The sequence below is a fragment of the Xanthomonas sp. LF06-19 genome (genome assembly GCF_034105425.1).
GTDB classification, from domain to species: domain Bacteria; phylum Pseudomonadota; class Gammaproteobacteria; order Xanthomonadales; family Xanthomonadaceae; genus Xanthomonas_A; species Xanthomonas_A sontii.
The window spans coordinates 56152-113822 of sequence record NZ_JAXGGH010000004.1; the positions used below are offsets into that span (position 1 = coordinate 56152).

The following is a 57671-nucleotide window of genomic DNA, read 5'->3' on the forward strand; positions in this document are numbered from 1 at the left end:
AGTGCGCCGGCCGCGGCCAGATCGTGCAGAACCCGTGCGGCGTGTGCCATGGCGCCGGGCGCGTGGAAGAGACCAAGGTGCTGTCGGTGAAGATTCCCGCCGGCGTCGACAACGGCGACCGCATCCGCCTGTCGGGCGAGGGCGAGGCCGGTCCGGCCGGCACTCCGCCGGGCGATCTGTACGTGGAAGTGCGCGTGCGCGAGCACCCGATCTTCCAGCGCGACGGCGACGACCTGCACTGCGAGGTGCCGATCCGCATCTCGCAGGCGGCGCTGGGCGACACCGTGCGCGTGGCGACCCTGGGCGGCGAGGCGGAGATCCGCATTCCGGCCGAGACCCAGACCGGCAAGCTGTTCCGCCTGCGCGGCAAGGGCGTGCGCTCGGTGCGCAGCCGCAGCGAAGGCGACCTGTACTGCCGCGTGGTGGTGGAGACGCCGATCAATCTCACTGCCGATCAGCGCAAGCTGCTGGAACAGTTCGAATCCACCTTCACCGGCGAGGATGCGCGCAAGCATTCGCCGAAGTCGGCGACCTTCATCGACGGGGTGAAGGGGTTCTGGGACCGGATGACGTCGTGAGGCCGGGATGATCAGCCATTCGGCTGCTGAAAAGCCGGGGAGTCGGGATTCGGGATGACAGCCTGCGGCTGTTGAAAAGCCGGGATTTGGGATTCGGGATTTCCCGAGCGTGTCTGGCTACCGCAATGCTGTTTGTGGGAGGGGCTTTAGCCCCGACGCTTTACCGCCAACGCGTCGGGGCTGAAGCCCCTCCCACATTGGAATGTTTCGCGCGCTGAGCGCAGCGGAGAACTGGGAGTTTCGATGCTGGCTGTGCGTGGGCGTCTCCCCGCACCATGCCCCCGTTGCAGGAGCGGCTTCAGCCGCGACGCTTTCTCGTCGGAGCGTAGCAGCTGAGGCCGTTGTTGCTTAAAACCATGTAACACGCCTGTGCGCGCGAATCCCGAGCGCACTGGCGCCGGCGCTACACTACGGCGATGAACGCTTCCGCCGACAGCTCCGCTGCAAGTCATCTCATCCATGGCCGCCGCCAGCGCCCCGACGGGCCGGTGCCGGTCGACGTCATTTCCGTGCAGTCGCAACTGGTCTACGGCCACGCCGGCAATAGCGCGGCGGTGCCGCCGTTGCGTGCGCTGGGTCTGCGTGTGGCCGAGATCCCGACCACGCTGCTGAGCAATGCGCCGTTCTACGCGACCTTGCGCGGCAAGGTGCTGCCGTCGGACTGGTTCGCCGACCTGTTGCTCGGCGCCAGCGAACGCGGCCTGCCGCAACGCGCGCGCATGCTGGTGTCCGGCTACTTCGGCAGCGTCGGCAATGGCGCCGCCTTCGCCGACTGGCTCGACGCCACCCTGCCGCAGTGCCCGACGCTGCGCTACTGCCTGGACCCGGTGATCGGCGATACGCATACCGGCCCCTACGTGGAACCGGGCCTGGAAGCGATCTTCGCCGAACGCCTGCTGCCGCACGCGTGGCTGGTGACGCCGAATGCGTTCGAGCTCTGCCGGCTGACCGGCATGCCGGCACTGGCGCAGGACGAGGCGATCGCCGCGGCGCGTGTGTTGCTGGCGCGCGGTCCGCAGTGGGTGCTCGCACACAGCGTCGGCGGCGATGCCGGGCAATTGGTGACGCTGGCGGTGAGCCGCGAGGCGGTCTACCGCTGGTGCTCGCCATTGCTGCCGGTGGATGTCGCCGGCACCGGCGATGTGTTGATGGCGCTGCTGGTGGCCTTCCTGTTGCGCGGCGACAGCTTCGAGGCGGCGATCGGCCGCGCCATTGCCGGCGTGCATGCGGCGCTGGAGGCGACCCTGGCCGCGGACGTGGAAGAGCTGGACGTGCTGGCGGCGGCGCCGGCTGCGCTGGCCACGCCGCTGCGCTTCGTCGCCGAGCGCCTGGCGTGAGCCTGCACCCGGTCGTCGGCATCGTCGGCAGTGCCGGCGCCTATGGCCGCTGGCTGAGCCGCTTCTTCCGCGAGCGCATGCAGTTGCAGGTGATCGGCCACGATCCGGCCGACCCGCAGTCGCTGGCGCCGGAGGCGCTGCTGCAACAGGCGCAGGTGCTGATCTTCTCCGCGCCGATCCGGCACACGCCGGCGTTGATCGGCGAGTACGTGCAGCGCGCCGGCGGCCGCGAGCGCGACCAGCTCTGGCTGGACGTCACCTCGGTCAAGGCCGCGCCGGTGGCGGCGATGCTGGCCTCGCAGGCGGAAGTGGCCGGCCTGCATCCGATGACCGCGCCGCCGAAGTCGCCCACGCTCAAGGGCCGCGTGCTGGTGGTCTGCGAGGCGCGGGTGGCGCAGTGGCAGGCCTGGCTGCAGCAGCTGTACGCGGCGCTGGAAGGCGAGTGCGTGCGCACCACGCCCGAACACCACGACCGGGTGATGGCGCTGGTGCAGGCGATGGTCCACGCCACGCATCTGGCCCAGGCCGGCGTGCTGCGCGAGCATGCGCCGGCGCTGGGGCCGTTGCAGGCGCTGCTGCCGTACCGCTCGGCCTCGTTCGAACTGGATACCGCGATCATCGCGCGCATCCTGGCCCTGAATCCGGCCATCTACGAAGACATCCAGTTCGGCAATCCGCATGTCGGCGATGTGCTGGACGGGCTGATCGCGCAGCTGTCGCGGCTGCGCGACCAGGTCGGCCGCGGCGATGATGCGGCGCGCGCGCAGTTTCGTGCCGAGTTTCTCGACGCCAACCGGCAGGCGCTGGGCGAGGCGGCGATCGCGCAGGGCAACTACAGCTACGAACGGGTGGGGTACTTGCTCGCCGATCTGACCGAGCAGGCCACGCTCAGCGTGTACTTGCCAGAAGACCGCGCCGGCTCGCTGCGCGCGCTGTTGCACGTGTTCGAGCGCCATGGGGTGAATCTCGCTTCGATCCATTCCTCGCGCACGCAGGCGGGCGAATTGCATTTCCGGCTCGGCTTCGATCCGGCCAGCGATGCGGGGGCGGTGCGTGGCGCGGCGGCGGAGATCGATGCCAGTGGGATCGGGCGGGTGCTGGCGGGGTGAATTGCATCGAACGCCGTCGCGGCTGAAGCCGCTCCTGCAGGAACTTGCGGCGAGTGGGCTGGGGCATTGTGGGAGGGACTTCAGTCCCGAAGCGGTGCGCCATCGGAACGCGCACCGCTTCGCTCCTCGCGGCTTCAGCTGCGCTCCAGAACACATGGACGCACGACGCCCACCTCCAGATTCATCCACAGCGCATGTGGATGGCCACTGCGCAAACATGTGGATAACCCGCGGCGCGCCTTGCGGGGCAAGCCTGTCAAGCCGTGTGGCGAAAAATTCACCAGCTTGCCGCCAGCACCCCGAACGCCAGTGGCGACGACGGGGCATGGCGGCACAGCGTGGTGACGACGCTAGACCGCGGTCAGGGTCAACTCGCCGCCGGTGGTGACGAACTGCTGGCCGCGGCGGATCAGCTTACGGCCGTCGGCCAGTTCGTAGCGCAGTCCGCTGTCGGCGTGCGGGTCGTGCTGCGCCTGCTGCTGGCGCGGCGCATCGTCCTGGAACTCGGTGATCAGATAGGCCTCGCCGTCGGGACCGAGGGCGGGCAATTGGCGAAAGGACATCGGAAGCCTCCTGTCGAACGCTGCATCGAATGCGGGACGCCGGAGCGGCGGCCGCGGGCGCGCGGCCGCAGTGCAGACGCGGTCCGACCGTAGTCCCGCCGTCGTTAGCGCGGCGTGCTCAGTCGATGAACTGCAGGCGAGCGAGTTCGGCGTACAGCCCGTCCTGCGCCAGCAGCTCGGCATGGGTGCCCTGGGCGACGATGCGGCCATGGTCCATCACCACGATGCGGTCGGCCTTCAGCACGGTGGCCAGGCGGTGCGCGATCACCAGGGTGGTGCGTCCGGCCATCAGCCGCTCCAGCGCTTGCTGCACGGCGTGTTCGCTCTGCGCGTCCAGGGCGCTGGTGGCCTCGTCCAGCAACAGGATCGGCGCGTCCTTGAGCAGGGCGCGGGCGATGGCGATGCGCTGCTGCTGGCCGCCGGACAGGCGCGCGCCACGTTCGCCCAGTTCGCTGGCATAGCCCTCCGGCAGTTGCCGCAGGAACGCGTCGGCTTCGGCCGCGCGCGCGGCGGCCTCGACCTCCGCCTCGCTGGCCTCGAGCCGGCCGTAGCGGATGTTGTCGGCGGCGCTGGCGGCGAACAGGGTCGGGTGCTGCGGCACCAGTCCGATCGCCGCGCGCAGTTGCGACGGGTCCAGCGTGCGCAGATCCAGGCCGTCCACCTGCACGCTGCCCGATTGCGGATCGTGGAAGCGCATCAGCAGCGCCAGCACCGTGCTCTTGCCGGCGCCGGAGGGGCCGACCAGGGCCACGCTCTCGCCGGGCCGCACGTGCAGATCGAAGCCGTCCAGCGCCGGGTGATCGGGGCGCTGCGGGTAGCGGAAGCTGACGTTGTCGAAGCGCACCTCGCCGCGCAGCGGCTGCGGCAGCGCACGTGGTTGGGTCGGGGCGACGATCTCGGGACGTTCCTGGAACAATTCGGCGATGCGGCCCATGCCGCCGGCCGCGCGCTGCAGGTCGTTCCAGACTTCGGCCAGCGAGGCCACCGAACCGCCGCCGAACATCGCATACAGCAAAAACTGGCCGAGCGCGCCCGCACTGAGTTCGTGGGCGGCGACCTCGTGCGCGCCCAACCACAGCACCAGCACGATGGCGCCGAAGATCAACACGATGGCCGCGGCGGTGATCAGCGCCTGCGCGCGGACCCGGCGCCGCGCCACCGCCACGGTCTGCGCCAGCGCTTCGCCGAAGCGGCCGCGTTCGTAGCCTTCGCGCGCGTAGGCCTGCACCGTGCGCACCGCGCCCAGGGTCTCGGCAGCGAGGGTGTTGGCGTCGGCGACGCGATCCTGGCTGGCGCGCGAGATCTTCTGCAGGCGCCGCGCGCCGAGCACGATCGGCAGCACCGCCAGCGGGATGCCGAGCAGGGTGTAGGCGGCCAGGTGCGGGCTGGTCACGCACAGCATCACCACGCTGCCGACCGCGGTGACCGTGCTGCGCAGCGCCACCGACATGGTGCTGCCGATGACCCCGCGCAGCAGTTCGCTGTCGGCCGACAGGCGCGAGACCAGTTCGCCGCTGCGGTTGCGGTCGTGGAACCCGGCATGCAGGCCGATCAGGTGCGTGTACAGGCGTTCGCGCAGGTCGGCGACCACCTTTTCGCCGAGCAGCGACACGAAGTAGAAGCGCGTGGCGGTGGCCACCGCCAGCACCACCGAGACCGCGAACAACAGGGCGAACGACTGGTTGATGAGGCCGACGTCCTCGAAGCCATGATCGATCATCTGCCGGACCGCGACCGGAAGGCTCAGCGTGGCGCTGGACGAGATCGCCAGCGCCACCAGCCAGGCGATCAGCAGGCCGCGCCGGCGACGCACGAACGGCCACAGGGTGCGCAGGCTGCCGAGTCTGCGCAGCGACTTGGCCTGGTCGGCCGACGGGGTGTTCATGCGGGGGCGGGTTCCGAACAGCGGACCCGATTGCGAGTGGCGTCGCGCAGGCGGGTTTTCAAGGCGTCGACGCGATCGCGGGGCAGGCGCAGGCGCAGTTCGGCGCCGCCGGCGTCGAAGCGTTCATCGAGTTTTTCCGCGGCGCAGGCGCTCAGCGCGGCATGCACCGCGCCCAGGTCGTCGAAGCCGCAGTGCAGGGTGAGCAGGCTCAAGGCCAGCAACGGTTGCCGCGGCGCCAGGCGCAGGCATTCGGCCGCGCTGCCGCCATAGGCGCGGACCAGGCCACCGGCGCCGAGCTTGATGCCGCCGTACCAGCGCGTGACCACCACCACCACGCGGTCGAAGCCCTGGCCGTCGATCGCCGCCAGGATCGGCCGGCCGGCGGTGCCGGCGGGCTCGCCGTCGTCGCTGGAGCGGTACTCGTCGCCATGGCGGTAGGCCCAGCAATTGTGGGTGGCGTCGGCCACCATCACCTGCTGCACGAACGCCAGCGCTGCGCCGGCGTCGGCGATCGGCGCGGCGTGGGCAATGAAGCGGCTGTGCTTGATCTCCACGCTGTGGCTGACGGGGTGCGGGAGCGTATCGGGCATCGGCGGCATTGTAGACGAGGTGCGCTGCCGGCCTGCGGCGCAGGCGCCGGCAGCGCGCGGCTCAGTCCTGCAGCAGCGGGCGCAGGTCTGCAGGCACCGTGCGGTGCGGGTGGGTGCGCTGGAAGCGCAGCAGGCTGGCGCGGGCGACGTCCAGTTCGCCGCCGTCGCGGCGCTCGCGGATCCGTTGCAGCCAGCGCCGCGGGGGCAATTGTGCGTCGGCCTCCACGGCCACTTCCACTTCGGCCGCCAAGACGCCAGCGGAGGACCGTGGCTGCGCCGATGCGGCAGTGGGCGCGGCAGACGACGTCGAAGGTTGCAGCGACAGCGCCTCCGAGGACCCGGTCGCTGCCGCCTGCGCGCGCGCGGCGGCCGCCAGCTTGGCCTGGCGGGCGTCGTCGGTGGGCGCGCTGCGTGCCCAGGTGTCCTGCGTCGTTGCCGCGCGCGCCGGTGCGCGCAAGGCCATGGCGGCGGGGGCGGCTTGCTGTTCGGCGGCCGGTGCGGCAGCCGGCTCGCTGTTATCCGCTGCGATCGCCGGTGGCGGTGGTGCCGGGGCCGGCGGTGCAACTGGCGCCACCATCGCCGGTGACGCGGGAGGGGCCAGGCTCTTCGCGGGCACCGGCTTGCGCGCCTGCGCCTCCGGCAGTGGCGCGGCAGGTGCTTCCGCTTCCCTGCGCGCCGAGGCCACAGGGGCGGGCGCTGTGGCCTTGGGGGCCGCCGGCGCGGTGGCATCCGGCGCCGGTTCCGCGGAGGGCGGTGCCGGCGATGCGGCTGGCGCAGAAGCGGCGTCGGTGGCGGGCGTCGCTGCCGGAGCAGGCGCTGCCGACGGCATCGGCGCCGAGGGCACCGGCGGGCGTGCGCGCCAGGCGATGCCGGCCACCAGCACCAGCGAGGCCGCCAGGCCCAGCCAGGTCGGCCAGCGTGGCCGCGACGCCGGCGGGGCGGCACGCGATGCGGGCGCCGGGCCTGGCCCGGCCGGGTCGGCGGTCGCGATGGAGGCGGGTGCGGACGCTGGCATCGCCGCGGTGGCTTGCGCCCGCGCGCGCTCCGCGGCGCTGCTGGGATACTCCGGGACCTCGGCGGCTCCCGGTGCGACCGCCGCGCGCGCGGCAGCCAGGATCGCCGCATCCAGCGCCGGCGGCGGCAATGCCTGCCGGCCCAGGCGCAGGCGTTCGGCGAGCGCGCGCTCTTCCGGGGTCAGCGGTTCGTCGGCGCTCATCCGCCCAACCTCGCACGCAGTTTGTCCATCGCATAGCGCAGCCGCGACTTGACCGTCTCGCGGCCGACGCCGGTGATCTGCCCGATCTCGTCCAGGCTCAATTCCTGCTCCAGGCGCAGCAGCAGCACGTCGCGTTGCTCCTCGGGAAGCGCATCCAGCGCCAGTTGCAACTGGCGCCGTTGTTCGAAGGCGGACAACTGCCGCTCCGGGGTGTCGGGGTCCTGCACGCGCGCGGTGCGCAGGTCGGCGTCGGCCGGCGCCGGCGGGCGGTGCTTGGCCGCGCGCCAATGGTCGCCAAGCCGATTGTGGGCGATGCGCAGCAGCCAGGTGGTGAACGCGGCCTGCGGCTGCCAGTCCAGGCGTGCGGCGATCACCCGCTGCCACACGTCCTGGAACAGTTCTTCGGCCAGCGCCCGGTCGCGCAGCTGCCGCAGCAGGTATTGGTACAGGCGGCCGCGATGGCGCAGGTACAGAGTCTCGAACGCGCGTGCGTCGCCGGCGGCATAGGCCAGCATCAGGGCTTCGTCGCTCGCGTCGACCGGGGCGTCCACGGCGGCAAGCCTAAGCGTTCGCCGGTCCGCCGCATAGTCGGGAGGCGGGGGCCCGGGAGAGGGCGTCGGTGGCGGACATTCGGACAACATGGGTAGACAAACGCGTATCGCGGCACTTCGGGGTCGATCGGGCGTCGATCGGTGCATGCAACGGGTATGCTGGGGGTGAAAGGGCGAGCGTGGAGCAGTTCCGGGGGCCCTGCAGGAGAATCGTTGTCGATGCTGTTCAATTCGTCCGCCACCGCCCGCGAAGACGCTTCCGGCGGCCATGCGCCCGCCCGCACGGCGCAGGCCTTGTGCGGGCTGCTGCCGCCCGGCAGCGCCGTGGTGGTCGGCTGCGGCGACGGCGTGGTCGGGCGCCTCCACGGCGCCAGCGCGGAGGCGCCGGAGTGGCTGCAGGCGCTGGTCGCGCAGACACTGGCCGCCACCGAGTTGCCACCGTCGACGACACCGACGGTGCTGCACGTGCATCGCACCGCCGAGGGGGCCTGCGTGGTCATCGGTGCGCAGGTGAGACAGCCGCTGGACGAAGCGTACCGCGCCGCCTGGTGCGAGGCCGCGGTCGCCTTCGGCCTCAACCTGCTCGACACCGAGCGCATGCGCGCGCGCATCGAGGGCCTGGAGAAATCCAAGCAGCTGCAGCAGGCGCTGTACGAGATCGCCGATCTGGCCGGCGCCGATCTGGAAATGAGCCAGATGCTGCAGCGCGTGCATGCGGTCCTGGAATCGCTGATGTACGCGGAGAACTGCTACATCGTCGAATACGACGAAGATCAGCAGAGCATGCGCTTTCTGTACTTCTCCGACCGCCACGACGACTTCGTCGCCGATCCGGAGCAGACCTACTTCCTGCGCGACATGCCGCACAGCCTCACTGTGGGACTGCTGCGCCACGGCCGCGCGGTGCGCGGGCCCTCGGAGCAGGTGCGCGAACGCCTGCAGGTGGGCTACAACGCCGAACACGGCCCGGAGAGCCGCGACTGGCTGGGCGTGCCGATGCTGCGCGAGGGCCGGGTGTGCGGCGCGATCGTGGTGCAGAACTACGACTACGCGCTGCGCTACACCGACGCCGACCGCGCGCTGCTGGCCTACGTGGCGCAGCACGTGCAGACCGCGATGGACCGGCGCCATGCGCAGGTGCAACTGGAGCGGCGGGTGCACCTGCGGACCCAGGAACTGCAGCGCGCCAACCGCGATCTGCAGGACGAGATCCAGGAGCGCAAGCGCGCCGAGACGCTGCAACTGGCGCTGTTCCGCATCGCCGAGCTGGCGATCCGTTCGGAGAGCCTGCAGCAGTTCTACACCGAGGTGCACGCCATCGTCGGCGGGCTGATCGACGCGCGCAACCTGTACATCGCGCTGCTGTCCGACGACGACACGATGCTGGAGTTCGTCTACTCGGTGGACGAGTTCACCCCCTACCGGCCGCAACGGCGCCGCGGCCGCGGACTGACCGAGTACGTGATGCGGGTGCGGCGTCCGCAACTGCTCGAACTTCCCGACATCGACGCCTTGCTGGCGCAGGGCGAGGTACAGGAGTACGGCCAGCGCCCCTACAGCTGGCTGGGCGTGCCGCTGTTCGACGAAGGCGAGGTGATCGGCGCGATCGTGGTGCAGAGCTACATCGCCAAGGTGCGGTTCACCGAGCACGACCAGCGCCTGCTGACCTTCGTCGCGCACAACGTCGGCAGCGGCCTGGCGCGGCAACGCGCGCAGGAACGGCTGCGGCTGGCGCACGCGGAGCTGGAGCAGCGCGTGGACGAGCGCACCCGCGAACTGGCCGAGGTCAACGAGCAATTGCTGGCGCAGATCGCCGAACGCTGGCGTGCCGAGCAGCGCCTGACCCACCAGGCGCTGCACGATGCGCTGACCGGATTGCCGAACCGATCGCATCTGCTGGACCGGCTCAGCGAGGCGATCTCCCGTGCCCGCGGCGGCGGCAGGACCTTCGCCGTGCTGTTCCTGGATCTGGACCGGTTCAAGCTGGTCAACGACAGCATCGGCCACGCTGCCGGCGACGAGATGCTGGTGCAGGTGGCCAAGCGCATCGTCTCCACGATCCGCGGCCAGGACGTGGTGGCGCGCCTGGGCGGCGACGAATTCGCGGTGCTGACGCCGTGCGAGCACGGCCTGGACGGCGCGCGCGAGCTGGCGCGGCGCCTGCTGCACGTGCTTGGCCAGCCGATGTGGGTGGCCGGCCGCGAATTGTTCCCGTCCGGCAGCCTGGGCATCGCCGCCTGGCATCCGCGCTACCACAACGGCGAGGAGATGCTGCGCGACGCCGACGCGGCCATGTACCGGGCCAAGGCGCAGACGCAGGACCGCTGCGTGGTGTTCGACGAGGCCATGCGCGAGGCGGCGCTGCGCAGCCTCGATCTGGAGGCGGACCTGCGCCGGGCGATCAACAACCGCGACTTCGAGCCGTTCTACCAGCCGATCGTGCGCCTGCGCGACGGCGAGGTGATCGGCCACGAAGCGCTGCTGCGCTGGCGCCACGAAAGCCGCGGGCTGCTGGTGCCGAGCCAGTTCATCGACCTGGGCGAGGAGAGCGGCCTGATCGAGCAGGTGGACTGGCTGCTGTACGCGCAGGTGATCCGGCGCCTGGCGCAGAGCGAGGGCGGCTACGTTTCGGTCAACGTCTCGCCGCGGCATTTCCGCTCGCCGGATTTCACCGAGCGGCTGTTCGGGCTGATCGACACCGCCGGCGCCGATCCGCGTCGCCTGCGCGTGGAGATCACCGAGGTGGCGCTGCTCGACGACGCACCGCGCACCCTGACCATCCTGCAGGCGCTGCGCGAGCGCGGCGTGCTGGCGCAACTGGACGACTTCGGTACCGGCTTCTCGGCGCTTTCCTATCTGCACCGCTTCCCGATCTCGGTGCTGAAGATCGACCAGAGCTTCGTCGCCGGCCTGCAGGACGAGGGCAGCACCGGCAGCCACGCGCTGGTGCGCGGCATTCTCGCCCTGGCCAGCACCCTGGGCATCGAAACGGTGGGCGAAGGCATCGAGACCGAACAGCAACTGGCGACCCTGCGCGAACTGGGTTGCGACTACGGGCAGGGCTATCTGCTCGGGCGCCCGGCCGCCGCGCCGCAGCTGCTTTGAGGCGATCGAGTGCGGAGCGCGGCGCCATGCGCCCGTTGCTCGCAGCGCGGCGCGTTGCGGCGCGTTTGTTCGATTCGCGCCTCCGATGCTGGAGCGACTGAAGATGCCGCCATGGCAGGTTGCCGCGTAGGAGCGGCTTCAGCCGCAATGGGTTTTATCGAGCACGCCCGTCGCGGCTGAAGCCGCTCCTGCAGGACACGCCGTGTCGGTATGGGCGGTGGCCTAAACATTTCGCCACGCGCCAAGCGCTTGCCGTGGATCGGATGCGCTTGGCGCAACGCGTTGCGTCGCTTTTGTCGATCCACGCTGCAGGAACAATCGGGCGCCGAGATTCATGGCGCGTCGCCACGCGTCATGACGTTGCCGCTTTCGGCGTCTCAGCGCAACGCGTTGCGGCGCTTTTCATCAATCCGCGCCATGCAAGCAGTGATGCGCCGGAATTTGTAACGCGTCGCCACGCGCGAGGCGCTAACCGCCGATCGGATGCTCTCAACGCAGTGCGTTTCGACGCTTCTCGTCGATCCGCGCCGCAGTGGCGGTGAGGCGCCGGAGTCGGTAGCGCGTCGCCACGCGCATTGATCCCGCCGCCCCTCAGACGCTCCTAGCGCAGCGCGTTGCGTCGCTTTTCATCAATCCGCGCCATGGAAGCAGTGAGGCGCCGCAATCTGTAACGCGTCGCCACGCGCCAGATGCTTACCGCCGATCAGAGATGCTCTCAGCGCAGCGCGTTACGGCGCTTCTCGTCAATCCACTTCGACGCCTGCGCCGGCGTGTACCCCCGCATCCAGCCCAGCATCGTGTCGATGTCGCTGCCGTACCACAGGTCGGCGCGCTGGTCCGGGTGCAGGAAGCGCTCCTCGACCATGCGATCGATCATGCCGATCAGCGGCGCGTAGAACCCTTCCACGTCGAGGAAGGCGCAGGGCTTGTTGCCGATGCCGAGCTGGCGCCAGGTCAGCATCTCGAAGATTTCTTCCATGGTGCCGAAGCCGCCGGGCAGGGCGACGAAGGCATCGGACAGGTCGAACATGCGCGACTTGCGCTCGTGCATCGAGCCGACGATTTCCAGCTCGGTGAGGCCGCGGTGCGCCACTTCCCAGTCCGCCAGTTGCTTGGGAATCACGCCGGTGACCTCGCCGCCGGCGGCGAGCACCGCATTGGCCACGGTGCCCATCAGGCCGACATTGCCGCCGCCATAGACCAGGCGCAGTCCCTGTTCGGCGATGCGCGTGCCCAGCGCGGTGGCACGTTCGACATAGGCGGGCTTGTTGCCGGCGTTGGAGCCGCAGTAGACGCAGATGCTTTTCATCGGGAATGGGGAGTCGGGAATGGGGAATAGGGAAAATCAAAAGCCGAAACGCATAACGCCGGACTCGGGCCCGGCGTTATGCAGTGGGAATGCAGTGCCGGGAATGCGCTTGCCATTCCCGATTCTCCATTCCCGTTTCCCGGCTTCAATTGGCCTTATGAATCGCCCGCTTGCTCACCGCCATGGCCGCGTCGTGTATCGCTTCGGACAGGGTGGGGTGGGCGTGGCAGATGCGCGCCAGGTCGTCGGCCGAGCCGTTGAACTCCATGGTCAGCACGCCTTCGTGGACCAGCTCGGAGACGCCGACGCCGACCAGGTGCATGCCCAGGACGCGGTCGGTCTCGGCGTGGGCGATGACCTTGACGAAGCCCGCGGGCTCGCCCATCGCCACCGCACGGCCGATCGCCGCGAACGGGAAGCTGCCGGCCTTGTACGGCACGCCTTCGGCCTTGAGCTGCTGCTCGGTCTTGCCGACCCAGGCGATTTCCGGCTCGGTGTAGATGACCCACGGAATGGTGTCGAAGTTGACGTGGCCGGGCAGGCCGGCGATCAGTTCGGCGACCGCGATGCCTTCCTCGAAACCCTTGTGCGCGAGCATCGGCCCGCGCACGCAGTCGCCGATCGCCCACACGCCGTCCACGCCGGTGTGGCAGTGCGCATCGACCTCGATCTGGCCGCGCTCGTTGACCTTGACGCCGGTACCGTCGGCCAGCAGGCCCTTGGTGGCGGCGCGGCGGCCGACGGCCACCAGCAGCTTGTCCACGTTGAGGGTCTTCTCGCCTTCGCTGTCGCTATAGGTGACGACCACTTCCTGCTTCTTGCCCTTGCCGGTGACTTCGGTCTTGGAGACCTTGGCGCCGAGCTTGATGTCCAGGCCCTGCTTCTTGAATTCCTTCAAGGCGGTCTTGGCCACTTCGGCATCGGCCAGGGCCAGGAAGTCCGGCAGCGCTTCGAGGATGGTGACCTCGGCGCCCAGGCGCTTCCACACGCTGCCCAGTTCCAGTCCGATCACGCCGGCGCCGATCACCGCCAGGCGCTTGGGCACTTCGGTGAAGTCCAGCGCGCCGACGTTGTCGACGATGGTCTCGCCGTCGAACTTGGCGAACGGCAGTTCGATCGAATCCGAGCCGGCGGCCAGGATCACGTTGGTGCCCTTCAGCTCGACTTCGCTGCCGTCGTGCTGCTTGACCTTGACCACGTTGCCCGGCTGCAGTTCGCCGAAGCCGTAGTACGGGGTGATCTTGTTCGCCTTGAACAGCATCGCGATGCCGCCGGTGAACTGCTTGACGATCTTGTCCTTGCGCCCGACCATCGCCGCGACGTCGATCTTGGCATCCTTGAAGCTGATGCCGTGCTCGCCGAACAGGTGGCCCATGTTCCAGAACTGGCGCGAGGAATCCAGCAGCGCCTTGGACGGAATGCAGCCCACGCGCAGGCAGGTGCCGCCGAGCGCCGGCTTGCCGTCCTTGCCCAGCGCCGCGTCGATGCACGCGGTCTTCAGGCCCAACTGGGCGGCACGGATGGCCGCGTGATAGCCGGCGGGACCGGCACCGATGACGACGACGTCGTATTGTTCGCTCATTTCATTCGCTCACACGGGAATGGGGAATAGGGAATGGGGAATCGCAAAAGCGCAGGCGCCTGCCGCCTCCCATCCAGGTCCAGGCGGGAACAGGGCAGGGAAATGGGCGCTTGTCCCATTCCCCACTCTCCATTCCCGATTCCCGGCTCTTACAGACCGAACAGCATCCGGCCCGGGTTTTCCAGTTGGTTCTTGATGTCGACCAGGAACTGCACCGAGTCCTTGCCGTCGATGATGCGGTGGTCGTAGGACAGCGCCAGATACATCATCGGCGCGATCACGACCTGGCCGTTCTCGGCGATCGGACGCTCCTTGATCGCGTGCATGCCCAGGATCGCGCTCTGCGGCGGGTTGATGATCGGGGTCGACAACAGCGAGCCGAAGGTGCCGCCGTTGGTCACGGTGAAGGTGCCGCCCTGAAGTTCTTCCAGGCTCAGCTTGCCGTCGCGCGCCTTCTTGGCGTAGTCGGCGATGCCCTGTTCGATGTCGGCGAAGGACTGCCGCTCGACGTTGCGCAGCACCGGCGTAACCAGGCCCTTGTCGGTGGACACGGCGATGGAGATGTCGCTGTAGCCGTGGTAGATGATGTCGTCGCCGTCGATCGAGGCGTTGACCAGCGGGAAGCGCTGCAGCGCGTTGGCCGCGGCCTTGACGAAGAAGCTCATGAAGCCGAGCTTGATGCCGTGGGCCTTCTGGAACTCGTCCTGCAATTCCTTGCGCGCCGCCGAAACCTTGGCCAGGTTGACCTCGTTGAAGGTGGTCAGCATCGCGGTCGAGTTCTTCGACTGCATCAGGCGCTCGGCGATGCGCTTGCGCACGCGGGTCATCGGCACGCGCTCTTCCGGACGCGCACCGCTGGCCTTGCCGGCGCCGCCGTTCTTGGCGTAGTTGAGGATGTCTTCCTTGGTCACCGCGCCGCGGCGGCCGGTGCCTTCGACCTGCGACGGATCCACGCCTTCGGTGATGGCGCTGAAGCGCGCGCCCGGCGGCAGGCTGGACACATCACCGGCGGCCTTCGGCGCGTCGGCCTTGGCGGCCTTCGGCGCTTCCGCGGCGGCGGCCTTGGGCGCTTCGGCCTTCGGCGCCTCGGCGACCTTGGCCTCGGCCGGCGCCGCAGCGGCGGTCGCGCCTTCCTCGATGATCGCCAGGATCTGCGAGCTGGTCACGGTGGCGCCGGTCTCGAACTTGATCTCCTTCAGCACGCCATCGACGGGCGAGGGCACTTCCAGCACGACCTTGTCGGTCTCCAGGTCCACCAGGTTCTCGTCGCGCTTGACCGCCTCACCGGCCTTCTTGTGCCAGCTGGCGATGGTGGCATCGGATACGGATTCGGGCAGTACCGGAACTTTGACTTCGGTGGCCATTGCAGGGGGCGTCCTAGTGGTGTCTTTTTTGAAATGTGAAAGGGGGTTTATTCAGCGACTTGGTCGTTGAACGGATTCAACAGCGCGTCGGCGACCAGCTTCAGCTGCTCTTCCACGTGCTCGGCGAAGTGGCCGGCGGCGGGAGACGGCGAACGGGCGCGGCCGGCGTAGTGCAGGCTCTGTCCGTCGGCCAGGCAGGCCTGCAGGTGGTGCTTGATCTGGTACCAGGCGCCCTGGTTCTGCGGCTCTTCCTGGCACCAGACCAGGTCGGTGGCATTGCCGTAGCGCTTCAGCTCGGCCGACAGCAGCTCGCGCGGGAACGGATACAGCTGCTCCACGCGCAGGATGGCGACGTCGTCCTGGCCGCGCTTGGTCTGGTCCTCGAGCAGGTCGTAGTAGACCTTGCCGGAGCACGCGACCACGCGCTTGACCTTCTTCGGGTCTGCCTTGGCGTCCGGGATCAGGTGCTGAAACTCGCCGTCGGCCAGTTCCTCCAGCGTCGACACCGCCAGCTTGTGGCGCAGCAGCGACTTGGGCGTCATCACCACCAGCGGCTTGCGCGTGGACATGCGCATCTGCCGGCGGATCATGTGGAAGGCCTGCGCCGGGGTGGTGGGCACGCAGACCAGCATGTTCTCCAGTGCGCACAGCTGGAGGAAGCGCTCCAGGCGTGCGGAGCTGTGCTCCGGGCCCTGGCCTTCGTAGCCGTGCGGCAGGAACAGCGACAGGCCGGAGATGCGACCCCACTTGGCTTCGCCGGCGGCGATGAACTGGTCGATCACCACCTGCGCGCCGTTGGCGAAGTCGCCGAACTGCGCTTCCCAGATGCACAGCGCGTTGGGATCGGTGGTGGAGTAGCCGTACTCGAAGCCCATCACCGCCTCCTCGCTGAGCAGCGAGTCGATCACGGTGGCGTCTTCCGGGTTCTCCACCAGCTGCCGCAGCGGCAGGTAGTAGCTGTCGGTCTTCTGGTCGTGCAGGATCGCGTGGCGGTGGAAGAACGTGCCGCGGCCCGCGTCCTGGCCGACCAGGCGCAGCTTGTGGCCTTCGCCCAGCAGGGTGGCGTAGGCCAGGTTCTCGGCGAAGCCCCAGTCGCCCGGCAGTTCGCCGGCGGCCATCTTCACCCGGTCCTCGTAGATCTTGGCCACGCGCGGGTGCAGCTCGACGCCGCCCGGGATGGTGGTGATGATCTTGGCCAGCTGATCCAGGGTCTTGCGCTTGACCGTGGTGTCGACCTTGTCCGCCAGCTTGCCCGACAGGTACTTGGACCAGTCGATGGCGAATTCGTCGGGCTTGCGGGTCGCCAGCTCGGTGGTGTATTCGCCCGAGTCGAGCTTGTTGCGGTAGCCGTCGACCAGCGCCTGCGCCTCGCCGGCCTGCAGCACGCCTTCGCTTTCCAGCTGGGCGGCGTACAGTTCGCGGGTGGTCTTGTGCTTGCGGATGGTCTGGTACATCACCGGCTGGGTGGCCGCCGGCTCGTCGGCCTCGTTGTGGCCCCAGCGGCGGTAGCAGACCAGGTCGATGACCACGTCCTTGTTGAACTGCTGGCGGAAGTCGTAGGCCAGGTTGGCCACGAACGCCACCGCGTCCGGATCGTCGCCGTTCACATGGAACACCGGCGCGCCGATCATCTTGGCCACGTCGGTGCAGTACAGCGTGGAACGGGCGTCGTCGCGGGCGCTGGTGGTGAAGCCGATCTGGTTGTTGACCACGATGTGCACGGTGCCGCCGACCGCGAAGCCGCGCGCCTGCGACATCTGGAACAGCTCCATGACCACGCCCTGGCCGGCGAACGCGGCGTCGCCGTGGATGATCACCGGCAGCACCGACTTGCGCGCGGCGTCGCCGTAGCGCTCCTGGCGCGACCGCACGCTGCCGACCACCACGGGGTCGACGATTTCCAGATGCGAGGGGTTGAACGCCAGCGCCAGGTGCACCGACTTGCCGTCGGCCACCGCCACGTCGGCGGAGAAGCCCATGTGGTACTTCACGTCGCCGGTGTGGGCGCGGTCGTCGTGGGCGTGCTCGAACTTGCCTTCGAACTCGTCGAACAGCTTGCGCGGGTTCTTGCCCAGGGTGTTGACCAGCACGTTGAGGCGGCCGCGGTGGGCCATGCCGACCACGATGTCCTTGACCGTGTCGCTGCCGGCGCGCTGCACCAGCACGTCCATCATCGGGATCAGCGAGTCGCCGCCTTCCAGCGAGAAGCGCTTCTGGCCGACGTACTTGGTGTGCAGGTAGCGCTCCAGGCCCTCGGCGGCGGTGATCCGCTCCAGGGTGCGGCGGCGGCTGGCGGTGTCGCCGGCGATGTTGCCGCCCGCGTTCTCCAGGCGCTGGTAGATCCACTGGCGCTGTTCGAACTCGGAGATGTGCATGAACTCGCTGCCGATCGACCCGGTGTAGGTCGCCTTCAGCCGCGCCAGCAGGTCGCGCAGTTTCATCCGCGGCTGGCCACCGAGGCCGCCGGTGCTGAACTCGCTGCCCAGATCGCTTTCCGACAGGCTGTGGAACGGCAGGCCCAGGTCCGGCGGGTTCACCGGCGGGGTCAGGCCAAGCGGATCCAGGCGCGCGCCGAGGTGGCCGCGCGAACGGTAGGCGGTGATCAGGCGGCCGACATGGCGCTCGCGCTCGTCGCCGCTCGGGGCGGTGCCGCTGTTGGCGGCCTGGCGCGCGGCGCTGGCGATGTGGGCGATGACCGCCGAGTGGGGGACGTCACCGGCATCGCGGCCCTGGAAGCCGTCGAAGTAGGTTTTCCACTTGGGATCGATGCTGTCGGGAGAGACCAGATACTGTTCGTACAGGTCTTCGATATAGGCGGCATTGCCGCCGGCGAGTTGCGATGACTGCGCAAACTGCTTGAGTAGATTGTCCACGATGGTGGGGTGCGGTCGCTTTGTTTGGGATGGCTTGCGGCAGGAACCGGCGGACGCGAGGGCCGCGCGGGCGTAATCAAGCGCAAAAATTATACCCCCATGAACCAGCCGGGGTGTGCATTCGGCGTGGTCAAGGCCGATCCCGGTTCATCCGTGGCAGTTGCGGCGTGGTCGCGGCCGCCTTACCAGCCCAGGGCGCGCAGTTCGCTGCATGGGCGCGCACGCTCCCAGACCCGGTCGAAGGTGGCGCGCAACTGGCGTGCGCGGCCGCCACCGAGCAGGTCGGTCTCGCCGTCGTAACGGTGACCGAGTCCACGGAAGTAGTAGCCGCCGCCCTCGTTGACCAGGTAGGCGGTGGCGTCGCTGCGGTCCACCGGATCGCTGACTTCGCGGAACTGGAACACGCTGGGCAGGCGCTGTGCCAGCGCCAGCAAGGGGGCGCCGGCTCGCTGCGGCGCGGCCGCGTCGTGCAGCAGCACCCGCACCTGCTTGGCATGCGCGGCGACCGCGAAGCGGCGCAGTTGCTCCACCACGCGGGTATCGTCGAGCAGGCCGGGATCCAGCATGCGGCTGTGGATCAGCACCTGGCGGCGGGCCTGCGCCAGCACCGCGATGCTGGCGGCGATCGCCATCGCCGCGTCCTCCACCGCCACCGCGCCGTCGAAGCGGCGGCGCAGCGGCACGGCCTCCGCGGAGGCGGCCACGCCGCCCGGCGGCGGCAGGAAGCCGTGGCGGGCGCAAAACGCCAGTGCCGCGGCCGGCGCCTGCAGTTCCAACTGCGGCCAGTGCCGGCGCTGCGCTGTCTCGATCAGGCCGCGCAGCAGCGCGCTGCCGACGCCACGTCCCCGCCAGTCCGGCAGCACCGCCAGCGCGGCGATCCGCCGGTCCGCGCCGAGCCGGGCCGCGCCCACTGCCTGGCCGTCGTCGCTGCGCGCGACCAGATGGTCGCCCAGCGCGTCCAGCGCGGCCGCGGCGTCGGCCAGGTCCACGGCGGTGCCGGCCGCGGCGCGCAGCGCGTGCAGTTCGGCGCCGTCGCGGACGGGATCCAGCGCAGCGATGCGGAAACCGGGGCCGGGCATGGTCGGATCAGGCCGCGTCGGCGTCCTCGTCGGTGGCGTCCTCGGCCTCCAGCGGCTGGTAGAAGCCGCCTTCGATCAGCTCCAGCAGGGTCTGCCTGCCGGCTGCCGACAGCGCCGCGTAGTCGGTGCCGTCGATGTGTTCGGCCGCGGCCAGGCGTTTGGCGTCCTTGACCGGCAGCGCGAACTCCTGGCCGCTGCAGAACAGCATGGCGCCGCGGCTGGCACGCCGCCACGCCGGCCGCGCCCAGGGATGCCGCTGCAGAACCAGGCCCTGTTCCAGCGCGGCGGCGATCTCTTCCGCCGGCGGCAGGCCGGCCGGCGGCAGGATCTCGCCGGCGGCACGGTAGGTGGTGATGAAGCGGCCGAACCAGGCGCCCAGCTTGTCCGGGTCGTTCATGCGCAGCGCGTTCAGCGCCTCGACCACGCGGCCCATCGCCGCCGCGTCGATCTCGTACGGATCGGCCGGCGCCTGCAGGTCTTCGTCGTGGTAGCGCAATGCCTCGTCGGCGCCGTCGATCAGGGTGTCCAGGTAATCGGCGATCAGCTCGGCCGAGGACGGTGCGCGCATGCCCACCGAGAAGGTCAGGCAGGCGTCTTCGGCGACGCCGTGGTGCGGCACCAGCGGCGGCAGGTACAGCATGTCGCCCGGCCCCAGCACCCAGTCGTGGGTCGGGTCGAACTGGCGCAGCAGCTTCAGCTCCACGTCGTCGCGGAAGTCGGTCGGCGGCGCCGGGCGGCCCAGCGCGACGCTGGCGTCGATCTGCCAGCGGCGATGGCCGTGGGCCTGCAGCAGGAACACGTCGTAGTGGTCCACGTGCGCGCCGACCGAGCCGCCGCGCGCGGCGAAGCTGACCATCACGTCGTCCACCCGCCAGCGCGGCAGGAAGCGGAACTGCTCGAGCAGGGCGCGGATGTCCGGGTCCCACTTGTCCACGTCCTGCACCAGCAGGGTCCAGTCGTGGTCGGGCATGCCGGGGAACTCGTGCTCCTGGAACGGGCCGCTGCGCACCCGCCAGCGGTCGTTGGCGCGGTCGTGCTCGATCAGCCGCGACAGCGCCGCTTCCTCGCAGGCCAGGCCGGCCAGGTCGCCCGGCTCGATCGGCGAGACGAAGCCGGGGAAGGCGTTGCGGATCAGCAGCGGGCGCTTGTGCCAGTAGTCGCGCAGGAAGGTCGCCGCGGGCATGCCCAGCGGTTGCCCGGGGCGGGCGTGGAGTTCGAAGGCGGGAGCGGCGGTCTTGCGGGCAGCCATGTGCGGTGGGTCCTTGCGACGCGGAAGGTAAAGAGCGGGCGCGCAGCGGCGCCGGCCGACCCCGCCATTGTCCGCCGGTTTGGCGCGTGGGGCCATCGCGCTGGCCTTCGTGTGCGCCGCTGTGCGCGGATGGACGGCCGCGCGGAGGCCCTGGTGGTGTGTCGTGACCGCGCAACGTGGGTGACCCCGTGCGCGCAGGCCATGGGCGGCGCCAGGCGCATCCGGGTTGGGCGATGACGGCGACGCCGCGGGGTAGGTCAGGGCAGTGGGGGCGCAGCGCCGCTCGCGCTATTGGACGAGGATGCGGTTGTCGCGGCCGCCGTCGTCGACCTGGGCGCTGCCGCTGCGCTGGACGATGGCATTGCCGTTGCCCTGCAGGGCGATGGTGTCGATCTCGCTGGCCTGCAACTGGTTCTGGTCGCCGGACACGTCCAGTGTCGCGATGCGCGCCATTTGCAGCCGGCCATGGCGGCCGAACAAGGCGACCTGCCCGGCATCGCCGCGCATCGCGATCTGGGCGTTGTCGCCGAGCACGCGCAGGGTGTCGGCCCGCTCGATCTGCAGGTTGCCGTTGCGGCCGAACAGACTGACGGTGGCGCAGTGCCCGTGCAGCACCAGGGTGGCGTCGCGGCCGACGATGTTCAGATCGCGACCGTCGCAATCGATGTCGCCGCTGGCCGAGGCGGCCATGCGGATCGGCGTCTCGGCGTCGCGCTCGTCGCCATCGGCGATGTCGCCGGCCGACGGCGCTGCCGCGATCGGCGGCGCGGCCTGCATGACCACGGTGCGCGGGGCGGCAGTGTGTGCGCCATCGCCGGCCGGCGGGCGTGGCGCCTGCGCGCAGCCGGCCAGGACCAGCAGCGGCAACACAAACAACGGGGTGGGTCTCATCGCGGGACTCTGCTGTGAGCCACCAGCATGCCCCCGGCCGATTAACCCAGCATGGACGGGACTAGCTCAGATGTTGCGCGCCAGCCGCTCGGCCAGGCCGACATAGCCGCCCGGGGTCAGGTCGCGCAGGCGCTGCTTGGCGTCCTCGGGAAGGTCCAGGGTCTCGACGAAGGCGCGCATCGACTCGGCGGTGATGCCCTGGCCGCGGGTCAGCGCCTTGAGCTGCTCGTAGGGATTGGGCAGGCCGTGGCGGCGCATCACCGTCTGCACGGCTTCGGCCAGCACTTCCCAGGCGGCATCCAGGTCGGCGTCCAGGCGCTCCGGGTTCACGGTCAGCTTGCCCAGGCCCTTGGCCAGCGAGTCCAGCGCCACCTGGGTATGGCCGAAGGCGGTGCCGAGCGCGCGCAGCACGGTGGAGTCGGTGAGGTCGCGCTGCCAGCGGCTGATCGGCAGCTTGGCCGAGAAGTGCTCGAACAGGGCGTTGGCGATGCCGAAGTTGCCTTCGGCGTTCTCGAAGTCGATCGGGTTGACCTTGTGCGGCATGGTCGAGGAGCCGACTTCGCCTTCCTTGAGCTTCTGCTTGAAGTAGCCCAGCGAGATGTAGCCCCAGATGTCGCGCGCCAGGTCGATCAGCACGGTGTTGGCGCGGCGGGTGGCGTCGCCCAATTCGGCGACGTTGTCGTGCGGCTCGATCTGGGTGGTGTAGGGGTTGAACACCAGGCCCAGGCTTTCCACGAAGCGCTGCGCGAAGCCCGGCCAGTCGACGTCCGGGTAGCTGGCGACGTGGGCGTTGTAGTTGCCGACCGCGCCGTTGATCTTGCCGGTCAGCTCGACCGCGGCGATCTGCCGGCGCTGGCGCTTGAGGCGGGCGACCACGTTGGCGATCTCCTTGCCCAGGGTGGTCGGCGAGGCGGTCTGGCCGTGGGTGCGCGACAGCATCGGCTGCGCGGCCTGCGCATGGGCCAGCGCGCGCAGCGTGGCGATCACCGCGTCCAGGGTCGGCAGCAGCACCTCGCGCCGGGCCTGCTCCAGCATCAGCCCGTAGCTGAGGTTGTTGATGTCCTCGCTGGTGCAGGCGAAATGCACGAACTCCAGGGCCGGGCCGAGTTCGGCGTCGTCCTTGAGCTGCTCCTTGATGAAGTACTCCACCGCCTTGACGTCGTGGTTGGTGGTGCGCTCGATCTGCTTGACCCGCGCCGCGTGCTCCACGCCGAAGCCCTCGGCCAGCGCGCGCAGGCGCTGCGCCGCCGCCGGCGAGAACGCGGCCAGTTCGCCGATAGCCGGCTCGGCGCCCAGCGCCAGCAGCCATTCGATCTCCACCTTCACCCGCGCCCTGATCAGGCCGTATTCGGAGAAGATCGGCCGCAGGGCGTCGACCTTGCCGGCATAGCGGCCATCGAGCGGGGACAGGGCGAGCAGGGCGGAATCGGACATGGCGGGGGCGTGGGGTGGTGTCGGCGGGGGCGCCATTCTACGTCGGCGCGGCCTCGGCCGGCGCCAGGCGTACCGTCACCGCCTGGATGCGGTGCCCGGCCATGCGCTTGACCGTGAACAGGTGGCCGTCGATCTCCAACTGCTCGCCTTCCTCGGGCAGGCGCTGCAACTGATGCACGATCAACCCGCCGACCGAGTTGAGGTGCTCCGGCGCGCGCAGGTCATGGCCGAGCAGGCGTTCGAGGCGGAAGATCGAGGTCGAGCCGGCCACCAGCACGCTGCCGTCGGCGCCGCGGGTCGGCGCGTCCTTGACCACGTGCGGGTGCTCGTCCTCGATGTCGCCGACCACCACTTCCAGCAGGTCTTCCAGGGTGAAGTAGCCGAGGATGCGGCCGTGCTCGTCCACGCACAGCGCCATGTGCGTGGTACCGGTGCGGAAGCGCTCCAGCACCAGCGGCACCGGCGTTTCCAGTGCGATCAGGTTCGCCGGGCGCAGCAGCGGACGCAGGTCGTCGCTGCTGCGCCCGCGGGCGATTTCCACCAGCAGGTCCTTCATGTGCAGGATGCCCAGCACCTGCTCGCCGTCGCGGTCGAACCACGGATAGCGGCTGTAGCGGCTGTCGGCGAACTCGGCCATCACCGCGTCCAGCGCCATGCCTTCGCGGAACCCGCGCAGATGGTCGCGCGCGCGCATCAGATCGCCGGCCACCAGTTCCGGCAGCTCCAAGGCATGGCTCATCAGGGTCAGTTCGTGATCCGGCGCGCCGCCGGCGGGTTGCTGGCGGCCGACGATCAGCTTCAGCTCCTCGCGCGAATAGCGGTGCGAGGTGTGCTCCACATCGCCCCAGCCCGCGGCCTTCAGCAGCGCGTTGGCGCTGGTGTTGAGTAGCCAGATCGCCGGATACATCGCCCAGTAGAACAGGTACAGCGGTGCGGCGGTCCACAGCGACATGCGCTCCGGGCGGCGGATCGCCATCGACTTGGGGGCCAGTTCGCCCAGCACGATGTGCAGGAACGAGATGACGCTGAAGGCGATGACGAAGGCGCTCAGGCGCGCCGCCTCTTCGCTCAGCCCCAGCAGGTCGAACAGCGGCTGCAGCAAGTGCGCGAAGGCCGGCTCGCCGACCCAGCCCAGGCCCAGCGAGGACAGGGTGATGCCGAGTTGGCAGGCCGACAGGTAGGCGTCGAGGTGGCCGTGCACGTTGAGCAGCAGGCGGCCGCGCCAGCCGTGGTGCTCGGCCAGGCCCACGGCCTGCGTGTGGCGCAGCTTGACCAGGGCGAACTCGGCGGCGACGAAGAAGCCGTTGAGCAGCACCAGCAGCATCGCCAGCGCCAGCAGCAGGAGGTTGCCGATCATGTGCGTTCCCCGGCGCGCGCCGCTGGCGCGTCATGGCGCCGGGCGGGAAGGGTGGAAACGGCGGGGTGCGTGGTCCGGCGCGGCGTGCGCCGGCATCTACAGTCTGAATCGTCGCCCATGGCGGCGTGAGGGTTCCATCGGTGATACGTCTCCGCAGTCTAGCCGATGCGTTGCGTCGTTGCCGCGTGCACGCGCCGTCCCGCGCATTCGGTCACATGGCACCGCAGCCACATGCACCCATGGATCAGCGCGCAGAACCGCTGTCACGAATCCCCACTCCCCACTCCCCGGCCTTTCAGCAGCCGAATGGCTGATCATCCCCGCACTCAACCATCACGCCGCGACGATCTTTTCGTTTGCTAAACTTTCTGTAACCGTTTTCAATCTCGATATTCCCCATGAAATCTTCCTTGCGTCTGGCGGCGCTGGCTGCCGCTGTGTCCGTTTTTCTCACCGCCTGCGGTGGCAAGCCTGCGGCGACACCGGCCGGTTCCGATGCCAGTGCCGATGCCAACCATGCATCCGCCGATGCCGGCGCCAGCGACGCGGACCAGGCGCTGACCGGCAAGCTCAACGCCTACATCGAATGCTTCAACAAGGTCGATGGGCGCATCCACGAAGGCGCGCAGCAGTACGTACGCTGGATGGCCGATCCCAAGGCCGGCCCCACCGGCAAGGAAACCAGCGTGTACGGGCCCGCCCCGATCGACGAGTACGCGATGAAGCTGTGCGATGCGCCGATGACCCAGGCGATCGCGGCCAAGCCGTCGCTGCCGGCGCTGGATGCCGCGGCGAAGCGCTATCTGGCCGCCTTGAAGACGCTGCAGCCGCTGGCCAACCAGGCGCGCGACTACTACGACCGCGAGGACTACCAGGACGACCAGTTCGCCAAGGGCAAGCAACTGCATGCGCCGCTGATGGCCGCGCTGTCCGAATTCCACGAGGCCAGCGAGGCCTTCAGCCACGAACTGGAGGCGCAGAACGACGCCGCGCAGCGCGAGCAACTGAAGGCGATGGAAAAGGCCGAGGGCCGCACCCGCGATTTCTATCGGCTGTCGATGATGCTCGAGGCCAAGGACATCGTCGGCCTGATGCAGGACGACGACTTCGACACCGCCAAGGCCACGGCATTGGTGGCCGGCTTCAACAGCCTGTCCGACGAGGCGCATGCCAAGGTCTCCAACCAGGAGCCGGGCAAGTCCGACTGGACCGGTTTCGAGACCGCGGCGGAGAACTTCCGCAAGGAATCCAAGGCGCGCATCAAGCGGGTGGCGGAGAAGATTCCGTACAGCGAGTTCGAGCAGCGCTCGATGGACAATCCGATCGTCGCGCCGGAGGGTTCGCCGGCACGCTTGCTCAAGAGCTACAACGACCTGGTGTTCCAGAGCAACCGCCAGCGCTGAGCGTGCGGGCCGGCGGCGCATGCCGCTGGCCCCGTCGTGCCGTCGCGACGGCGGGGCGGCATGCCGTCGTCCCGTCTTTCGCCGACAAACGGGCGCGGTGTGCTCCTTCCGCAGCACGCCGCTGGTGCGCTTGCAGGGCGAGCATCATTCCGCGTACACGTTGCGGGTCTCAGTGGATCGATCCTCGATCATGTACGCCTGCCGACTTCGGCGGTCCGCCGTGCATTCCTCGCCTCCAGACATTCCTAACATCCGCCGGCGCACACTGCTGACGCCGGGCGCTGCGCCACGGATAATGCGCGCGCCAGCCGCAGTCCCGCCAGCCTGCCTCCCCGGACGTCCGACGACGGCGCCGATGGATTCCCTTTTGCAGATGCGGAGATTGTGCGATGAGTGACACATTCAGGGTCGAACACGACAGCATGGGCGAACTGCAGGTGCCTGCAGAGGCCTTGTGGGGAGCGCAGACCCAGCGTGCGGTGCAGAACTTTCCGGTGTCCGGGCAGCCGATGCCACGCGGCTTCATCCGCGCGCTGGGTCTGATCAAGGCCGCCGCGGCCGGGGTCAACGCCGACCTGGACCTGCTGCCGAAGGCGGTCGCGAAGGCGATCCAGGCCGCGGCGCTGGAGGTGGCCGACGGCCGCCACGACGCGCACTTCCCGATCGACATCTACCAGACCGGGTCCGGCACCTCGTCGAACATGAACGCCAACGAGGTCATTGCCACGCTGGCCAACCGCGCCGCCAAGGGCGAGGGCAAGAACGGCAGCAAGACACGGCCGGCGGTGCATCCCAACGACCACGTCAACCTGGGCCAGAGTTCCAACGACGTGGTCCCCACCGCGATCCGCGTCGCTGCGTTGCTCGCGGCGCGCGAGCATCTGCTGCCGTCGCTCAAGCACCTGCGCAAGACGATCGACAAGCGCGCCAAGCAGTTGCAGGGTGTGGTCAAGACCGGGCGCACCCACCTGATGGACGCGATGCCGCTGACCTTCGGTCAGGAGTTCGGTGCCTGGTCGGCGCAGCTGGTGTCGGCGCAGGCGCGCATCGACGACAGCCTCAAGCGCCTGCGCCGGCTGCCGCTGGGCGGCACCGCCATCGGCACCGGCATCAACGCCGATCCGCGCTTTGGCGGCAAGGTCGCCAAGGCGCTGTCGGCGCTGACCGACCATACCTTCGAGAGCGCCGAGAACAAGTTCGAGGGCTTGGCCGCGCAGGACGATGCGGTGGAACTGTCCGGCCAGCTCAACGCGCTGGCGGTGGCGCTGATCAAGATCGCCAACGACCTGCGCTGGATGAACGCCGGGCCGCTGGCCGGCCTCGGCGAGATCGAGTTGCCGGCGCTGCAGCCGGGCAGCTCGATCATGCCGGGCAAGGTCAATCCGGTGATTCCCGAAGCCACGGTGATGGCCTGCGCGCAGGTCATCGGCCACCACACCGCGATCACCGTGGCCGGGCAGACCGGCAACTTCCAGTTGAACGTGACCCTGCCGCTGATCGCGGCGAACCTGCTGGACTCGATCCAGTTGCTGGGCAACGTGTCGTTGCTGCTGGCCGATTCGGCGATCGCCGGCCTCAAGGTGCGCGAGGAGCGGGTACGCGAGGCGCTGGACCGCAATCCGATCCTGGTGACCGCGCTGAATCCGATCATCGGCTACGAGAAGGCCGCGGCGATCGCCAAGCGTGCCTACAAGGAGAACCGGCCGGTGCTGGAGGTGGCCAAGGAGGACAGCGGCCTCGGCGAGGACGAATTGCGCCGGCTGCTGGACCCTGCCGCACTGACCGAGGGCGGCATCCATGCCGGCGCGGGTGGCGGCGGCTGAGTTGCGCCAGCGCTGCACGCAGGCCTGGCACGGCCGTGTGGTCGTGCCAGGCGCAAACAGAAGATCGCACGGTGAAAGCAGTTGGGACTGAAGTCCCTCCCACATTGCGCCCAGACACCTCATCGCAAGCTGGCGTAGGAGCAGCTTCAGCCGCGACGGGCCTTACCGGTAAAGCCCATCGCGGCTGAAGCCGCTCCCAAAGGAAGGGGCCAACTCTTACTGAGGGCTCTCATGCCGGCGCACGCGCGCCGGCACGCCTCAGCGGCGCTCGGCCTGCAGGTTGCCGAAACTGTCGCGGTAGGGCTGCAGCGAGGGAATGTCGCGCAGCACGGCCGCCTGCGCTTCGGTGATCTCCGGGGTCGGCGCGAAGCCCACCGAGCGCATGTTCGGGTCCGGCGCCGCGGTCTCCAGGGTGCGCTGGCGCTGCATCTGCAGGTGCATGAACAACTGCTGCAGTTCGGTGCGCTGCGCGGCGGGCAGCGGCAGTTCGATATCGTCGATGCGCAGGCTGCCGTCGGGCCCAATGGTGGCATTGGCGGCCGGGGCGCGGCGCAGCATCACGTTCATGCTGTCCACCGCCACCCGCGGCTTGCTGCGCTCGGCGCGCGAGGAGGTGGTCTCGCCGCCGCGTCCGCCGCAGGCGGCGAGCAGCAGGCATAACGACAGCAGCGAGAACCAGGCGAACAGCGTCTTCTTCATGGAGGCGATGCAGTGGGGGAGTGCGGGCATTCTAGAACGTGCGGCGGCTGCGGTCGTGGCGAGGCGCGCTGGCCGCGCATCAGCTGCGTGAGGTCGAAGCGGACTGCATGGCGCGCGCGAGCACGCTGAAGATCCGTTCGTCGGTGGATTGCGCGACGTTGAAACGCAGGAAATCGCCTGCGCTCAACGACTGGCTGAAGGCATTGCCCGGCGCCAGCACCACGCCTTCCTGCAGGCAGGCGTGCGCGATCGCTGCGGCCTCCATGCCCGCGGGCAGCCTGCACCAAAGGAACAGGCCGGCCCGTGGAATCAGCCAGGGTCGGACGCCGAGACCCTGGAGCCGCTCTACCGTCCTGGCCATCTGCTCCGCCAGGCGCCGCCGCAAGGTCTCCAGATGCCGGCGGTAGCCGCTGTCGGTCAGGGCGATCCGCACGGCCTCGGCCGCCAGCCGGCCGCCGCCGAAGCTGGTGGCGATCTTCAGGTCGGCGAGGCTTTCGATCCAGTCGCCACGTGCGGCGATGTAGCCGCAACGCAGCGACGCCGACACCGTCTTGGAAAAGCTGCCGATCTGGATGACCCGCGCCAGGCCGTCGAAGGCCGCCAGCCGCGGGGCGGGGCTGGTCTCGAAGTCGGCGAAGATGTCGTCCTCGACGATCACCAGGTCCGAGCCCTCGGCCAGGAGCAGCAGCCGGTGCGCCGTCGCCGCGGACAGGGTCGCGCCGGTGGGGTTGTGGATCCCCGAATTGGTGATGTACAGCCGCGGCGCATGCGCCCGCAGCGCCGCTTCGAAGTGCGCCACGTCCGGTCCGTTCGGCGTATAGGGCACGCCCACGACCTGCACGCGATGCGCCTTGAGCAAGGCATGGAAATTGAAGTAGCACGGGTCGTCGACCAGCACCGTGTCGCCGGGCGAGAGCAGGAAACGGCCGATCAGGTCGATCGCATGCGTGCCCGATTCGGCGAGCAGGATCTGTTCGGGCGGCGCCTGCACGCCATTGCCCGCCAGCCGTCGCGACAGGAACTGGCGCAAGCCGGGGTGGCCCAGGGGCGTGGCGTACTCGGTCAGTTCCTGCGTGTCGGCGCGCGCCAGCGTGCGCAGTGCGCGGCGCATGCCCGCGCCGTACAGCCATTCGGGTGGCAGCCAGCCGCAGCCGGGCTTGAGCACGCGCGCATCCGCTTCCAGCGACTGCCGCGATACCCACAGCGGATCGATCTGCCGGTCGAGCTTCGGGCCGAGTTGCGCCAGCGCCAGTGGGGCCACCGACCCGGCCACATAGAAGCCCGACCCTGGGCGCGCCGCGATCGCGCCCTCGGCCGCCAGCCGCTCGTAGGCTTCCACCACCGTCGACACCGACACCCGCAGCGCGCGCGCCTGCGCGCGCACGGAGGGCAGGCGCGCTCCCGGCAGGCTGGTGCGGTTGGCGATGCGGGCGCGGATGTCGGCCATCACCGCATCGATGCGCGTGCCGGGTGCTACGGGTCTGTCCACTGTCGTCAGCTGTACTGGGTCTTGAGCCATAACAGTACTGCAAAACCGTATTGGATCGTATCTGGCCGGATCGGTCTCACGAGGCGTCTACTGCAACGGCGATGCAGAAGGAGACGCGCATGGAAAAAACCACCGGTGGCTGGATCAATGGATGTATCGGCGTGATGATTTTTGCGGGGTCGTTGCCCGCAACGCGCGTCGCGGTCGCCGATTTCTCCCCCGTGTTCCTGACCTGCGCCCGCGCCAGCATTGCCGCCGCGCTGGGGCTGGCGCTCCTGCTCGGGTTTCGGCAACCGCGTCCGCGCCGCGCCGAGCTCCCTGCCTTGGCGATGACGGCGCTGGGGGTCGTGGCCGGATTTCCCCTGCTGACCGCACTGGCGCTGCAGCACGTCACCTCGGCGCATTCCATCGTGTTCGTGGGCCTGCTGCCGTTGTGCACCGCCGTCTTCGCCGTGTTGCGCGCCGGCGAACGCCCGCGTCCACCGTTCTGGGTGTTCTCGCTGGCCGGTGCCTGCAGCGTGGTCGGCTATGCGGCGATCGGCGGGATCGACGCCTCGTGGCAGGGCGATCTGCTGATGCTGGCCGCGGTGGTGCTGTGTGGGCTGGGCTATGCGGAAGGCGCGCGCCTGTCGCGCACGCTGGGCGGATGGCAGGTCATCTGTTGGGCGCTGGTGCTGTCGCTGCCGCTGATGGTGTCCCTGGCCTTGCTGACGCAGCCTGCGTCGTTCGGCACCGTGCGCATGCCGGCATGGCTTGGCCTGGGCTATGTCTCGCTGTTCAGCATGTTGATCGGCTTCGTGTTCTGGTACCGCGGCCTGGCGCAAGGCGGGATCGCGGCGGTCGGGCAACTGCAGTTGTTCCAGCCCTTCATCGGCTTGGGCCTGGCCGCGCTGCTGCTGCACGAAACCGTGAGCTGGACGATGCTGGCGGTGACCCTGGTCGCGATGGTCTGCGTGGCCGGCGCGAAACACTACGCCCGCTGAGACCGCGACCCGCCCGGCAGGCGTTTGCACGACTGCCGGGTGGGTCGCGGACTCAGCGGGCGCTCGTGGACGATGGTCGCGGCAGCGTGGCTGCCGCCGATTACGCGGCCGAGTGCTTGCAGTCGCTGACGTCGCTGTCGTCGAGGGTGGAGTAGGGACGGAACGCCGGCAGCTTCTGCATCAGCGCATCCTGCGCGGCGCGCAGCGCGGCGACCTGGTCGCAGATCTTCAACGCGGCCTGCTTGATCTTGTCGGCCTGCGCCTCTACCTGCGCGCCGATGTGCTCGGTGTCGCCGCTGAGCACGCCGCTGATCGCATCGCCGGCCGCCTTCACGCCGAGCGCCGCGCCGGCCTTGCCGACTTCCACGCCCTGCTTGCCGACCGCCTCGATCTGGCTGCGGTAGGCCAGCAGCAGGCGCTGCTGCTCGGCGTCCAGCGCGACCGGCTTGCCGTCGATCAGCAGCTTGCCGTCGCGGGTGATGGTGGCCGGCGGCTGGCCATCGGCCTTCAGGGTGAGGTCGCCGTTGAGGAAGGTCAGGCTTTGCGCGCCACCGTGATCGACGACGACGCGGTCGTTCGACGAGGCCGAGCGCTGGCAGGCGCTGAGCGAGAACAGCACGGCCAGGGCGACGCCGGCCAGGGACAGGGAACGGTACTGCATGGGCGCGTCCTCGTGTGGATGTGGAAGGAGATCGGGCGGCAGGATCAGCGCGGCTTGGGCAGGTTGACGCTGCCACGCACGCCGCGGTGGGTGACGTCGCCGCTGCCGACCTTCTGCACGCTCAGGTTGCCGCCGACGGTGCCGACATCCAGGTCGCCGGAGCCCACGGTCTGCACCGCGACATTGCCGGTGACGTCGCGCAGTTGCACGTCGCCGGAGCCGACGCTGTCGACCTGCACGCTGCCACGCACGCCGTGCACGGTCAGGTCGCCGGAGCCGACGGTGCCGACCTTGACGTCGCCGCCGACCTGATCGGCCTTGACGTCGCCCGAGCCCAGCGTCGGCAGGGCCACGCTGCCGACATTGCGCAGTTCGATGTCGCCGGAGCCGACCGTGGCGCTGACCGCGCCGCGAATGTTCTGCGCGTGCAGGTCGCCAGAGCCGACCTTGGCGTCGAGCGAGGCCACGCCGCTGATCTCGGCGTCGCCGGAGCCCAGTTGCAGCTGCACCGGCAGGTTGGCCGGGATGCTGCCAGCCACGTTGAGGTAGGCGTAGCGGTTGCCGACGCTGATGCCGTGGATCTTGCCCTCGTGCTTCAGCGTCACCACCAGGGTGTCGCCGTCGTGGCGCTGGCGCAGGGTCAGCTCCTTGAGCATGTCGGCGTCGGAGGCGCAGGCACGGCCGCGCAGAGTGGAGTCGCCGCTGGCGCCGCTGAGCTTGAGGTCGTTCTGCTGCACGTCCAGCAGCACCGACTTGACCCCGGTCAGATCCAGCTTCAGTTCGCGCGGTTCGGAATACTTGCAGTCGTCGGCCATGGCGACGGCCGGCAGCGACAGCAGGGCACACAGGGCGAGGGTCTTGCGCATCGGAAAACTCCTTGCGGAAAAGGGAAGAGAGACGGAGGTGCGATCAGGCTTCGTCGCGCCAGCGGCGCACGTAGATCGCGGCGACGATGAAGGCCACGCCGACCGCGGCGCCGATCCAGATGTCGGGGTCGCGGAACAGCACCCAGCTGTCGCCGAGATGGATCGCATTGACCAGATCCTGCGGACCGCTGATGTGGGTCTCGGCCACCTGCTCGTTCAGCACCGGACCCCAGCTGCCGGGCAGCACGCTGAGCAGGCCGCGGTAGGCCACGGTGTACCAGATCAGGTTGTGGTTGACATCGAGCATCGGCAGGATGCCCATCATGCTGGCCATCACGCAGCCCAGGATCGGGATCAGCACCGCCCACAGGAACGGCTTGCTGCGCGCCCAGGCCGAGCACAGCATCAGCCAGCCGATCGCCGGCAGCGACCACATCACCTGCACCGGCAGTGCGGCCAGGACCATGCCGATGATGCGCAGCGGGTGCGATTCGGTGAAGACCGCGGTGCTCTGCGGGATGCCGTTGACCGACAGGGTCAGGGCGGTGACCACCCACAGTGCAAGGCCGATCAGCAGGCCGATGCCGATCGCCAGCAGCGGCGCCAGCAACAGCGCCCAGGCGGCCTTGGACAGCACGGTGCCGGTGTCCGACAGCGGCAGCGACTTCCAGAACAGCACGCTGCGGTCGCGGCGGTCGTCGTACAGCGCGCCCAGCGCGTAGAAGAACACCACGAAGCCGACCACGATGCAGGCCAGGATCACCCCGGCGAGCATGGTGCCGTCGCCGACCGCGCCGATGATCTGGTGGGCGTTGTTGGCCTGGCCTTCCCATTGCACATCGTTCAGACGTACGCCGCCGCCGTGGTTGCGGCCGGCGATGCTGCCGATGATCGACAGCACCGTGTACAGGGTGGCGACGATGCCGCCGGTGATGACCGGGGCCCACAGGAAACCGCCGCGGTGTTCCCAGAACTCGCGCTTGAGCAGCCACTTGAAGGTGGACACGGGAGAGATCGATTTGGCGGGAGCGTTCATGCGTAGGTGCCCTTCATGATGGCGACGAACAGGTCGGCCAGGCCGGGGGTGCGGGTTTCGCCGAGTGCGGCCAGTTGCGCCTGCGGCACGCCGTCGTACAGGAATACCGACTTGCCGAACGGCAGGCCGCGTTCGTCGATCGGCTGCAGCGCGCGCGCCGCCTCGATGCGCTCGGCCGGCACCAGCAGTTCGGTGTAGCGGGTGGCCATGTGCTCCATGTCGGCGCTGAGCACGATGCGGCCGTCGCGGATGAACAGCACGTCGGTGAGGATGTGCTCGATCTCCTCCACCTGGTGGGTGGTGATGACGATGGTCTTCTGTTCGTCGAAGTAGTCTTCCAGCAGGCGCTGGTAGAACTCCTTGCGGTACAGGATGTCCAGGCCCAGCGTCGGCTCGTCCAGCACCAGCAGGCGCGCGTCGATCGCCATCACCAGGGCCAGGTGCAACTGCACGATCATGCCCTTGGACATCTCGCGCACCCGCAGCTTGGGCGAGAGCTTGGTGTTGGCCAGGAAGCGCTCGCACTTGGCGCGATCGAAGCGCGGATGCACGCCGGCGACGAAGTCGATCGCCTCGCTGACCCGCATCCAGCGCGGCAGCACCGCCACGTCGGCGATGAAGCACACTTCGTTCATCAGCGCGTCGCGCTGCTTGCGCGGGTCCATGCCCAGCACGCGCAGTTCGCCTTCCACGGCGGTCAGGCCCAGCACCGCCTTCAGCGCGGTGGTCTTGCCGGCGCCGTTGGGGCCGATCAGGCCGACGATGCGGCCCGGCGCGATGGCGAAGGACGCATCGGCCAGCGCCGGCTTGTGGTTGTAGGTCTTGCGCAACCCCTGCGCGTAGACGACGGATTCGGATGCGGCGACAGCGGCAGTCATGGCGTTTTCCCCGGTGGCAACAAGTCTTGCAGTGTCAGGCCCAGGCGCTGGATGCGTTCCAGCACCAGAGGCCACTCTTCGTTGAGGAAGCGCTCGCGCTCGCTGCCGCGCAGCTTCTGCGCCGCTTCCTCGGTCATGAACATGCCCAGCCCGCGACGCTTCTCGACCAGGGCCTCGTCGGCCAGTTCCTGGTAGGCGCGCGAGACGGTGATCGGATTGAGCTGGTACTCGGCAGCCACCTGGCGCACCGAGGGCAGGGCGTCGCCGGGCTTGAGGATGCCGTCGAGCATCATCGCGATGACGCGCTCCTTCAGCTGGCGGTAGATCGGAGCGCCGTCGCTCCATTGGATATCGCTCATGGTCAGCTCCGTGGGCGCAGGGTGCGCGCGAAGGAGAAATAAGGCACGGACAGCGAAGCCCGCAGACGCCGCACCGCCGGGACGGTAGAAGGTGCGGCGCCGGCGGCGCTGTCGTCGTGCGGCGTGCTGGCGCCATAATCCAGCGGCCGTCCCTGGTGGCGTTGGGCGCCGATCCAGCTCGCGCAGAGCAGGGTGCCGACGATGACCAGGGCCGGAAGACTGCGCTGGAGGCGTTTGAGATTCATCGTGGGACCTGCTCTGGGTGAGTGGTGTTGTATTTAACTATAACACCGTTACACGGCATGTCAACACGCTGCTGACCCAACTTCCGACCTGGTCGCGTGCCACTTCCTTACTTCTTCTCGACGGTGCCCCATGAAACTTCCCAAGCGTCTGTTTTTCCTCGCGATCCTGGCCGCTGCCGGCACCGTCGGCAGTGCCTGGGCCGGCTCTCTGCTGGACCGGGACTACCGTCCGCTGGCAGGCAAGGAGAAGGTGAACCTGAACAAGACCTACGGCGGCAAGGTGCTGCTGGTGGTCAACACCGCCAGCAAGTGCGGCTACACCCCGCAGTACGACGGCCTGGAGAAGCTGCAGCAGCAGTACGCGGCGCAGGGCTTCAGCGTGCTCGGCTTCCCGTCCAACGACTTCAAGGGCCAGGAGCCCGGATCGGAGAAGCAGATCCAGGAATTCTGCACGCTCACCTACGGGGTGAAGTTTCCGATGTTCGAGAAGGTGCACGTGATCGGCGACGAGGCGACGCCGCTGTACAAGCAACTGACCCAGGCCACCGGCGTGGCGCCGGGCTGGAATTTCCACAAGTATCTGATCGCGCGCGATGGGCGCGTGGTCGCGCAATTCCCGAGCAAGGTCACGCCGGACGATCCGGCCTTGCGCAGTGCCATCGAACGCGAACTGAAAGCGCAGCCGGCGTCGCACTGAAAGCGGGTCAACATCTCGGCCGCACATGCGACAATGCCGGCCTCTGTCTGCGCCAGTTCGGCGCGTCCAGTTCACAGTTCACTTCCAGGGAAAGTAGCGAATGAAGATGGGAATGCGCGGCGCCGTGGCGTCGCTGGTGGTGGGGATGGCGATGGTCGCCGGTCACGCGTCCGCGCAGGCGCCGGCGGCCGGCGGCACGGCGACGACGCTGAGCACCGAGAAGCAGAAGGTCAGCTACGCGATCGGCATGGATGTGGCGCGTTCGTTCGAGCCGATCGCCCAGGACATCGACGTGGACGCGATGCAGCGCGCGATCGAGAACGCCTTCAAGCAGGGCAAGCCGCTGCTGTCCGATGAGCAGACCCAGGCCACCGACACCGCGCTGCGCACGCAGCTGGCCGCGCGCAACGGCCAGCCGGTGCCGGGCATGGCGCCGGGCACGCAGCCGCCGCCGGTGTCCAAGGAGAACGTGGGCCTGATGCTGGGCGACCGTGCGGTCGGTCCGTCGCTGGCGCGGATCCAGAACGACATCGATCTGCCGACGCTGATGGGCGCGGTGCGCACGGTGTTCGCCAAGGGCCAGACCGCGATGACCCAGGAGCAGGCGATGGCCACGCTGCAGGCCTTCGGTGCGTCCAAGCAGGCCGCGGTGGCGACCAAGAACAAGCAGGAAGGCAATGCCTTCCTGGCGCAGAACAAGAACCAGAAGGGCGTGATCACCACCCCGTCAGGCCTGCAGTACATGGTGCTGCGCGAAGGCAGCGGCGCGCGGCCCACGTCCAGCAGCAAGGTGCGGGTGAACTACGAGGGCAAGCTGCTCGACGGCACCGTCTTCGACAGCTCCTACAAGAACGGCCAGCCGGCCGAGTTCGCGCTGAACCAGGTCGTGCCGGGCTGGAGCGAGGGCGTGGCGCTGATGCCGGTGGGGTCCAAGTACCGCTTCTGGATTCCGTCCAATCTGGGCTACGGCCCGCAGGGAATGCCGGGCAGCCCGATCGGCCCGGATGCGATGTTGACCTTCGACGTGGAACTTTTGAACATCCTTCAATAACCGAAAGGAGATTACATGCGCGTAGCGATATTCGGCACCGGCTATGTCGGGCTCGTCACCGGAACCTGTCTGGCCGAAGTCGGCCACCATGTGGTGTGCGTAGACATCGACCAGGCCAAGGTGGATGGGCTCAATAAGGGCGTGGTCCCGATTTACGAGCCTGGCCTCTCGCCGATGGTCAAGGCCAATCACGCCGCACGGAGGCTGTTCTTCACCACCGATGCGGCCAGCGCCATCGCGCATGGGGATATCGTGTTCATCGCCGTCGGCACGCCGCCGGACGAGGACGGTAGCGCAGATCTGCAGTACGTGCTGGCGGTGGCTCGCACCATCGGCCAGCACATCCAGGGGCCGACCATCGTGGTCAACAAGTCGACGGTGCCGGTCGGCACCGCCGACAAGGTGCGTGCGGCGATCGCCGCGGAGCTGGAAGCGCGCGGCGAGGCGATCGAGTTCGACGTGGTCTCCAACCCGGAGTTCCTGAAGGAGGGCGATGCCGTCGCCGATTGCATGCGCCCGGACCGCATCGTCATCGGCAGCAGCAAGCCCGGCTCGGCCGCGCGCCTGCGTCGTCTGTACGCGCCGTTCAACCGCAACCACGACCGCATCGTGGAAATGGACGTGCGCTCGGCCGAACTGACCAAGTACGCGGCCAACGCGATGCTGGCGACCAAGATCAGTTTCATGAACGAGATCGCCAACATCGCCGAGCGCGTCGGTGCCGACGTGGAGAAGGTGCGCCAGGGTATCGGCTCGGATCCGCGCATCGGCTGGCACTTCATCTACCCGGGTGCCGGCTACGGCGGCTCGTGCTTCCCCAAGGACGTGCAGGCGCTGGCGCGCACCGCGCAGCAGGTCGGGCATGCGCCCCGGCTGCTGGATGCGGTGGAAGCGGTCAACGAGGCGCAGAAGGGCCATCTGTACGAGCTGATCCAGCGCCACTACGGCGCGGCGCAGTCGCTGAAGGGCAAGACCTTCGCGGTGTGGGGCCTGGCCTTCAAGCCCAACACCGACGACATGCGTGCCGCCTCCAGCCGCCGCCTGCTGGCGCAACTGTGGGAGGCGGGCGCGACGGTGCGTGCCTACGATCCGGAGGCGACCGACGAGGCCAAGCGCATCTTCGGCGAACGCGACGATCTGCATTTCTGCGACGATGCCTTCGACGCGCTGGAAGGCGCCGATGCGCTGGCTGTGGTCACCGAGTGGAAGCAGTTCCGCAGCCCCGACTTCACCCGCATGAAGGAGCTGATCGGCGATGCGGTGGTGTTCGACGGCCGCAATCTCTACGATCCGCAGGAAATCGAGAGCTTCGGCCTGGCGTATTACGGCATCGGCCGCGGACGTTCGATCCATGCAGCATGATTTTTCCACCCAGGATCGGTTGCTGGAAAACCGCCTGATCGAGCTGGAAACGCGCCTCTCCTTCCAGGAGCAGGCGCTGTCGGAAATGAGCGATGCCCTGGCCGAAGCGCGTATCGAAAGCCAGCGCAACGCCGAGTTGCTGCGTCACCTGCTCGAAGATCTGGGCAAGGTGCGCAGCACGCTCTACGCCGATCCGGCCGACGAACCGCCGCCGCCGCATTACTGATCCCCCGAACCGACCGATGCCGTCCCGATGAGCGATACCCTCCGCGAGCAGTTGCTGGGCCTGGGCTTCAAGCCCGCGCCGAAACCCGAACGCAAAGCCCCGCCTGCCGCGCCGCGGCCGCAGGGACGGCCGGGCCAGCGCCCGGCACCGGCCGGGGCGCGCGGCGAGCGCGCTCCCGGCGGCGCGCCCAACGCCGGCAAGCCCGGCGGCGGGCGCGGCCGTCCGCACGGGAACGGCCCTGGCCAAGGCAAGCCGCAGGGCGCGGGCGGCCAGCCGGGGCGGCCGCCGCGCAGCCGCGAGGACATCGATCTGGCCAAGGCCTATGCGATCCGTGCCCAGCGCGAGAAGGACGAGCGCATCGAGGCCGAGCGGCAGAAGCAGGAAGAAGCGCGCCTGCGCCGCGAGGCGCGGGCCAAGCTCGACGAACTGCTCAAGGGCCAGGCGCTGAACCACGCCGAGGCCGACATCGCCCGCCATTTCCCCTATGGCGGCAAGATCAAGCGCATCTACGTCACCGCCGACCAGCTCAAGGCCCTCAACGCCGGCGAGTTGGGCGTGCTGCAGCAGAACGGTCGCTACCTGCTGGTGACCGCGGCGCTGCTGGACCAGGCCGAAGCGATCTTCCCGGCGGCGGTGGCGCTGCGGGTCGATCCGAACGCGACGGCGGAAGAAGACCCCTACGCCGATCCCAAGTACCAGATCCCCGACGATCTGGTCTGGTAAACGTGGCGCTGCCAGGGACGGGCACGCTGGCCGCCGGGCGCGGCCACACGCCGCCGCACGCGCAGACCGGTGGCGGCTATCTGCCGTACGTGGACGGGCTGCGCGCGATCGCGGTGCTGGCGGTGATCGCCTACCACCTCGATCCGGCATGGCTGCCGGGCGGGTTCACCGGCGTGGACATGTTCTTCGTGATCTCCGGCTTCGTGGTCAGCGCGTCGTTGCAGCGCCTGCCGGCGGCCGGACAGCTGGGCGTGTTCGCGCAGTTCTATGCGCGGCGCCTGCGCCGCATCGCGCCGGCCCTGGTGGCGTGCCTGCTGGTCACGGCCCTGGCCAGCGGCCTGTTCATTCCCGAGTCCTGGCTCAGCGAGACCAGCGCCAGGACCGGGCGCATGGCCTTCGTCGGCCTCAGCAACTGGGTGCTGGCCGCGACCGGCAACGATTACTTCTCGCCCAAGGCCGAATTCAATCCGTACACGCATACCTGGTCGCTGGGCGTGGAGGAGCAGTTCTACCTGCTGTTCCCGCTGCTGTTCCTGGCCTGGAACCGTGGCGGCCGCGGCCGGGTGTGGTCGACGCTGCTGGTGGCGCTGGCCTCGGCCGCCTCGCTGGCGTTCGCCTGGCGGCATAGCCGCGATGCCGGCGATGCGGCGGCCGCGTTCTACCTGACCACCGCACGCTTCTGGCAACTGGGCAGCGGCGTGTTGCTGTACCAGGTGCTGGCGCTGCGCGGACGCTTCGAGGCCGGGACGCAGGCGCCGCCGCCGGGCGCCTGGAGCTGGCGTTCGCCGTTGCTGGCGATGGCGCTGGCGGCGGTGGTGGTCGGCCTGTGGTGCGCGCGTCCCGGCCACTCGCCGTGGCCGGATGGACTGTGGCCGGTGTTGGGCACACTCGCCCTGCTGGCGCTGCTGCATGGCGCCCCGGCCGGCTGGATCCGGCGCGCGCTGGCGCACCGCGTACCGGTGGCGATCGGCCGCGTCTCGTATTCGCTGTATCTGTGGCACTGGCCGGTGTTCGTGCTGTTCCGCTGGACCGTCGGTCTGGAATCGGCGCCGACCAGAGCCGCGGCGCTGCTGCTGGTCGCCTTGCTGGCGCTGGCCTCGTATCGCTGGGTGGAGCTGCCGTGGCGGCATGGCCGCATCGGCCGCGCGCGCACGCCGGCGCGGACCATCGTCGCCGGGCTGGGCCTGGTGCTGCTCGCCGGCGGCACCCATGCGCTGCTGCAGAACGCCCAGCGCTATTACGGGTTGAGCACGGTCAGCCGGCATCCGCTGGACTGGTACGCCTATGCCAAGGGCCTGCGCCGGGAGTTTCCGCAGTGCGCGCTGCAGACCCGCCAGGTGCCGGTGCAGGTGGGCAGCGCCAAGCTGTTCGAGCGTGGCGCCTGCACGCTGCCCAACCGCGATGGCGGCGGCCAGTTGTTCGTGGCCGGCGACTCGCATGCGCTGGCCTACAACGAACTGCTGCGGCGCTTCGCGCTGCAGAGCGGGGTGCCGGTGCGGCTGTATGGCGTCGGCGGTTGCCCGATCGTCGGCCTGCAGGCTTGGCAGGCCAGCAATCCCGGCTGCCAGGCCTATGAGCGCAGCACCCTGGCCGACGTCGCCGCGCACGCGCGCGACGGCGATGTGCTGTTTCTGCCAGCCCTGCGCGTGCTGCGCCTGGCCGATCAGGACCGCTTGTTCGACGAGACCGCGGCGATGGCCGAGCAGGAGGGTGCCGAGGCGCAGGCCGCGCGCAGCGCTGGCGAAGCGGCTGCGGTCGCGCTGCTGCAGCCCTTGGCGCAGCGCGGCGTGCGCATCGTCTTCGAAGCGCCCAAGCCGGTGCTGCGCGCGCCGCCGTATCGCTGTTCGGACTGGTTCAACCGCGGCAATCTGATCTGCGCGCGCGGCATCCCGATCGCACGCGCGACGATGGAGCGCTACCGTGCGCCGGTGCTGCAGAGCCTGCAGCGCATCGCCGCGCAGCTGCCGCATGCCTCGGTGTGGGATCCGTTGCCGCTGCTGTGCGACGCGCAGTACTGCAGCGGCAGCCGCGACGGGCGCCCGCTGTTCTTCGATGCCGATCACCTCAGTGGCTACGGCAACCGGGTGCTGCTGCCGGGCTTCACATCGCACATTGCGGCGATCCAGGCACACTCGCCGCCGGCGCCTTGAGGCGCAGCCCTCCGCTCCCGCATCGCAAGGAGTTCGCGCATGCCTGTTCTGCCTTTTCTCGCGCCGCAGCGATCGCGAGCGGTGCCGTCGTTCGTCGCCACCCACCGTGGCCGCCGGCCGCAGTTGCGCCGCCGCGGCGATGCGCTGCTGCGCGGGGCGCTGCTGCTGGCGGCCACTACCGGCACTGCCGGCGTGGCCTGCGCCGAGGACACGCCGGCGTTCGACCGGCCCGGTATCGGCTTCGCCTCGACCACCCTGCAGCGTGGACAGTTGGCCTGGGAGCAGGCGTTCTTCGATGGCAGCTACGACCGCGACGGCGACGTGCGCAGCACCGAATACGTCGCCAACAGCCGGCTGCGGTTCGGCCTGAGCGCACGCACCGAGTTGCAGCTGGCGATCGACAGCCAGGTGTGGCAGCGCGTGCGTGGCGGCGGGCAGGACCAGCGCGGGCACAGTGGCGGCGACGCCAGCATCGGCTTGAAGCAGGCATTGCCCAGCGCCAGCGACCGCGTCAGCTGGGCCTTGCTCGGCAGCGCCAGCCTGCCGGTCGGGCGCGCGCCGTACGGCGATGCCGGCCACCGCTACGACCTGGGCGTGAGCGCCGGCTGGGACCTGCCGGAGGGGCGCAGCCTGGCGCTGTACGGCAATGTCAGCGACAGCGAGGACGGCTCCGGCTGGAGCGTCTCGCCGAGCTACACCTTCTACGCGGGCGACTCGCTGAGCGCCTACGTCGAGGCCGGCATCGGCGGCGGCGAGGACGAGATGCGCGCGCTTGGCAGCGGCGTCACCTGGCTGTTCGCCAACCGCGTGCAACTGGATTTGTCGGTGCTGCGCGGCCTGTCGTCGCAGACCCCGGACTGGCAGGGCGGCCTCGGCATTTCGGTGTTGCTGCGCTGAGGTCCATGGTGCGGTGATGTCGTGAATCACGCCTCCGCGCAACCAAGGGCCTGGCACGGTTCCACCCAGGCGCCTTGGATGGCGGGACAGGCATGCGTGAGCGAGTCCCTGCCGGCAAGGGGTTTCAATCCACGCGCCAGTGATGACGTGACGAGGGAATGCTCTTAGAACGGGTGCCGTCTATCGTCGTTTCAATCCACGCGCCCGCGAGGGCGCGACCGACACCTGGTCCTTGTCATAGCTGTCCCGCACGGGGTTTCAATCCACGCGCCCGTGAGGGCGCGACGCCGAAATCGATGTAGGCCAGGTATTCGCTGCGGACGTTTCAATCCACGCGCCCGTGAGGGCGCGACGCGCTACACCCCGAAGGGGGAAGCTGAGTTCGAGTTTCAATCCACGCGCCCGTGAGGGCGCGACTGGTGAACTCGGTTCGGGTCACTACGCAGAGCCTGTTTCAATCCACGCGCCCGTGAGGGCGCGACCGCAAGACCGCAACCGAGAACGGCGGCTTCGGTCGGTTTCAATCCACGCGCCCGTGAGGGCGCGACATGGTGAGCGGCCAGGTGCTGGAGCTGTAGGGCGCGTTTCAATCCACGCACCCGTGAGGGCGCGACGCGCCAGGCCTGCCGCGATCCACCACAGCGCAACGTTTCAATCCACGCGCCCGTGAGGGCGCGACTTGGTTGTGCCGTCCTCAACAGAGTCGACACGGATGTTTCAATCCACGCGCCCGTGAGGGCGCGACCACCGGCGCCGCAGCCGCACAGCAGCCGCAGATCCTGTTTCAATCCACGCGCCCGTGAGGGCGCGACGTGCTGGTCGATGTAGTCGCAGATGCCGAGAAAGTTTCAATCCACGCGCCCGTGAGGGCGCGACGTCGCCAGGCGGTCGAGGCGCACGACCCGACGAAGTTTCAATCCACGCGCCCGTGAGGGCGCGACCTGGCAGGACAACCCGTGGTTCACCGCCGAGCTGGTTTCAATCCACGCGCCCGTGAGGGCGCGACGATCGAGCCGTCTACGGCGACACCGGCCTGCCCAAGTTTCAATCCACGCGCCCGTGAGGGCGCGACCGCACCCGGATGCGCGCTTCGCCGACGCTGATCACGTTTCAATCCACGCGCCCGTGAGGGCGCGACGCCTGGCTGAAAGGCGACTGGTACGCCACCCAGGTTTCAATCCACGCGCCCGTGAGGGCGCGACAATTCGACAGCCTGATCGGCCGTGTCCTCACGCACGTTTCAATCCACGCGCCCGTGAGGGCGCGACGGTGGACAAGCGCGCCGCGGCAGGCGTCGCCAACGGGTTTCAATCCACGCGCCCGTGAGGGCGCGACCATCTCGAATGCGGAGGTCTGACGCCATGGAGCGTTTCAATCCACGCGCCCGTGAGGGCGCGACACTCAATTCTTGATCGACGGTCAGTGGCTTTTGCCGTTTCAATCCACGCGCCCGTGAGGGCGCGACGCCATTACGGGTGGGAAACCCGTTCCAAACAGTGGTTTCAATCCACGCGCCCGTGAGGGCGCGACACGCAACCAATCGCCTCATCAAGAGGATGATCCAGTTTCAATCCACGCGCCCGTGAGGGCGCGACGCGCTACGGCATCCGCCCATTTCGTACCACTCAGGTTTCAATCCACGCGCCCGTGAGGGCGCGACGACCGCCACGGCAATGCCGACCGAGGCGGACATGTTTCAATCCACGCGCCCGTGAGGGCGCGACTGCGATTCGCGGCTTGATCTGGCAATTACCAACGCGTTTCAATCCACGCGCCCGTGAGGGCGCGACCAGGCCGCCGCCGCCGTCGCCATGTCGTCATTCGGGTTTCAATCCACGCGCCCGTGAGGGCGCGACGCACCAGTTGGCAGCGAAAATTCGCAGGCCAGTGTGTTTCAATCCACGCGCCCGTGAGGGCGCGACACCGCCATCGCCGCGAGCGGCATGGCCACGAAGCTGTTTCAATCCACGCGCCCGTGAGGGCGCGACACCCGCTCGCAGTGAAGTACACCGACACCAACAAGTTTCAATCCACGCGCCCGTGAGGGCGCGACAGCCCTCAGCATAACTGCCGGCCGGGACTAAGGAAAAAGTGCCGATTTCGCGAAACGGGCGTGCGGCGACGTGCAGGGGGCGGGGCTGCCTTGCCCGGTTTCATGGTGCCCAGGCATTTCGCTTTTCGATCAAGTCTTTATCGGGATTCGCGAACCGGCCGGTAAAACCCCGGGCGCTTCCGGTTCGCGCCGACGGCGCACGTCCTTGCTCCGCCATCCGGACCCGGTGTGCCGATCAGCGCCGGGCGTTCAGTCGCTGACGGCGCGTCCGTCGTTGGGCGGCAGCACCTCGGGCACGTGCGTGTCGTATTGGTGCAGCACTTCCGCGAAACCATGGCGCGGTTGCCAGCCCAGCGCGTCCAGCGCCCGTTGCGGCGAATAGACGCGATCGATCCGTTCTGGCAATGCCCAGCCGCGTTGCGCGAACGCCGCCACCAGCGTCGGCGCGCGGCGGTGCAGGACCGCCGGTGCCGAGGTGTGCAGCTCGGCGCAATCTTCGCGCAGGAACGGGGTGGCGCCGGAAATCACGAACGTCGCGCTTGCCGACCCGGCATGCCGCAATGCCGCCGCATGGGCCTCGGCGACGTCGCGCGCGTCGATGCCGCGATGCAGGCGGAATGCCGCCATCACGTTGACCGGTTCCGGGAAGCAGCGCGACATGCGCAGGATGCGCACGCTCGGACCGCCCTGGTCGGCCGCTTCGCGCAGCAGCGCCTCGGCCTCCAGCTTGGTGTGGTGGTAGATGGTCTGCGGCTGCGGCGCCAGCATCTCGTCGACCCAGCCGGCGCTGCCGTCGGGAGTGGTTGCGTCGCCATACAGCGCGGTGGTGCTGGTGAACACGATGCGGCGCACGCCGGCCGCCGCCGCGGCGTCCAGGACGCGGCGCGTGCCGTCGACATTGACCTGGCGGAAGCGCGCCGCCGGCACATGCGCGACGTGCGGGGCATGCAGCGCGGCCGTGTGAATTACGGCGTCCACGCCCTGCAGTGCGCGCGCCAGCAGTGCGGCATCGTCGAGGTCGCCGACCCAGTCGGTTGTGGAGCAGGGCGTCCGGTCGAGGCCGCTGACGTGGTGCTCGCGCGCGAGCCGGATATGGATCGCGCGGCCGACCCGGCCGGCACTGCCGGTGACCACGATCTTCAATGGGGTCGGAGTGGACATGGGCATCGGCGCTGGACTCGAAGGCGCGTGGGGCGGCACAGGCGCTATGGGGGCGCCTGCGCTCGGCGTGGGCTCACTCCGGATCGTAGTCCAGGTTGGAGGCCAGCCAGCGTTCGGCCTGTTGCAGCGAGACGCCCTTGCGCCGGGCGTAGTCGGCGAGTTGGTCCTTGCCCAGCCGGCCGACCACGAAGTACTGGCTCTGCGGGTGGCTGAAGTAGTAGCCGGACACCGCGGCGGTCGGCAGCATCGCGAAGCTCTCGGTGAGCGACATGCCGGCATTGCGACCGGCGTCGAGCAGGGCGAACAGGGTCTGCTTCTCGCTATGGTCGGGGCAGGCCGGATAGCCGGGCGCGGGACGGATGCCGCGATAGCGCTCGGCGATCAGCGCCTCGTTGTCCAGTGCCTCGTCGTCGGCGTAACCCCAGAACTCGGTGCGCACGCGCTGGTGCAGGCGTTCGGCCAGCGCCTCGGCCAGGCGGTCGGCCAGGGCCTTGAGCAGGATCGCGTTGTAGTCGTCGTGCGCGGCCTCGAAGCGCGCCACGTGCGGTTCGATGCCGATGCCGGCGGTGACCGCGAAGGCACCGATCCAGTCCTGCCTGCCGCTGTCGTGCGGGGCGATGAAGTCGGCCAGGCAGAAGTCCGGGCGCTCGGCGGGCTTGTCGACCTGTTGTCGCAAAAAGTGCAGGGAATGGGGAATGGAGAATCGGGAATGGTCGAGCGGCGCGGTCGCGCCTGACGATTCCCCATTCCCGTTTCCCGATTCCCGGTCCGTCAGGACCACAACGTCATCCCCCACCGACTGCGCCGGCCACAGCCCGAACACGGCCTTGGCGGTCAGCCATTTCTCCTCCACGATCCGCTGCAGCATCGCCCGCGCGTCCTGGTACAGCTCGCTGGCCTGCTGGCCGACGATCTCGTCGGTGAGGATCGCCGGAAACTTGCCGGCCAGTTCCCAGGCCTGGAAGAACGGGGTCCAGTCGATCAGCGGGACCAGGTCGTCCAGCGGGTAGTCGTCGAACACGTGCAGGCCGGGCTGCCTGGGCGCCGGCGGGGTGTAGGCGTCCCAGCCGCCGTCGAAGCGCTGCCCGCGCGCGTGCGCGAGCGAGACCAGGCGCTTGGCGTCGCCGCGGTTCTTGTGGCGCTGGCGGATCTCGGCGTAGTCGGCGTCGTTGGCGGCCACGAAGGCCGCGCGCAGTTCGCGCGAGATCAGCGATTGCGCCACGCCCACCGCGCGCGAGGCGTCCTTGACCCACACCGTCGGCGCTGCGTAATGCGGGTCGATCTTCAGCGCGGTGTGCGCGCGCGAGGTGGTGGCGCCGCCGATCAGCAGCGGCATCGAGAAGCCCTGCCGCTGCATCTCGCGGGCGACGTGGGTCATCTCTTCCAGCGACGGGGTGATCAGCCCCGACAGGCCGATGATGTCGGCGTTCTCGGCGCGGGCGCGGTCGAGGATGGTCTGGGTCGGCACCATCACCCCCAGGTCGATCACGTCGAAGTTGTTGCAGGCCAGGACCACGCCGACGATGTTCTTGCCGATGTCGTGCACGTCGCCCTTGACCGTGGCCATGACGATCTTGCCGTTGGACTTGCCGGTGTCGCCGCTGCGCAGCTTCTCCGCCTCGATGTAGGGCAGCAGGTAGGCGACCGCCTTCTTCATCACCCGCGCCGACTTCACCACCTGCGGCAGGAACATCTTGCCAGCGCCGAACAGATCGCCGACCACGTTCATGCCGTCCATCAGCGGGCCTTCGATCACGTCCAGCGGCCGCGCGGCCTGCTGCCGCGCCTCTTCCGTATCGACCTCGACGAACTCGTCGATGCCATGCACCAGCGCATGGCTCAAGCGCTCGCGTACCGTCTTCTCGCGCCACGCCAGCTTTTCCCGGTTCCCGATTCCCGCATCCCGATTCCCGGCCTTTTTGTAACGTTCGGCGATCTCCAGCAGGCGTTCGGTGGCGTCGCGGCGGCGGTTGAGGATCACGTCCTCCACGCGCTCGCGCAGCTCCGGGTCCAGTTCGTCGTAGATCGGCATGCCGCCGGCGTTGACGATGCCCATGTCCATGCCCGCGGCGATGGCGTGATACAGGAACACCGAATGGATCGCCTGGCGCACGGTCTCGTTGCCGCGGAACGAGAATGACACGTTGGATACACCACCGGAGACGTGGCAATGCGGCAGGGTGCGCTTGATCTCGCGAGTGGCCTCGATGAAGTCGACCGCGTAGTTGTCGTGCTCCTCGATGCCGGTGGCCACGGCGAAGATGTTCGGATCGAAGATGATGTCTTCCGGCGGGAACCCGACCTGCTCGGTGAGGATGCGGTAGGCGCGGGTGCAGATCTCCACCTTGCGCGCGCAGGTGTCGGCCTGGCCGACCTCGTCGAAGGCCATCACCACCGCCGCGGCACCGTAGCGCAGCACCTTGCGCGCGTGTTCGACGAATGGCGCTTCGCCTTCCTTGAGCGAGATCGAATTGACCACGCTCTTGCCCTGCAGGCACTTCAGCCCGGCCTCGATCACGCTCCACTTGGAGGAGTCGACCATCACCGGGATGCGCGCGATGTCCGGCTCGGACATGATCAGGTTGAGAAAGCGCACCATCGCCTTCTCCGAGTCGATCAGGCCCTCGTCCATGTTGACGTCGAGGATCTGCGCGCCGTTGGCGACCTGCTGGCGCGCCACCTCCACCGCTTCCTCGTAGCGCTCTTCCTTGATCAGCTTGCGGAACTGCGCGCTGCCGGTGACGTTGGTGCGCTCGCCGACGTTGACGAACAGCAGGTCCGGGGTCAGCAGCAGCGGCTCCAGGCCGGACAGGCGGGTGTGACGGGCGGAGGACATGGTCAGCGTTCCGAAAACGGGGAGGTGCCGGCGCACGCGCAGGCGGCAGCGTGCCCGCGCAGGACTGCGCGGGCGGGGGCGGCGGGCGTGCGCGCGGCGGACATCAGGCGGCCTGCGCCGGCGCCGCCAGCGGCACGCGCGGCGGCAGCCCGCGCACCGCCTCGGCGATGGCGCGGATGTGCGCCGGGGTGGTGCCGCAGCAGCCGCCGACCAGGTTCAGCAGCCCGGACTCGGCGAACTCGCGCAGCGTCGCCGCCATTTCCTCCGGCGTCTCGTCGTACTCGCCGAAGGCGTTGGGCAGGCCGGCGTTGGGATGCGCGCTGACGTAGCCATCGGCGATGCGCGCCAGGGTCTCCACGTGCGGGCGCAGGTCCTTGGCGCCGAGCGCGCAGTTCAGTCCGACCGACAGCGGCCGCCCGTGCGCGACCGAGGCGTAGAACGCCTCGGCGGTCTGCCCGGACAGGGTGCGGCCGGAGGCGTCGGTGATGGTGCCGGAGATCATCACCGGCAGGCGCCCGCCGCGCGCGTCGAACACTTCCTCGATCGCGTACAGCGCGGCCTTGGCGTTGAGCGTGTCGAAGATGGTCTCGACCATCAGCGTATCGGCGCCGCCGTCGATCAGGCCGTCGATGGCCTCGCGGTAGGTGGCGCGCAGTTCGTCGAAGCTGGTGTTGCGGAAGCCGGGGTCGTTGACGTCCGGGCTGATCGAGGCGGTGCGGCTGGTCGGGCCGAGCACGCCGATCACGAACCGCGGCTTGTCCGGCGTCAGCGCTTCGACCGCGTCGCAGCAGGCACGCGCGACCTGCGCGCCGGCCTTGTTGAGTTCGTAGACCAGGTGTTCCAGGTGGTAGTCGGCCTGGCTGATCGACGTCGCGTTGAAGGTATTGGTCTCGAGCAGGTCGGCGCCGGCGTCGAGGTAGGCGCGGTGGATCTCGGCGATCACCTCCGGCCGGGTCAGCAGCAACAGGTCGTTGTTGCCCTTCAGGTCGTGGCCCTGCGGCGCGTGGTCGCAGCCGGGGCCGTGCACGTGCCCGGCCTGCGCGTCGTAGCCCTCGGCGAAACGCTCGCCGCGATAGTCGGCCTCCTGCAGCCCATGGCGCTGGATCATCGTGCCCATCGCCCCATCGATGATCAGGATGCGCTGGGACAAGGCCTGCAGCAGCGCTTCGGCGCGCTGCGGGTGGAGCCATTGGAAGGCAGGGAGTGGGGAATGGAGAATGGGGAATGGGGGAGGAGCGATGGCGCTCATGCGACATCTCCTGCGGCCGACTTGGCCTTGGCGGTTGCTTTTTCGATTCCCGATTCCCCACTCCCGATTCCCGGCTTCCCCGCAATCAACGAAATCACCTCGAAGTGCGGCGGGCGCTTCTCGCGGGTCACGGTTTCCAGGCTGGAGACTTCGAGCCCGGCCTTGCCGACGAACTTGCGCAGTTCCTTGGCCGAAAAGCCGAGGTTGACGTGGCCGTAGGCCTGCACCGCGGCCTTGTGCTCGTGGCGCGCCAGGCTGCACAGCAGCAGGCGGCCGCCCGGGCGCAGCACCCGCGCCGATTCGCAGACCGCCTGCGCCGGCTTGGTCGCATAGGTCAGGGCATGCATCATCACCACCAGGTCGAAGCTGGCATCGGCGAAGGGTAGGGCATGCATGTCGCCCTCGCGCACTTCCACATTCCCGAGCCGGCGCAGGCGTTCGCTGGCCGCGGCCACCACCCGTGCGCTGGTGTCGATGCAGACGTAGCGGCGTGCGTGCGGCGCCACCAGTTCGGCCAGCACGCCGTCGCCGGAGGCGATGTCGAGCACGTCGCCGGTCTCCAGCAGCGGCAGGGCGGTGCGTGCCAGCGCTTCCCAGGTGCGGCCGGGCGAATAGTGGCGCTCCATGTCGCCGGCCACCGAGTCGGCCCAGTTCTGGTCGGCGGCGCGGTTGGCCAGCACCGCGGCCACGCGCTCGGCGTCCTGGCGCAGCAGCGGGTCGTCGCTGCCGGTGCTCAGCGCCAGCCACAGCGCGCGCTGCGCGGGGTCCAGCAGGGTCTCGTCGAAGCGATAATAGGCCGACACGCCGGCGCGGCGGTCGCGCACCAGCCCGGCCTCCTTGAGCTTGGCCAGGTGGGTCGAGACCCGCGGCTGCGCCAGGCGGGTGATGGCCGACAACTCGGCCACAGTCAGCTCCTCCTGTTCCAGCAGTGCCAGCAGGCGCACGCGGGTGGCGTCGGCGAAGACCTTCAGCCGGGACGACCAGTCCTCCAGATCCATAAATATCTTCCTATCGCGATATAGAGATATTTTGGTCCGGGCGGCGGTTCCGGTCAAGTTGCACACGCCGGCGTATGGTCGGCACGGCTACAATGGCCGGACCAATATGCCCGGGAGGGGTTCGACGTGGATTTCAGCTTTACCGAAGAGCAATTGATGATCCAGGACGTGGCGCGGCGCATCGCCCAGGAGCGCATCGCCCCCAGCGCCGAGCACCACGACCGTGCCGGCGAATTCCCGCTGGAGAACATCCGCCTGCTGGGCGAGAACGGGCTGATGGGCATCGAGGTGCCGGAAGAGTACGGCGGCGCCGGCATGGACCCGATCGCCTATGTGCTGGCGATGGTCGAGATCGCCGCCGGCGATGCGGCGCATTCGACCATCATGTCGGTCAACAACTCGCTGTTCTGCGCCGGCATTCTCAAGAACGGCAACGAGGAACAGAAGCAAAAGTATGTGCGCGCCATCGCCGAAGGCCGCGAGATCGGCGCCTTCGCGCTGACCGAGCCGCAGTCCGGCTCCGACGCCACCGCGATGCGGTGCCGCGCGGTGCGCCAGGACGACGGCAGCTTCGTCATCAACGGCAAGAAGAGCTGGATCACCTCCGGCCCGGTCGCCAAGTACATCGTGCTGTTCGCGATGAGCGAGCCGGACAAGGGCGCGCGCGGCATCACCGCCTTCGTGGTCGACACCGACAAGCCCGGCTTCCACCGCGGCAAGACCGAGCCCAAGCTGGGCATCCGCGCCTCGGCCACCTGCGAGATCGAGTTCCAGGACTACGTGGCCAGCGCCGACGAGGTGCTGGGCACGCCGGGCGAGGGCTTCAAGATCGCGATGAGCGTGCTCGACGCCGGCCGCATCGGCATCGCCTCGCAGGCGATCGGCCTGGCCCGCGCCGCCTACGAAGCCACCCTGGAGTACGTGAAGGAGCGCAAGGCGTTCGGTTCGCCGATCGGCGCGTTCCAGATGACCCAGGCCAAGATCGCCGACATGAAGTGCAAGCTGGACGCGGCGCTGCTGCTGACCTTGCGCGCGGCCTGGCTGAAGGGGCAGGGCCAGCGCTTCACCACCGAGGCTTCGGTGGCCAAGCTGACCGCCTCCGAGGCGGCGATGTGGATCACCCACCAGGCGGTGCAGATCCACGGCGGCATGGGCTATTCCAAGGAGATGCCGCTGGAGCGCTACTTCCGCGATGCGAAGATCACCGAGATCTACGAGGGTACCAGCGAGATCCAGCGCCTGGTGATCGCGCGTAACGAGACCGGGTTGCGGTGAGGCCGGGAGTCGGGGTTGCCGGTTCCCGAATCGCTTGAAGATCTAGGGAAAAAGCGGCCGCAGGGCCGCTTTTTTTCCTTGTGTGGAAAGGCATAAGCGGCGTCTGGCTGCAATGCGTCGGGACTGAAGTCCCTCCCACAAGGAGCGCTCAGCCTTCAAGGAGCGCTCCGCCTGCATGGGGTGTTGGGTCGCGCTTCCCGACCAGATTCCCGGACAACAAAAAGCGGCCTTGCGGCCGCTCTTTGTTTGCCTCTACAAGGCGGAAGGATCAAGTCCGAGAGGCGGATTCACGAATCCCCACTCCCAAATCCCCAATCCCGGCGCCTCAGCGATCCGGCTGATGCCGCGCCAGGCCGGCTTCCTGCATCTGCGTGAACTCCTTCGAAGGCTCGTCCAGTTTGTCGCCGAGCATGCGCCGCACCATCACGAAGAACAGCGGGATGAACAGCACGCCCAGCACGGTGGCGAACAGCATGCCGCCGATCACGCCGGTACCGATGGCGTGGCGGGCGTTGGCGCCGGCGCCGGTGGAGATCGCCATCGGCAGCACGCCGAGGATGAAGGCGAACGAGGTCATCAGGATCGGGCGGAAACGCAGGTGCGCCGCCTCGGCCGCGGCCTCGCGCAGGGTCTTGCCCATCGCCCGCTGCTCCACCGCGAACTCGACGATCAGGATCGCGTTCTTGGCGGCCAGGCCGATCACCGTGATCAGGCCGATCTTGAAGTAGATGTCGTTGGGCAGGCCACGCAGCAGCGAGAACGCCACCGCGCCGAGCACGCCGATCGGCACCACCAGCAGCACCGACACCGGGATCGACCAGCTTTCGTACAGCGCCGCCAGGCACAGGAACACCACCACGATCGACAGCACCAGCAGCAGCGTGGCGGTGTTGCCGGCGATGATTTCCTGGTACGACATGCCGCTCCAGTCGAAGCCGAAGCCCGGCGGCAGGTCGTTGTTGACGATGTCCTCCATCGCGCTCATCGCCTGGCCGGAACTGCCGCCCGGCGCCGGGTTGCCGACGATGTTGATCGCCGAGTAGCCGTTGTAGCGGCTCAGCGACGGCGAGCTGTAGATCCAGTCCGAGCTCACCACCGTGCTCAGCGGGATCATCTGCGGCAGGCCGCTGCTATCGGAGGCGGTGCTGCTGGGCACGTAGAAGTTGCGCAGCGACTCCGGACCGGTGCGGAACGGCGCGTCGGCCTGCATGTTGACGCGCTTGATGCGGCCTTCGTAGAAGAAGTCGTTGACGTACACCGGCGCCAGCATCAGCTGGATCGACTGGTAGATGTCGTTGACCGACAGGCCCATCGACTGCGCCTGCACGCGGTCCACCTTCAACTGCAGCTGCGGCGAGTTCTCCAGGCCGTTCGGACGCACGCCGGCCAGGGTGTCCTGGCGCTGCGCGGCCTTGCCGAGCACGATGTTGCGTGCCTGCAGCAGGGCTTCCTCGCCCTGGCCGCTGCGGTCCTGCAGCCACATGTCGAAGCCGCCGAACTGGCCCAGGCCGTTCACCGTGGGCAGGTTGACCACGAAGATCTGCGCGTCCTTGATGCCGTAGAACATGCCGTTCAACTGCTGGATCAGGTCGCCGGCGGCGATGTCGCGCTCGTCCCAGGGCTTGAGCCGGATGAAGCCCATGCCCACGTTCTCGCCGCGGCCCAGGAAGCTGAAGCCGGCCACCTGCAGCATGCCTTCGACCGCCTTCTGCTGCTGCAGCACGCCGCGCATCTGCGCGAACACCTCGTTGGTGCGGGTCTTGGTCGCACCCGGCGGCAGCTGCACGATCGCCAGCGCGAAGCCCTGGTCCTCTTCCGGCAGGAAGCTGCCCGGCATGCGCGTGAACAGGAAGCCGCACAGCACCACCAGCAGGGCGAACACCGCCATCCAGCGCGGCGCGCGGCGGATGGTGTTGCCCACCGCGCCGACGTAGCGGTGCGCCAGCTTGTCGTAGTACTTGTTGAAGGTGCGGTAGACCCAGTTCGGGTTGTCGTTGTGGGTGGGCTTGAGGAACGCCGCACACAGCGCCGGGGTGAAGCTCAGCGCCAGGAAGGCGGAGAAGGCCATCGACATGGCGATGGTGATCGCGAACTGCTTGTAGATCGCGCCGGCCGCGCCGGGCTGCATCGCCGACGGAATGAACACCGCCGCCAGCACCACGGTGATGGCCACCACCGCGCCGGTGATCTGGGTCATCGCCTTGTGCGTGGCCGCCTTCGGCGCCAGGTGCTCCTCGGACATGATGCGTTCGACGTTCTCGATCACCACGATCGCGTCGTCGACCACGATGCCGATCGCCAGCACCATCGCGAACAGGGTCAGCTGGTTGATGGTGAAGCCGATCGCCCACATGCCCAGGAAGGTGCCCAGCAGCGCCACCGGGATGACCAGGGTGGGGATGATGGTGGCGCGGAAGTTCTGCAGGAACACCAGCATCACCAGGAACACCAGCACGATCGCCTCGGCCAGGGTCTTGACCACTTCCTCGATCGAGATCTTGACGAAGGTGGTGCTCTCGTACGGCGTGAACCAGGTGACGCCCTGCGGGAAGCTGGGCTGCAGCTCGTCCATCTTGGCCTTGACCGCCTCGGACACGCTCAGCGCATTGGCGCCCGGCAGCAGCTGGATGGCGAAGGCGCCGGTCGGTTTGCCGTTGTACTGGGTGTCGAAACCGAAGTTGGTCGGGCCGAACGCGACCCGGGCCACGTCCTTCAGCCGCACCACGGTGCCGTTGCCGTCGGCGCGCAGGATGATGTTCTCGAACTGCTCGGGCGAGGTGAAGCGGCCCTCGGCGCTGACCGTGGCGGTGAACGACTGGCCCTGCGGCGCCGGATCCGAACCGAGCGAACCGGCGGCGAACTGCACGTTCTGCGCGCGGATCGCGTTGTACACGTCGGTGGCGGACATGTGGTAACCCTGCAGCTTCTCCGGGTTCAACCAGATGTCCATGGCGTACTCGGCACCGAACTGCTGGGTGCTGCCGACGCCGGGCACGCGCGAGATCTGTTCCAGCACGCGCGACCCGACGATGTCGTTGAGCGCGTCGCGGTCGATCGACGGGTTGTCCGAACGCAGCGCGATCACGCTGAGGAAGCCGGCGTTGGCCTTGGCCACCACCACGCCCTGCGCGGTCACTTCCGAGGGCAGGCGCGGGGTCGCCAGCGACACCTTGTTCTGCACCTGCACCTGGGCGATGTCCGGGTCGGTGCCGGTCTCGAAGGTCAGGGTGATGGTGGCGCTGCCGCTGGAGGACGACGACGAGCTGAAGTACAGCAGGTGGTCGATGCCGGTCAGCTGCTGCTCGATGACCTGGGTGACCGAGCGTTCGGTGGTGCTGGCGCTGGCGCCGGGATAGGTGGCGTTGACGGTGACCTGGGGTGGGGCGATCGAGGGATACGACTCGACGCCGAGATTGAGGATGGCGATCACGCCGCTGAGCGAGATCAGGATCGCCACCACCCAGGCGAAGACCGGGTGTTCGATGAAGAACTTAGGCATGGGGGGAGTCCGTTACTGCTTCGGCTGGTCGGAAGGCGAGGCGGCGTTCGGCGCATCGCCGTGCGCTGCGCCCTGCGCCGGGGCGGCGCCCTTGGCCGGCGCCGCGGCGCCTTGGGCACCCTGGCCGGGCGCTGCGCCGGCACCCGGGCCCTGGCCCTGGGCGGCGGCATTCGGATCCCACGGCTTGGCCACGGCCGGTGCGCCTTCCTTGACCTTGGGCAGGCCGCTGACCACGACCTGGTCGCCGTTCTGCAGGCCGCCGCTGACGATCCACTTGTCGCCCTGCTGGCCGACCGTGGTCAGGTCCTTGCGCACCACCTTGCTGTCTTTGCCGACGACCAAGGCATAGGCGCCCTTGGCGTCGCGCAGCACGGCCGCCTGCGGGATCAGGTACACGTCCTTGCGCTGGCCCAGGTTGGCCGAGAAGCTGACGAAGGCGCCGGGCAGCAGCACCCGGTCCGGATTGGGCAGCAGCGCGCGCAGCGTCACCGAGCCGGTGCTCGGGTCGACCGCCGCGCCGGAGAAGTCCAGTGTGCCGGCATGCGCATAGGTGCTGCCGTCGCCGAGCTTGATCTGCACGGTGGACTTGTCCTCGGCGTTGAGGGCGACGTTGCCTTCGGTCTGCGCCTGGCGCAGCTGCGCCAGTTCGTCGGAACTCATCGAGAAGTTGACGTACAGCGGGTCCAGCTGGTCGATCGTGGTCAGCAGCGTGCTGTCGCCCTGGCCGACCAGCGCGCCCTCGGTGACTTGCTGCTTGCCGGCGCGGCCGGCGATCGGCGCAGTGACGGTGGCGTAGCCGAGGTTGATGCGCGCGGTTTCCACCGCCGCACGGGCCTGCTGCACCGACGCGGCGGAGCTGCGTTCGGTGGCCTCGGCGTTGTCCAGGTCGGACTTGGACACGTAGGCCTGCGGCGCCAGGCTGCGCGCGCGGGCGGCGGCGGCCTTGGCGTTGGCGTAGGTGGCCTCGGCCGCGGCCAGCTGGCCCTGCGCCGAGGCCAGGGTCGCACGCAGCGGCGCCGGGTCGATCTGGAACAGCGGCTGGCCTTCCTTGACGTCGGTGCCTTCGGTGTACAGGCGCTTTTCCAGCACGCCGGGCACGCGGGCGCGCACGTCGGCGCTGCGGAACGCGGACAGGCGGCCGACCAGTTCGCGCTCAAGCGGCACGGTCTGCGGCTGCGCCTGCAGCACGCCGACTTCCGGCGGCGGCATGGCCTGCTGCTGCTCCTGTTTCTTGCAGGACGCCAACACCACCACGACGGCGCAGGCCAGGGCGAGAGAACGCAACGGGGAGGTCATCGGGTGGTACTCCGGTCTGGTTTTGTAGAAGGAAGGAAAGGGGCGGCGGCGAACGCGCGCAAGAAGCCGTCCACGGCGAACTCGGCCCAGGCGCGCTGCGCGGCGGCGTCGCCGCGATGCGCGCTGTGGAAGCGCTGACGCTCGAAATCCATGCCGACGATCATGCTCAACAGCAGTTCGGCCATGAAGTGCGGATCGTCATGCCGGAGCTGGCCGCGCGCCATGGCGCCGCGCAGGCGCTCGCTCAGGCGCTGCATCAGCGCGCCGGCGCTGTCGCGGAACATGGCGCGCGCTTCTTCGGGGAAGTGCCGCGACTCGGCGGCGATCAGCTGGCAACTCTGCAGCACACGCGGTTCCGACAGCTGTTCCAGGTACTCGCAGGCGAAACGCAGCAGGCTGCCGCGCAGGTCGTCCTGCACCGGCTCCAGGTGCGCGGTGGCCAGGTCCAGGTGATCCTGCATCGCCCGCCGCAGCAGGCCCTGCTTGCTGCGGTAGCGGCTGTACAGGGTCTGCTTGGAGCAGCCGGCGCGTGCCGCCACTGCATCCATGCTCAGGCCCATGCCTTCCTCGGCCAGCAATTCGCGCACGGCAGCGTACACGCGCTGGTCGCGCGCCTGGCGCTGTGCGGCGGAGGCGAGGGGAGTGCTCATCGATTGTGGACTATACCGTCCAGTTTAGAATTAGAACAGCCTTGACACAGGGGTGTTCTTGCTGACAACAGCGTGGCTGGCAAAGCATGGTGACCGCCGCGTGATGATGGTGTTGCGGTCGCTTTGCGCGATCTGGCGCGTCGCCGCGGCCGCTCCATTGGTTTGCGATGCAGCAAGGTAGTTGAACGGAGCACCGGTACAATTCCGGCTTTCCCATCGAGCATCGTTGCTGCTCTCCGTCATGAAACCCAAACACGCCGCTTCCCGTTCCAAATCTTCGGCCGCCACCCGCACCTCCGCGACCCCGTCCGCCACCAAGCCGGCCAAGGCGCCTGCCAAGACCAAGGCGGCCGCCAAGCCTGCGGCCAAGGCCGCCGCCCCGCGCAAGGCCGCGACGCCGCCCAGGCTGGCCGCGACCGTGCCGGCGACCGCCAAGGTGATCGACGCGGCGCCGGCCGCCAGCGCCTTCAGCCTGGCCTCGGTGTTCGCGGCGCTGCGCAAGCGCTATCCGGCCGTGCGCCAAGAGGAGGCGCAGACCTTCGCCGAAGAGTTCTACAAGCGCATGGAGGAGGACGAGTTCCCCCACCACAGCGCGCAGGAGTGGGCAGCGCTGGCCGCGTCGATGCTGGAGTTCGCACGCAAGCGCAAGCCGGGGACGGTCAACGTGCGGGTGTTCAACCCGAACCTGAAGGACGACGGCTGGGAGTCGTCGCACACGGTGCTGCAGATCGTCAACGACGACATGCCGTTCCTGGTCGACTCGGTGAGCATGGCGCTGGCCGAGCTGGGCATCGGCGTGCACGTGCTCGGCCACCCGGTGCTGCGCATGCAGCGCGACAAGAACGGCACGCTGGAGAACGTGGGCGAGGGCAAGGCGGAATCGCTGATGGCGCTGGAGATCGACCGCCAGCCGCCGGAAGACATGGCGCAGGTGGAAGCGGCGATCCGGCGCATCCTCGGCGAGGTGCGCAACATCGTGCGCGACTGGGGCGGCATGCGCGAGAAGATGCTGGCGCTGGCCGACGACCTGACCA

The 57671-nt window shown here is 68.9% G+C and carries 45 protein-coding genes and 1 CRISPR repeat array (2 of these 46 only partly in view); of the genes, 16 read left to right on the top strand and 29 right to left on the bottom strand.

The genetic code is table 11. The features are described from left to right. From dnaJ to SLW55_RS09535, 3 genes are all read left to right on the top strand, one after another. Nucleotides 1-578: the 3' portion of a molecular chaperone DnaJ gene (dnaJ, locus tag SLW55_RS09525; protein WP_017908540.1), read on the top strand. It extends 553 nt beyond the left edge of the window; the window shows 578 of its 1131 coding nt (coding positions 554-1131); its start codon lies off the left edge, out of view; the stop codon is at nucleotides 576-578. A 416-nt stretch (nucleotides 579-994) separates the two neighbouring features. After that, complete coding sequence (gene pdxY, locus SLW55_RS09530) at nucleotides 995-1915, top strand: pyridoxal kinase (RefSeq protein WP_320745002.1); 921 nt, start codon at nucleotides 995-997, stop codon at nucleotides 1913-1915. After that, on the top strand, nucleotides 1912-3024 hold the full coding sequence (locus SLW55_RS09535; protein ID WP_017908538.1) for a prephenate dehydrogenase: 1113 nt from the start codon (nucleotides 1912-1914) through the stop codon (nucleotides 3022-3024). The genes pdxY and SLW55_RS09535 overlap by 4 nt, the downstream gene beginning before the upstream one ends. A gap of 350 nt (nucleotides 3025-3374) precedes the next feature. On the opposite strand, the gene SLW55_RS09540 is transcribed toward SLW55_RS09535, so the two are convergent. The 5 genes from SLW55_RS09540 to SLW55_RS09560 form a co-directional block, all read right to left on the bottom strand. Next, nucleotides 3375-3587 carry a hypothetical protein gene (locus tag SLW55_RS09540; protein ID WP_010344257.1) on the bottom strand — a complete coding sequence of 71 codons (213 nt, stop codon included), beginning with the start codon at nucleotides 3585-3587 and terminating at the stop codon, nucleotides 3375-3377. A gap of 118 nt (nucleotides 3588-3705) precedes the next feature. Then, nucleotides 3706-5472, bottom strand: a complete 1767-nt coding sequence (locus SLW55_RS09545) for an ABC transporter transmembrane domain-containing protein (protein WP_320745003.1) — start codon at nucleotides 5470-5472, stop codon at nucleotides 3706-3708. Further along, the gene (locus SLW55_RS09550; RefSeq protein ID WP_017908536.1) at nucleotides 5469-6062 is read right to left on the bottom strand and encodes a YigZ family protein; all 594 of its coding nucleotides are present in this window, start codon (nucleotides 6060-6062) and stop codon (nucleotides 5469-5471) included. Before SLW55_RS09550 ends, SLW55_RS09545 begins: the two co-directional genes overlap by 4 nt. Nucleotides 6063-6123: 61 nt before the next feature. Then, the gene (locus SLW55_RS09555; protein ID WP_320745004.1) at nucleotides 6124-7278 is read right to left on the bottom strand and encodes a hypothetical protein; all 1155 of its coding nucleotides are present in this window, start codon (nucleotides 7276-7278) and stop codon (nucleotides 6124-6126) included. Further along, on the bottom strand, nucleotides 7275-7829 hold the full coding sequence (locus SLW55_RS09560) for an RNA polymerase sigma factor (protein WP_017915811.1): 555 nt from the start codon (nucleotides 7827-7829) through the stop codon (nucleotides 7275-7277). Before SLW55_RS09560 ends, SLW55_RS09555 begins: the two co-directional genes overlap by 4 nt. A gap of 219 nt (nucleotides 7830-8048) precedes the next feature. On the opposite strand from SLW55_RS09560, the gene SLW55_RS09565 reads away from it, so the two are divergent. Beyond that, nucleotides 8049-10934, top strand: coding sequence for an EAL domain-containing protein (locus SLW55_RS09565; protein WP_043092183.1), 2886 nt, complete (start codon nucleotides 8049-8051; stop codon nucleotides 10932-10934). Nucleotides 10935-11649: 715 nt separating this feature from the next. Here SLW55_RS09565 and SLW55_RS09570 read toward each other — a convergent pair. The 9 genes from SLW55_RS09570 to SLW55_RS09610 form a co-directional block, all read right to left on the bottom strand. Continuing rightward, nucleotides 11650-12243, bottom strand: a complete 594-nt coding sequence (locus SLW55_RS09570) for a TIGR00730 family Rossman fold protein (protein WP_017915812.1) — start codon at nucleotides 12241-12243, stop codon at nucleotides 11650-11652. A gap of 145 nt (nucleotides 12244-12388) precedes the next feature. Beyond that, nucleotides 12389-13825, bottom strand: a complete 1437-nt coding sequence (lpdA, locus tag SLW55_RS09575) for a dihydrolipoyl dehydrogenase (RefSeq protein WP_017915813.1) — start codon at nucleotides 13823-13825, stop codon at nucleotides 12389-12391. 149 nt (nucleotides 13826-13974) lie between these two features. Continuing rightward, nucleotides 13975-15189: a dihydrolipoyllysine-residue succinyltransferase gene (sucB, locus tag SLW55_RS09580; RefSeq protein WP_017909176.1), complete on the bottom strand. Its 1215-nt coding sequence runs from the start codon at nucleotides 15187-15189 to the stop codon at nucleotides 13975-13977. 47 nt (nucleotides 15190-15236) lie between these two features. Beyond that, nucleotides 15237-18062 (bottom strand): 2-oxoglutarate dehydrogenase E1 component, encoded by a 2826-nt coding sequence (locus SLW55_RS09585; protein WP_320745005.1) that lies wholly within the window; start codon nucleotides 18060-18062, stop codon nucleotides 15237-15239. Nucleotides 18063-18244: 182 nt separating this feature from the next. Continuing rightward, nucleotides 18245-19141: a GNAT family N-acetyltransferase gene (locus SLW55_RS09590; protein ID WP_320745006.1), complete on the bottom strand. Its 897-nt coding sequence runs from the start codon at nucleotides 19139-19141 to the stop codon at nucleotides 18245-18247. Between the two features lie 7 nt (nucleotides 19142-19148). After that, nucleotides 19149-20390: a cupin domain-containing protein gene (locus SLW55_RS09595; RefSeq protein ID WP_267087683.1), complete on the bottom strand. Its 1242-nt coding sequence runs from the start codon at nucleotides 20388-20390 to the stop codon at nucleotides 19149-19151. Nucleotides 20391-20678: 288 nt separating this feature from the next. After that, nucleotides 20679-21281 carry a DUF3060 domain-containing protein gene (locus SLW55_RS09600; RefSeq protein WP_320745007.1) on the bottom strand — a complete coding sequence of 201 codons (603 nt, stop codon included), beginning with the start codon at nucleotides 21279-21281 and terminating at the stop codon, nucleotides 20679-20681. Nucleotides 21282-21347: 66 nt separating this feature from the next. Next, nucleotides 21348-22715 carry an adenylosuccinate lyase gene (purB, locus tag SLW55_RS09605; RefSeq protein WP_320745008.1) on the bottom strand — a complete coding sequence of 456 codons (1368 nt, stop codon included), beginning with the start codon at nucleotides 22713-22715 and terminating at the stop codon, nucleotides 21348-21350. Between the two features lie 37 nt (nucleotides 22716-22752). Further along, complete coding sequence (locus tag SLW55_RS09610; RefSeq protein ID WP_320745009.1) at nucleotides 22753-24072, bottom strand: hemolysin family protein; 1320 nt, start codon at nucleotides 24070-24072, stop codon at nucleotides 22753-22755. Between the two features lie 398 nt (nucleotides 24073-24470). On the opposite strand from SLW55_RS09610, the gene SLW55_RS09615 reads away from it, so the two are divergent. Together SLW55_RS09615 and SLW55_RS09620 are read left to right on the top strand one after the other, a co-directional pair. Next, on the top strand, nucleotides 24471-25475 hold the full coding sequence (locus SLW55_RS09615; protein WP_295909771.1) for a YiiG family protein: 1005 nt from the start codon (nucleotides 24471-24473) through the stop codon (nucleotides 25473-25475). 389 nt (nucleotides 25476-25864) lie between these two features. Next, the gene (locus SLW55_RS09620) at nucleotides 25865-27298 is read left to right on the top strand and encodes a class II fumarate hydratase (RefSeq protein ID WP_320745010.1); all 1434 of its coding nucleotides are present in this window, start codon (nucleotides 25865-25867) and stop codon (nucleotides 27296-27298) included. 258 nt (nucleotides 27299-27556) lie between these two features. On the opposite strand, the gene SLW55_RS09625 is transcribed toward SLW55_RS09620, so the two are convergent. Then, nucleotides 27557-27997: a hypothetical protein gene (locus tag SLW55_RS09625; RefSeq protein ID WP_017915026.1), complete on the bottom strand. Its 441-nt coding sequence runs from the start codon at nucleotides 27995-27997 to the stop codon at nucleotides 27557-27559. Between the two features lie 79 nt (nucleotides 27998-28076). After that, nucleotides 28077-29444, bottom strand: coding sequence for a PLP-dependent aminotransferase family protein (locus tag SLW55_RS09630; protein WP_267102936.1), 1368 nt, complete (start codon nucleotides 29442-29444; stop codon nucleotides 28077-28079). 161 nt (nucleotides 29445-29605) lie between these two features. Here SLW55_RS09630 and SLW55_RS09635 point away from each other — a divergent pair, with 161 nt between their 5' ends. Next, the gene (locus SLW55_RS09635) at nucleotides 29606-30469 is read left to right on the top strand and encodes a DMT family transporter (RefSeq protein ID WP_026143342.1); all 864 of its coding nucleotides are present in this window, start codon (nucleotides 29606-29608) and stop codon (nucleotides 30467-30469) included. 100 nt (nucleotides 30470-30569) lie between these two features. On the opposite strand, the gene SLW55_RS09640 is transcribed toward SLW55_RS09635, so the two are convergent. From SLW55_RS09640 to SLW55_RS09665, 6 genes are read right to left on the bottom strand one after another with little or no spacing between them, the layout of a single operon-like run. Beyond that, nucleotides 30570-31130 carry a DUF2884 family protein gene (locus SLW55_RS09640; protein WP_320745011.1) on the bottom strand — a complete coding sequence of 187 codons (561 nt, stop codon included), beginning with the start codon at nucleotides 31128-31130 and terminating at the stop codon, nucleotides 30570-30572. Nucleotides 31131-31174: 44 nt separating this feature from the next. Further along, nucleotides 31175-31996, bottom strand: coding sequence for a DUF2807 domain-containing protein (locus tag SLW55_RS09645; RefSeq protein ID WP_017908109.1), 822 nt, complete (start codon nucleotides 31994-31996; stop codon nucleotides 31175-31177). A 43-nt stretch (nucleotides 31997-32039) separates the two neighbouring features. Continuing rightward, nucleotides 32040-33032, bottom strand: a complete 993-nt coding sequence (locus SLW55_RS09650; protein ID WP_267100495.1) for an ABC transporter permease — start codon at nucleotides 33030-33032, stop codon at nucleotides 32040-32042. Further along, nucleotides 33029-33910 (bottom strand): ABC transporter ATP-binding protein, encoded by an 882-nt coding sequence (locus tag SLW55_RS09655; RefSeq protein WP_267100496.1) that lies wholly within the window; start codon nucleotides 33908-33910, stop codon nucleotides 33029-33031. Before SLW55_RS09655 ends, SLW55_RS09650 begins: the two co-directional genes overlap by 4 nt. Beyond that, nucleotides 33907-34269, bottom strand: a complete 363-nt coding sequence (locus SLW55_RS09660) for a GntR family transcriptional regulator (protein WP_017908106.1) — start codon at nucleotides 34267-34269, stop codon at nucleotides 33907-33909. Before SLW55_RS09660 ends, SLW55_RS09655 begins: the two co-directional genes overlap by 4 nt. A gap of 2 nt (nucleotides 34270-34271) precedes the next feature. Next, nucleotides 34272-34514: a hypothetical protein gene (locus SLW55_RS09665; RefSeq protein ID WP_010344229.1), complete on the bottom strand. Its 243-nt coding sequence runs from the start codon at nucleotides 34512-34514 to the stop codon at nucleotides 34272-34274. Nucleotides 34515-34644: 130 nt separating this feature from the next. Here SLW55_RS09665 and SLW55_RS09670 point away from each other — a divergent pair, with 130 nt between their 5' ends. From SLW55_RS09670 to SLW55_RS09700, 7 genes are all read left to right on the top strand, one after another. Beyond that, nucleotides 34645-35211, top strand: a complete 567-nt coding sequence (locus SLW55_RS09670) for a glutathione peroxidase (protein ID WP_152237279.1) — start codon at nucleotides 34645-34647, stop codon at nucleotides 35209-35211. A 100-nt stretch (nucleotides 35212-35311) separates the two neighbouring features. Further along, nucleotides 35312-36262, top strand: coding sequence for an FKBP-type peptidyl-prolyl cis-trans isomerase (locus tag SLW55_RS09675; protein WP_148827766.1), 951 nt, complete (start codon nucleotides 35312-35314; stop codon nucleotides 36260-36262). A 15-nt stretch (nucleotides 36263-36277) separates the two neighbouring features. Further along, nucleotides 36278-37624, top strand: coding sequence for a UDP-glucose/GDP-mannose dehydrogenase family protein (locus SLW55_RS09680; RefSeq protein ID WP_043092169.1), 1347 nt, complete (start codon nucleotides 36278-36280; stop codon nucleotides 37622-37624). Next, nucleotides 37614-37850, top strand: coding sequence for a SlyX family protein (locus SLW55_RS09685; RefSeq protein ID WP_017908102.1), 237 nt, complete (start codon nucleotides 37614-37616; stop codon nucleotides 37848-37850). The genes SLW55_RS09680 and SLW55_RS09685 overlap by 11 nt, the downstream gene beginning before the upstream one ends. 27 nt (nucleotides 37851-37877) lie before the next feature. Then, nucleotides 37878-38573 (top strand): DUF2058 family protein, encoded by a 696-nt coding sequence (locus tag SLW55_RS09690; protein ID WP_043092168.1) that lies wholly within the window; start codon nucleotides 37878-37880, stop codon nucleotides 38571-38573. Nucleotides 38574-38575: 2 nt separating this feature from the next. Beyond that, nucleotides 38576-40723: an acyltransferase family protein gene (locus SLW55_RS09695; RefSeq protein WP_267100725.1), complete on the top strand. Its 2148-nt coding sequence runs from the start codon at nucleotides 38576-38578 to the stop codon at nucleotides 40721-40723. Nucleotides 40724-40762: 39 nt separating this feature from the next. Then, the gene (locus tag SLW55_RS09700) at nucleotides 40763-41620 is read left to right on the top strand and encodes a transporter (RefSeq protein ID WP_267100724.1); all 858 of its coding nucleotides are present in this window, start codon (nucleotides 40763-40765) and stop codon (nucleotides 41618-41620) included. 57 nt (nucleotides 41621-41677) lie between these two features. Further along, a CRISPR array of direct repeats spans nucleotides 41678-43673; the repeat unit is 31 nt; unit sequence GTTTCAATCCACGCGCCCGTGAGGGCGCGAC. Between the two features lie 249 nt (nucleotides 43674-43922). Here the strand turns inward: SLW55_RS09700 and SLW55_RS09705 are convergent. The 4 genes from SLW55_RS09705 to SLW55_RS09720 form a co-directional block, all read right to left on the bottom strand. Continuing rightward, on the bottom strand, nucleotides 43923-44834 hold the full coding sequence (locus tag SLW55_RS09705) for an NAD(P)-dependent oxidoreductase (RefSeq protein ID WP_267100723.1): 912 nt from the start codon (nucleotides 44832-44834) through the stop codon (nucleotides 43923-43925). Nucleotides 44835-44907: 73 nt separating this feature from the next. Continuing rightward, nucleotides 44908-47670, bottom strand: a complete 2763-nt coding sequence (metH, locus tag SLW55_RS09710) for a methionine synthase (protein WP_152237282.1) — start codon at nucleotides 47668-47670, stop codon at nucleotides 44908-44910. 103 nt (nucleotides 47671-47773) lie between these two features. Continuing rightward, the gene (locus SLW55_RS09715) at nucleotides 47774-48919 is read right to left on the bottom strand and encodes a homocysteine S-methyltransferase family protein (RefSeq protein ID WP_267085714.1); all 1146 of its coding nucleotides are present in this window, start codon (nucleotides 48917-48919) and stop codon (nucleotides 47774-47776) included. Continuing rightward, nucleotides 48916-49917 carry a metalloregulator ArsR/SmtB family transcription factor gene (locus SLW55_RS09720; protein WP_267085715.1) on the bottom strand — a complete coding sequence of 334 codons (1002 nt, stop codon included), beginning with the start codon at nucleotides 49915-49917 and terminating at the stop codon, nucleotides 48916-48918. Before SLW55_RS09720 ends, SLW55_RS09715 begins: the two co-directional genes overlap by 4 nt. A gap of 126 nt (nucleotides 49918-50043) precedes the next feature. Between SLW55_RS09720 and SLW55_RS09725 the strand changes: the two genes are divergently transcribed. Next, the gene (locus SLW55_RS09725) at nucleotides 50044-51192 is read left to right on the top strand and encodes an acyl-CoA dehydrogenase family protein (protein WP_017907602.1); all 1149 of its coding nucleotides are present in this window, start codon (nucleotides 50044-50046) and stop codon (nucleotides 51190-51192) included. Between the two features lie 325 nt (nucleotides 51193-51517). Here SLW55_RS09725 and SLW55_RS09730 read toward each other — a convergent pair whose 3' ends face one another. Genes SLW55_RS09730 through SLW55_RS09740 form a run of 3 tightly spaced genes read right to left on the bottom strand, consistent with a single transcriptional unit; the run spans nucleotide 51518 to nucleotide 56637 of the window. After that, nucleotides 51518-54691, bottom strand: coding sequence for a multidrug efflux RND transporter permease subunit (locus SLW55_RS09730; RefSeq protein ID WP_017907603.1), 3174 nt, complete (start codon nucleotides 54689-54691; stop codon nucleotides 51518-51520). A gap of 12 nt (nucleotides 54692-54703) precedes the next feature. Next, nucleotides 54704-55987: an efflux RND transporter periplasmic adaptor subunit gene (locus tag SLW55_RS09735; RefSeq protein WP_017907604.1), complete on the bottom strand. Its 1284-nt coding sequence runs from the start codon at nucleotides 55985-55987 to the stop codon at nucleotides 54704-54706. Then, entirely contained in the window at nucleotides 55984-56637 is a 654-nt protein-coding gene (locus tag SLW55_RS09740) for a TetR/AcrR family transcriptional regulator (protein ID WP_017907605.1), read from the bottom strand. Before SLW55_RS09740 ends, SLW55_RS09735 begins: the two co-directional genes overlap by 4 nt. A 241-nt stretch (nucleotides 56638-56878) precedes the next feature. Between SLW55_RS09740 and SLW55_RS09745 the strand changes: the two genes are divergently transcribed. Further along, a protein-coding gene (locus SLW55_RS09745; protein ID WP_320745012.1) for an NAD-glutamate dehydrogenase domain-containing protein crosses the window boundary here: on the top strand, nucleotides 56879-57671 show its 5' portion. The gene runs 4325 nt beyond the window's last position; 793 of the gene's 5118 nt are visible here — the first part of the coding sequence; its start codon is at nucleotides 56879-56881; the stop codon falls past the right edge of the window.

Bases quoted from the DNA above. Each gene is read 5' to 3' on its own strand.
- SLW55_RS09635 (WP_026143342.1), top strand. From the start codon at position 29,606: ATGGAAAAAACCACCGGTGGCTGGATCAATGGATGTATCGGCGTGATG.
- SLW55_RS09670 (WP_152237279.1), top strand. From the start codon at position 34,645: ATGAAACTTCCCAAGCGTCTGTTTTTCCTCGCGATCCTGGCCGCTGCC.
- SLW55_RS09720 (WP_267085715.1), bottom strand. From the start codon at position 49,917: ATGGATCTGGAGGACTGGTCGTCCCGGCTGAAGGTCTTCGCCGACGCC.
- SLW55_RS09730 (WP_017907603.1), bottom strand. From the start codon at position 54,691: ATGCCTAAGTTCTTCATCGAACACCCGGTCTTCGCCTGGGTGGTGGCG.
- SLW55_RS09645 (WP_017908109.1), bottom strand. From the start codon at position 31,996: ATGCGCAAGACCCTCGCCCTGTGTGCCCTGCTGTCGCTGCCGGCCGTC.
- lpdA (WP_017915813.1), bottom strand. From the start codon at position 13,825: ATGAGCGAACAATACGACGTCGTCGTCATCGGTGCCGGTCCCGCCGGC.
- SLW55_RS09620 (WP_320745010.1), top strand. From the start codon at position 25,865: ATGAGTGACACATTCAGGGTCGAACACGACAGCATGGGCGAACTGCAG.
- SLW55_RS09650 (WP_267100495.1), bottom strand. From the start codon at position 33,032: ATGAACGCTCCCGCCAAATCGATCTCTCCCGTGTCCACCTTCAAGTGG.
- SLW55_RS09740 (WP_017907605.1), bottom strand. From the start codon at position 56,637: ATGAGCACTCCCCTCGCCTCCGCCGCACAGCGCCAGGCGCGCGACCAG.
- SLW55_RS09565 (WP_043092183.1), top strand. From the start codon at position 8,049: ATGCTGTTCAATTCGTCCGCCACCGCCCGCGAAGACGCTTCCGGCGGC.
- SLW55_RS09550 (WP_017908536.1), bottom strand. From the start codon at position 6,062: ATGCCCGATACGCTCCCGCACCCCGTCAGCCACAGCGTGGAGATCAAG.
- SLW55_RS09665 (WP_010344229.1), bottom strand. From the start codon at position 34,514: ATGAATCTCAAACGCCTCCAGCGCAGTCTTCCGGCCCTGGTCATCGTC.
- SLW55_RS09615 (WP_295909771.1), top strand. From the start codon at position 24,471: ATGAAATCTTCCTTGCGTCTGGCGGCGCTGGCTGCCGCTGTGTCCGTT.
- SLW55_RS09630 (WP_267102936.1), bottom strand. From the start codon at position 29,444: ATGGCCGACATCCGCGCCCGCATCGCCAACCGCACCAGCCTGCCGGGA.
- SLW55_RS09600 (WP_320745007.1), bottom strand. From the start codon at position 21,281: ATGAGACCCACCCCGTTGTTTGTGTTGCCGCTGCTGGTCCTGGCCGGC.
- SLW55_RS09545 (WP_320745003.1), bottom strand. From the start codon at position 5,472: ATGAACACCCCGTCGGCCGACCAGGCCAAGTCGCTGCGCAGACTCGGC.
- SLW55_RS09590 (WP_320745006.1), bottom strand. From the start codon at position 19,141: ATGCCCGGCCCCGGTTTCCGCATCGCTGCGCTGGATCCCGTCCGCGAC.
- SLW55_RS09685 (WP_017908102.1), top strand. From the start codon at position 37,614: ATGCAGCATGATTTTTCCACCCAGGATCGGTTGCTGGAAAACCGCCTG.
- SLW55_RS09595 (WP_267087683.1), bottom strand. From the start codon at position 20,390: ATGGCTGCCCGCAAGACCGCCGCTCCCGCCTTCGAACTCCACGCCCGC.
- purB (WP_320745008.1), bottom strand. From the start codon at position 22,715: ATGTCCGATTCCGCCCTGCTCGCCCTGTCCCCGCTCGATGGCCGCTAT.
- SLW55_RS09690 (WP_043092168.1), top strand. From the start codon at position 37,878: ATGAGCGATACCCTCCGCGAGCAGTTGCTGGGCCTGGGCTTCAAGCCC.
- SLW55_RS09735 (WP_017907604.1), bottom strand. From the start codon at position 55,987: ATGACCTCCCCGTTGCGTTCTCTCGCCCTGGCCTGCGCCGTCGTGGTG.
- SLW55_RS09655 (WP_267100496.1), bottom strand. From the start codon at position 33,910: ATGACTGCCGCTGTCGCCGCATCCGAATCCGTCGTCTACGCGCAGGGG.
- SLW55_RS09700 (WP_267100724.1), top strand. From the start codon at position 40,763: ATGCCTGTTCTGCCTTTTCTCGCGCCGCAGCGATCGCGAGCGGTGCCG.
- SLW55_RS09555 (WP_320745004.1), bottom strand. From the start codon at position 7,278: ATGAGCGCCGACGAACCGCTGACCCCGGAAGAGCGCGCGCTCGCCGAA.
- SLW55_RS09625 (WP_017915026.1), bottom strand. From the start codon at position 27,997: ATGAAGAAGACGCTGTTCGCCTGGTTCTCGCTGCTGTCGTTATGCCTG.
- SLW55_RS09680 (WP_043092169.1), top strand. From the start codon at position 36,278: ATGCGCGTAGCGATATTCGGCACCGGCTATGTCGGGCTCGTCACCGGA.
- SLW55_RS09675 (WP_148827766.1), top strand. From the start codon at position 35,312: ATGAAGATGGGAATGCGCGGCGCCGTGGCGTCGCTGGTGGTGGGGATG.
- SLW55_RS09610 (WP_320745009.1), bottom strand. From the start codon at position 24,072: ATGATCGGCAACCTCCTGCTGCTGGCGCTGGCGATGCTGCTGGTGCTG.
- SLW55_RS09715 (WP_267085714.1), bottom strand. From the start codon at position 48,919: ATGAGCGCCATCGCTCCTCCCCCATTCCCCATTCTCCATTCCCCACTC.
- SLW55_RS09540 (WP_010344257.1), bottom strand. From the start codon at position 3,587: ATGTCCTTTCGCCAATTGCCCGCCCTCGGTCCCGACGGCGAGGCCTAT.
- metH (WP_152237282.1), bottom strand. From the start codon at position 47,670: ATGTCCTCCGCCCGTCACACCCGCCTGTCCGGCCTGGAGCCGCTGCTG.
- SLW55_RS09570 (WP_017915812.1), bottom strand. From the start codon at position 12,243: ATGAAAAGCATCTGCGTCTACTGCGGCTCCAACGCCGGCAACAAGCCC.
- SLW55_RS09660 (WP_017908106.1), bottom strand. From the start codon at position 34,269: ATGAGCGATATCCAATGGAGCGACGGCGCTCCGATCTACCGCCAGCTG.
- sucB (WP_017909176.1), bottom strand. From the start codon at position 15,189: ATGGCCACCGAAGTCAAAGTTCCGGTACTGCCCGAATCCGTATCCGAT.
- SLW55_RS09705 (WP_267100723.1), bottom strand. From the start codon at position 44,834: ATGTCCACTCCGACCCCATTGAAGATCGTGGTCACCGGCAGTGCCGGC.
- pdxY (WP_320745002.1), top strand. From the start codon at position 995: ATGAACGCTTCCGCCGACAGCTCCGCTGCAAGTCATCTCATCCATGGC.
- SLW55_RS09640 (WP_320745011.1), bottom strand. From the start codon at position 31,130: ATGCAGTACCGTTCCCTGTCCCTGGCCGGCGTCGCCCTGGCCGTGCTG.